This is a genomic window from Streptomyces sp. NPDC006551, from assembly GCF_040611675.1.
In the GTDB taxonomy this organism is placed as follows: domain Bacteria; phylum Actinomycetota; class Actinomycetes; order Streptomycetales; family Streptomycetaceae; genus Streptomyces.
Window position 1 is genome coordinate 114653 of sequence record NZ_JBEXOT010000010.1, and the last position, 57093, is coordinate 171745.

The 57093-nt window shown below is 72.3% G+C and carries 49 protein-coding genes and 1 pseudogene (2 of these 50 only partly in view); 30 read left to right on the forward strand and 20 right to left on the reverse strand.

Going from position 1 to position 57093, the window contains the following annotated elements:
* Positions 1–730, reverse strand: partial view of a helix-turn-helix domain-containing protein gene (locus ABZY12_RS13345; RefSeq protein ID WP_356889525.1) — the 5' portion only. It extends 473 nt beyond the left edge of the window; the window shows 730 of its 1203 coding nt (coding positions 1–730); the start codon lies at positions 728–730; its stop codon lies beyond the left edge, outside the window.
* A gap of 282 nt (positions 731–1012) precedes the next feature.
* On the opposite strand from ABZY12_RS13345, the gene ABZY12_RS13350 reads away from it, so the two are divergent.
* The 5 genes from ABZY12_RS13350 to ABZY12_RS13370 are packed head-to-tail and all read left to right on the forward strand — an operon-like array spanning position 1013 to position 5873.
* Positions 1013–1831 carry an ABC transporter ATP-binding protein gene (locus ABZY12_RS13350; protein ID WP_356889527.1) on the forward strand — a complete coding sequence of 273 codons (819 nt, stop codon included), beginning with the start codon at positions 1013–1015 and terminating at the stop codon, positions 1829–1831.
* On the forward strand, positions 1828–2613 hold the full coding sequence (locus ABZY12_RS13355) for an ABC transporter ATP-binding protein (RefSeq protein WP_356889529.1): 786 nt from the start codon (positions 1828–1830) through the stop codon (positions 2611–2613). The genes ABZY12_RS13350 and ABZY12_RS13355 overlap by 4 nt, the downstream gene beginning before the upstream one ends.
* Complete coding sequence (locus tag ABZY12_RS13360) at positions 2610–3500, forward strand: branched-chain amino acid ABC transporter permease (RefSeq protein WP_356889531.1); 891 nt, start codon at positions 2610–2612, stop codon at positions 3498–3500. The genes ABZY12_RS13355 and ABZY12_RS13360 overlap by 4 nt, the downstream gene beginning before the upstream one ends.
* Positions 3493–4602 carry a branched-chain amino acid ABC transporter permease gene (locus ABZY12_RS13365; RefSeq protein WP_356889533.1) on the forward strand — a complete coding sequence of 370 codons (1110 nt, stop codon included), beginning with the start codon at positions 3493–3495 and terminating at the stop codon, positions 4600–4602. Before ABZY12_RS13360 ends, ABZY12_RS13365 begins: the two co-directional genes overlap by 8 nt.
* A complete protein-coding gene (locus ABZY12_RS13370; protein WP_356889535.1) occupies positions 4599–5873 on the forward strand; it encodes an ABC transporter substrate-binding protein in 1275 nt (424 codons plus the stop codon). Before ABZY12_RS13365 ends, ABZY12_RS13370 begins: the two co-directional genes overlap by 4 nt.
* Positions 5874–5904: 31 nt before the next feature.
* Here the strand turns inward: ABZY12_RS13370 and ABZY12_RS13375 are convergent, their stop codons facing one another.
* Complete coding sequence (locus ABZY12_RS13375) at positions 5905–6777, reverse strand: NAD-dependent epimerase/dehydratase family protein (protein WP_356889537.1); 873 nt, start codon at positions 6775–6777, stop codon at positions 5905–5907.
* A 63-nt stretch (positions 6778–6840) separates the two neighbouring features.
* On the opposite strand from ABZY12_RS13375, the gene ABZY12_RS13380 reads away from it, so the two are divergent.
* Complete coding sequence (locus tag ABZY12_RS13380; protein ID WP_356889539.1) at positions 6841–7401, forward strand: GNAT family N-acetyltransferase; 561 nt, start codon at positions 6841–6843, stop codon at positions 7399–7401.
* Between the two features lie 62 nt (positions 7402–7463).
* Here the strand turns inward: ABZY12_RS13380 and pssA are convergent, their stop codons facing one another.
* The 9 genes from pssA to ABZY12_RS13425 form a co-directional block, all read right to left on the reverse strand.
* On the reverse strand, positions 7464–8339 hold the full coding sequence (pssA, locus tag ABZY12_RS13385) for a CDP-diacylglycerol--serine O-phosphatidyltransferase (RefSeq protein ID WP_356889631.1): 876 nt from the start codon (positions 8337–8339) through the stop codon (positions 7464–7466).
* Positions 8332–8988, reverse strand: coding sequence for a phosphatidylserine decarboxylase (locus ABZY12_RS13390; RefSeq protein WP_356889541.1), 657 nt, complete (start codon positions 8986–8988; stop codon positions 8332–8334). The genes pssA and ABZY12_RS13390 overlap by 8 nt, the downstream gene beginning before the upstream one ends.
* A 179-nt stretch (positions 8989–9167) precedes the next feature.
* A complete protein-coding gene (locus ABZY12_RS13395) occupies positions 9168–10373 on the reverse strand; it encodes an acyl-CoA dehydrogenase family protein (RefSeq protein ID WP_356889543.1) in 1206 nt (401 codons plus the stop codon).
* Positions 10374–10375: 2 nt separating this feature from the next.
* Complete coding sequence (locus ABZY12_RS13400) at positions 10376–10888, reverse strand: MaoC family dehydratase (protein ID WP_356889545.1); 513 nt, start codon at positions 10886–10888, stop codon at positions 10376–10378.
* 5 nt (positions 10889–10893) lie between these two features.
* Entirely contained in the window at positions 10894–11868 is a 975-nt protein-coding gene (locus ABZY12_RS13405) for a CoA ester lyase (protein ID WP_356889547.1), read from the reverse strand.
* Positions 11865–13919 carry a protein meaA gene (locus tag ABZY12_RS13410; RefSeq protein WP_356889549.1) on the reverse strand — a complete coding sequence of 685 codons (2055 nt, stop codon included), beginning with the start codon at positions 13917–13919 and terminating at the stop codon, positions 11865–11867. The genes ABZY12_RS13405 and ABZY12_RS13410 overlap by 4 nt, the downstream gene beginning before the upstream one ends.
* Positions 13920–13933: 14 nt before the next feature.
* Positions 13934–15271 carry a crotonyl-CoA carboxylase/reductase gene (ccrA, locus tag ABZY12_RS13415; protein ID WP_356889551.1) on the reverse strand — a complete coding sequence of 446 codons (1338 nt, stop codon included), beginning with the start codon at positions 15269–15271 and terminating at the stop codon, positions 13934–13936.
* A gap of 393 nt (positions 15272–15664) precedes the next feature.
* Complete coding sequence (locus ABZY12_RS13420) at positions 15665–16510, reverse strand: TetR family transcriptional regulator (protein ID WP_356889633.1); 846 nt, start codon at positions 16508–16510, stop codon at positions 15665–15667.
* Between the two features lie 109 nt (positions 16511–16619).
* Entirely contained in the window at positions 16620–18407 is a 1788-nt protein-coding gene (locus tag ABZY12_RS13425) for a 3-hydroxyacyl-CoA dehydrogenase family protein (protein WP_356889553.1), read from the reverse strand.
* 269 nt (positions 18408–18676) lie between these two features.
* On the opposite strand from ABZY12_RS13425, the gene ABZY12_RS13430 reads away from it, so the two are divergent.
* Complete coding sequence (locus ABZY12_RS13430; RefSeq protein WP_356889555.1) at positions 18677–19294, forward strand: adenylosuccinate lyase; 618 nt, start codon at positions 18677–18679, stop codon at positions 19292–19294.
* Here ABZY12_RS13430 and ABZY12_RS13435 read toward each other — a convergent pair.
* The 3 genes from ABZY12_RS13435 to ABZY12_RS13445 are packed head-to-tail and all read right to left on the reverse strand — an operon-like array spanning position 19291 to position 22520.
* Positions 19291–19758: a RidA family protein gene (locus ABZY12_RS13435; RefSeq protein ID WP_356889557.1), complete on the reverse strand. Its 468-nt coding sequence runs from the start codon at positions 19756–19758 to the stop codon at positions 19291–19293. The genes ABZY12_RS13430 and ABZY12_RS13435 overlap by 4 nt on opposite strands.
* Before the next feature lie 60 nt (positions 19759–19818).
* Positions 19819–21435 (reverse strand): alpha/beta hydrolase, encoded by a 1617-nt coding sequence (locus ABZY12_RS13440; protein ID WP_356889559.1) that lies wholly within the window; start codon positions 21433–21435, stop codon positions 19819–19821.
* A 59-nt stretch (positions 21436–21494) separates the two neighbouring features.
* A complete protein-coding gene (locus ABZY12_RS13445) occupies positions 21495–22520 on the reverse strand; it encodes an Rv2578c family radical SAM protein (protein WP_356889561.1) in 1026 nt (341 codons plus the stop codon).
* A gap of 158 nt (positions 22521–22678) precedes the next feature.
* Here ABZY12_RS13445 and ABZY12_RS13450 point away from each other — a divergent pair, with 158 nt between their 5' ends.
* The 7 genes from ABZY12_RS13450 (at position 22679) to ABZY12_RS13480 (ending at position 33027) form a co-directional block, all read left to right on the forward strand.
* Positions 22679–23122: an SRPBCC family protein gene (locus ABZY12_RS13450; RefSeq protein WP_356889563.1), complete on the forward strand. Its 444-nt coding sequence runs from the start codon at positions 22679–22681 to the stop codon at positions 23120–23122.
* Positions 23123–23379: 257 nt separating this feature from the next.
* On the forward strand, positions 23380–25767 hold the full coding sequence (locus ABZY12_RS13455; protein ID WP_356889635.1) for an MFS transporter: 2388 nt from the start codon (positions 23380–23382) through the stop codon (positions 25765–25767).
* A 100-nt stretch (positions 25768–25867) separates the two neighbouring features.
* A complete protein-coding gene (locus ABZY12_RS13460; RefSeq protein ID WP_356889565.1) occupies positions 25868–26701 on the forward strand; it encodes a M55 family metallopeptidase in 834 nt (277 codons plus the stop codon).
* Positions 26694–28028 (forward strand): M20/M25/M40 family metallo-hydrolase, encoded by a 1335-nt coding sequence (locus ABZY12_RS13465; protein WP_356889567.1) that lies wholly within the window; start codon positions 26694–26696, stop codon positions 28026–28028. The genes ABZY12_RS13460 and ABZY12_RS13465 overlap by 8 nt, the downstream gene beginning before the upstream one ends.
* 11 nt (positions 28029–28039) lie before the next feature.
* The gene (locus tag ABZY12_RS13470) at positions 28040–30028 is read left to right on the forward strand and encodes a prolyl oligopeptidase family serine peptidase (protein ID WP_356889569.1); all 1989 of its coding nucleotides are present in this window, start codon (positions 28040–28042) and stop codon (positions 30026–30028) included.
* Positions 30025–30987 carry an LD-carboxypeptidase gene (locus ABZY12_RS13475; RefSeq protein ID WP_356889571.1) on the forward strand — a complete coding sequence of 321 codons (963 nt, stop codon included), beginning with the start codon at positions 30025–30027 and terminating at the stop codon, positions 30985–30987. The genes ABZY12_RS13470 and ABZY12_RS13475 overlap by 4 nt, the downstream gene beginning before the upstream one ends.
* 249 nt (positions 30988–31236) lie before the next feature.
* Complete coding sequence (locus ABZY12_RS13480; protein ID WP_356889573.1) at positions 31237–33027, forward strand: CocE/NonD family hydrolase; 1791 nt, start codon at positions 31237–31239, stop codon at positions 33025–33027.
* Between the two features lie 86 nt (positions 33028–33113).
* Here the strand turns inward: ABZY12_RS13480 and ABZY12_RS13485 are convergent, their stop codons facing one another.
* The gene (locus tag ABZY12_RS13485; protein WP_356889575.1) at positions 33114–34202 is read right to left on the reverse strand and encodes an adenosine deaminase; all 1089 of its coding nucleotides are present in this window, start codon (positions 34200–34202) and stop codon (positions 33114–33116) included.
* Between the two features lie 66 nt (positions 34203–34268).
* The gene (locus ABZY12_RS13490) at positions 34269–35018 is read right to left on the reverse strand and encodes a GntR family transcriptional regulator (protein ID WP_356889577.1); all 750 of its coding nucleotides are present in this window, start codon (positions 35016–35018) and stop codon (positions 34269–34271) included.
* A 168-nt stretch (positions 35019–35186) separates the two neighbouring features.
* Here ABZY12_RS13490 and ABZY12_RS13495 point away from each other — a divergent pair, with 168 nt between their 5' ends.
* From ABZY12_RS13495 to ABZY12_RS13510, 4 genes and pseudogenes are all read left to right on the forward strand, one after another.
* A complete protein-coding gene (locus tag ABZY12_RS13495) occupies positions 35187–36614 on the forward strand; it encodes an MFS transporter (RefSeq protein WP_356889579.1) in 1428 nt (475 codons plus the stop codon).
* A 140-nt stretch (positions 36615–36754) separates the two neighbouring features.
* The gene (locus tag ABZY12_RS13500) at positions 36755–37324 is read left to right on the forward strand and encodes a GNAT family protein (RefSeq protein WP_356889581.1); all 570 of its coding nucleotides are present in this window, start codon (positions 36755–36757) and stop codon (positions 37322–37324) included.
* Positions 37325–37387: 63 nt separating this feature from the next.
* Positions 37388–37773 (forward strand): annotated as a pseudogene (locus tag ABZY12_RS13505) (arginase family protein).
* Between the two features lie 17 nt (positions 37774–37790).
* Positions 37791–39794: a DUF5107 domain-containing protein gene (locus ABZY12_RS13510; RefSeq protein ID WP_356889583.1), complete on the forward strand. Its 2004-nt coding sequence runs from the start codon at positions 37791–37793 to the stop codon at positions 39792–39794.
* Here ABZY12_RS13510 and ABZY12_RS13515 read toward each other — a convergent pair.
* A complete protein-coding gene (locus tag ABZY12_RS13515) occupies positions 39770–40141 on the reverse strand; it encodes a VOC family protein (protein ID WP_356889585.1) in 372 nt (123 codons plus the stop codon). The two genes, ABZY12_RS13510 and ABZY12_RS13515, sit on opposite strands and share 25 nt — an antisense overlap.
* Before the next feature lie 31 nt (positions 40142–40172).
* Positions 40173–41000, reverse strand: coding sequence for a methyltransferase domain-containing protein (locus ABZY12_RS13520; RefSeq protein WP_356889587.1), 828 nt, complete (start codon positions 40998–41000; stop codon positions 40173–40175).
* A gap of 195 nt (positions 41001–41195) precedes the next feature.
* Between ABZY12_RS13520 and ABZY12_RS13525 the strand changes: the two genes are divergently transcribed.
* From ABZY12_RS13525 to ABZY12_RS13535, 3 genes are all read left to right on the forward strand, one after another.
* Positions 41196–43046, forward strand: a complete 1851-nt coding sequence (locus tag ABZY12_RS13525; protein WP_356889589.1) for a transketolase — start codon at positions 41196–41198, stop codon at positions 43044–43046.
* A gap of 400 nt (positions 43047–43446) precedes the next feature.
* The gene (locus ABZY12_RS13530) at positions 43447–44679 is read left to right on the forward strand and encodes an aminotransferase class I/II-fold pyridoxal phosphate-dependent enzyme (RefSeq protein ID WP_356889591.1); all 1233 of its coding nucleotides are present in this window, start codon (positions 43447–43449) and stop codon (positions 44677–44679) included.
* A 70-nt stretch (positions 44680–44749) separates the two neighbouring features.
* Positions 44750–45775, forward strand: a complete 1026-nt coding sequence (locus ABZY12_RS13535; protein ID WP_356889593.1) for an MBL fold metallo-hydrolase — start codon at positions 44750–44752, stop codon at positions 45773–45775.
* Here the strand turns inward: ABZY12_RS13535 and ABZY12_RS13540 are convergent.
* Together ABZY12_RS13540 and ABZY12_RS13545 are read right to left on the reverse strand one after the other, a co-directional pair.
* Positions 45755–46414, reverse strand: a complete 660-nt coding sequence (locus ABZY12_RS13540; protein WP_356889595.1) for a VTT domain-containing protein — start codon at positions 46412–46414, stop codon at positions 45755–45757. The two genes, ABZY12_RS13535 and ABZY12_RS13540, sit on opposite strands and share 21 nt — an antisense overlap.
* Positions 46411–47184, reverse strand: coding sequence for an MBL fold metallo-hydrolase (locus ABZY12_RS13545; RefSeq protein ID WP_356889637.1), 774 nt, complete (start codon positions 47182–47184; stop codon positions 46411–46413). Before ABZY12_RS13545 ends, ABZY12_RS13540 begins: the two co-directional genes overlap by 4 nt.
* Positions 47185–47539: 355 nt before the next feature.
* Here ABZY12_RS13545 and ABZY12_RS13550 point away from each other — a divergent pair, with 355 nt between their 5' ends.
* The 9 genes from ABZY12_RS13550 to ABZY12_RS13590 form a co-directional block, all read left to right on the forward strand.
* Positions 47540–47944 (forward strand): recombinase family protein, encoded by a 405-nt coding sequence (locus ABZY12_RS13550; protein ID WP_356889597.1) that lies wholly within the window; start codon positions 47540–47542, stop codon positions 47942–47944.
* Between the two features lie 138 nt (positions 47945–48082).
* Positions 48083–50242: a phage holin family protein gene (locus ABZY12_RS13555; RefSeq protein ID WP_356889599.1), complete on the forward strand. Its 2160-nt coding sequence runs from the start codon at positions 48083–48085 to the stop codon at positions 50240–50242.
* Between the two features lie 66 nt (positions 50243–50308).
* Positions 50309–51721, forward strand: coding sequence for an amino acid permease (locus tag ABZY12_RS13560; protein ID WP_356889601.1), 1413 nt, complete (start codon positions 50309–50311; stop codon positions 51719–51721).
* A gap of 107 nt (positions 51722–51828) precedes the next feature.
* Complete coding sequence (locus tag ABZY12_RS13565) at positions 51829–52320, forward strand: hypothetical protein (RefSeq protein ID WP_356889603.1); 492 nt, start codon at positions 51829–51831, stop codon at positions 52318–52320.
* Positions 52321–52371: 51 nt separating this feature from the next.
* The gene (locus ABZY12_RS13570; RefSeq protein ID WP_356889605.1) at positions 52372–52530 is read left to right on the forward strand and encodes a hypothetical protein; all 159 of its coding nucleotides are present in this window, start codon (positions 52372–52374) and stop codon (positions 52528–52530) included.
* Positions 52531–52598: 68 nt separating this feature from the next.
* Positions 52599–54437, forward strand: a complete 1839-nt coding sequence (locus ABZY12_RS13575) for an alpha/beta-hydrolase family protein (protein WP_356889607.1) — start codon at positions 52599–52601, stop codon at positions 54435–54437.
* A 73-nt stretch (positions 54438–54510) separates the two neighbouring features.
* Positions 54511–55521 (forward strand): glutathione S-transferase C-terminal domain-containing protein, encoded by a 1011-nt coding sequence (locus ABZY12_RS13580; RefSeq protein ID WP_356889609.1) that lies wholly within the window; start codon positions 54511–54513, stop codon positions 55519–55521.
* 87 nt (positions 55522–55608) lie between these two features.
* Positions 55609–56178: a PadR family transcriptional regulator gene (locus ABZY12_RS13585; RefSeq protein WP_356889611.1), complete on the forward strand. Its 570-nt coding sequence runs from the start codon at positions 55609–55611 to the stop codon at positions 56176–56178.
* Positions 56179–56302: 124 nt separating this feature from the next.
* On the forward strand, positions 56303–57093 hold the start of the coding sequence (locus ABZY12_RS13590; protein ID WP_356889613.1) for an acyl-CoA dehydrogenase family protein. It continues 931 nt past the right edge of the window; the window shows 791 of its 1722 coding nt (coding positions 1–791); it begins with the start codon at positions 56303–56305; its stop codon lies beyond the right edge, outside the window.

A 57093-nucleotide genomic window follows, 5' to 3' on the forward strand; every position in this document is an offset into this window, starting at 1 on the left:
CCGTGCCCTCCGCCAGCGACACCACGCCGATCTCGCAGTCGGCCCGCATCCGCCACAGGAACCGCACCCCGGCCCCCTGCACCCGCCGGTGGAACGGCTCGGGCACGTCCCGGCGGTCGTAGCGCAGCACCACCACCGCGTACCGCCCGTGCTCCGGCAGGTCCAGGCCCGCCGCCGCCCGCGAGACCACCTCAGGCGTCCGCTGCCCCTGCAACAGCGCGTCGAGCAGCGCCTGCAGCTGCTCGTCCGTACGCCGCCGCAGCTCCAGCTCCGTCGCCCGGTACGCCTCCGAGGCCGTGTCCGCCTGCGCGTCCACCGCGTGCCACACCATCGTCGCCGACTGCATCAACGCCGTCAGCTGGGCCGGATCCGCCGCCGCGCCCTCGATCAGCGCGTCCCACACCAGATGCCCGGCCTGACGGTACGAGTGCACCACCAGCTCCAGCGGCATCCCCTGCTCCGCCCGCAGCCGGCCCATCTCGTCGGCGTGCTCCAGATCCCGCCGGGGCGAGTCGCGGGGCGCCGAGATCATCTCGATCCCGATCCGCATCGCCTCGTGGGCCTCCTGCCAGTGCTGGTCGTACGGCACGATCCGGCCGTACGCCGGCTCGTACTCGTGCAGCTCTCTCAGATGCTCGTCCACCAGCTCGGGCAACCGTTCCAGGAGTGCCGTGCACGCCTGTGCCAGCAGCTTCCAGTCATCGCCGGTCCGTGGTCTGCGCCGTCCCATGACCGGAGGATGCCATCCTTCCGGCCCATCCCACAGGCCCCTGACACGCACTGTTGTGCCCGTGCACAACCCGCCGCCGCGCCCGCTGGTCACCGGCAGCGTTTCGGCCGCCGGGCGTGGACGGGCGGCCCCCGCGGTGCTGGGGTGAGCGCCACGAAACAGGCCACGGAATCCGAACAGGTCGCGGAAACGAGCACGCCGGGAAACGGACAGGCCGGGAAACCGGACGGGCCGGGACACCGGACGGGCCACGGAGACCGGGCAGGCCACGGAAGGGGAGCCATGGGAGGTACCGCACTCGCCCTCGAGGTCGCGGACCTGTCGGCGGGATACGGACCGGTACGCGCACTGCGCCGGGTGTCGCTCGACGTACCGGAGGGCAGCGTCGTCACCGTCCTCGGCGGCAACGGCGCCGGAAAGTCCACGCTGCTGCGCGCGGTCTCGCGCACACTGTCGTTCCACGGCGGTGCCGTCGTCTCCGGCACCGTGCGCTTCGGCGGCCGCGAACTCGGCGGGCTCGCGCCCGACCGGGTCGTCGCCGCCGGGGTCTCCCAGGTGCCGGAGGGACGCCAGGTCTTCGCCCGGATGACGGTCGAGGACAATCTCCGTGCCGGAGCCCTGGGGGCGCGCGGCGACCGCGCCGCGAAGGCCGCGGCCCTCGAACGGGTCCACGAACTCTTCCCGGTCCTCAAGGAACGCGCCCACCAGCGTGCCGGGCTGCTCTCGGGCGGCGAACAGCAGATGCTCGCCGTCGGCCGCGCCCTGATGGCCGCGCCCAAGCTGCTCCTCCTCGACGAGCCCTCACTCGGCCTCGCGCCGCTGATGGCCGCCCGCATCGCCGACACCATCCGGGAGATCAACGCCCAGGGCACGGCGGTCCTGCTCGTCGAACAGAACGCGGCGCTCGCGCTGCGCCTCGCCTCGCGGGCGTACGTCCTGGAGGTCGGCGAGGTCACCCTCTCCGGACCGGCCGACGAACTCGCCGCCTCCGACGAGGTGCGCCGCCGCTATCTGGGCGTCGTCGACGAGACCGCGGCCGCCGACGCGGCCGGGGCGAACACGACGCACCCGGTGCTGTCCCGCTGGGAGGAGACACGATGAGCGCGACCACCGTGCCCGCCCTCGACGTCCGCGACGTCACCGTCCGGTTCGCCGGACTCACCGCGCTCGACTCCGTCGGCTTCACCGTCCGGCCCGGCACCGTCCACGCCGTCATCGGCCCCAACGGCGCCGGCAAGTCCACCTGCTTCAACGTGCTGTCCGGGGTCTACAAGGCCACCTCCGGCTCCGTGCGCTTCGGGGACGAGGAGCTCACCGGACTGCCCCCGCACAAGATCGCGGACCTCGGGGTCGCCCGCATCTTCCAGAACCTCGCGCTGCCGCCCCGCGCCACCGTCGAGGACAGCCTGATGCTCGGCCGCCACCGGCTGACCCGGACCGGATTCGTCGCCGCCGGGCTCCGGCTGCCGTCCGCCGCCCGCGAGGACGCCCGCCACCGGGCCCGCGTCCGCGAGATCGCCGCGTTCGTCGGCCTGGAGCGGCAGCTGGGGCAGCCCGCGGGCTCCCTCCCGTACGGGCAGCAGAAGCTCGCCGAACTCGCCCGAGCGCTCTGCATGGAGCCCAAGCTGCTTCTCCTCGACGAGCCCGTCGCCGGCATGACCGCCGACGAGCGCCGCCGTACCGCCGCCGTCATCGCCGGCGTACGCGACAGCCTCGGGATCTCCATCGTCCTCGTCGAGCACGACATGGGGGTGGTGATGCGGCTCGCCGACTCCGTCACCGTCCTCGACTTCGGCCGTCGCATCGCCGACGGCGTCCCCGCAGACGTACAGAACGACCCGGCGGTCGTCCGCGCCTACCTCGGAGAGGAGACCGCCGAGTGACCACCTTCGCCGAACTCCTGCTCAACGGCGTCTCGTTGGGTTCCATCTACGCCCTCATCGCCCTCGGCTTCGTGGTGATCTTCCGCGCCACCGAGGTCGTCAACTTCGCCCACGCCTCCCTCCTCCTCGCCGGCGGGTACTTCACCGCGGTCCTGCACGACGAGATCGGCTTCTGGCCGGCGCTGCTCGTCGGCATCGCCGGCGCGGCCCTGGTCGGCGCGGCCGTCGAGTTCCTCGTCATGCGCCGCTACCGGGGCTCCGACCACAGCGTCCTCGCCATCGTCACCATCGGCGTCGACATCCTGCTCGCCACCGAACTGACCCGCCGCATCGGCACCGACATCCTCTCGCTCGGCGACCCGTGGGGCGACGCCGTCGTCTCCCTCGGCCCGGTCTCGATCGCCCAGACCCGGATCGCCGCCTTCCTCGCGGCCGCCCTGCTGATCACCGCGTTCCTGCTGGCCTTCCGCCACACCTCCTGGGGCGTCGCCATGCGCGCCGCCGCCGAGAACCAGGAGACCGCCGCGCTCATGGGCATCCGCCTCGGCCGGGTCTCGATCGGCGCCTGGGCCGTCGCCGGCGGACTCGCCGCCGTCGCCGCGCTCTTCCTCACCGTCTTCCCCACCCCCGGTCTGGAGCGCTCCACCTCGCTCGCCGCGATGAAGGCCTTCCCGGCCGCGATCCTCGGCGGCCTCGACTCTACCACCGGCGCCCTCGTCGGCGGACTGCTGGTCGGCGTCACCGAGTCCCTCGCCACCGGCTACCAGGGCGACCTGACCTTCCTCGGCCGGGGCATCGGCGACCTCGCGCCGTACCTGGTGATGGTCGCGGTGCTGCTGATCCGCCCCGCCGGACTCTTCGGCACGAAGGAGCTGGCCCGTGTCTGATCTCCTCGCCCGGCCCGTCGCCGCCCGCGCCGCCCTCACCCGGCCGCGCACCTGGGTCTGGGCCGCCGCCGGCCTCGTCCTCGCCGCCTTCCCCTTCTATCTGGACCGCTTCTGGCTCCAGGCCGGGCTGTTCGCCATGGCCGCCGCCATCGGCGCCATCGGCATCAACCTGCTGACCGGCGCCACCGGCCAGCTCTCCATGGGCCACGCCTTCTTCCTCGCCGTCGGCGCCTACGGCTACTGCGCCTTCGCCGGCGACGGCACGGACGGCCTCGCCGGACTCGGGCTGCCCGGCTGGCTCGCCGCCGTCCTCGCCGTGGCCCTCTCGGGCCTGGCGGGCGGCGTGTTCAGCCCGATCGCCGGCCGGCTCCGGGGCGCGTACCTCGGTATCGCCACCCTCGCGCTGATCTTCATCGGCCAGCATGTGCTCTTCAACGCACACGACCTGACCGGAGGTTTCAACGGCCGGGCGGTGCCCCCGCTCAGCCTCTTCGGCCTCACCTTCGACGACAGCGAGCTCCTCGTCGCCCAGGTGCCGTTCGGTTCCGCCGAGAAGCTCTGGTACCTCGGTCTCGTCCTGCTCCTCGGGGGTGCGCTGTTCGCCCGCGGGGTGCTGCGCGGCCGCCCCGGACGCGCCATGAACGCCATCCGGGACCACCGGATCGCGGCGGGCGTCATGGGCATCCCCGTGGCCCGCTACCGGGCCGCCGTCTTCGTCCTGTCCTCCATGTACGCGGGACTCGCCGGCGTCCTGCTCGCGCTGGTCTTCCAGCGCACCGTGCCGGAGTACTTCGGCATGCTGCTCTCCCTCGAATACCTGGCCATGATCGTCATCGGCGGTCTCGGCTCGGTCGCCGGAGCGGTCGTCGGAGGCGTCTTCGTCTCCCTCCTGCCGCAGCTCCTCAACCGGTACAGCGACGCGCTTCCCCTGGTCTCCGCCCCCGGGACGGGCGGGATCGCACCGGGGGAGGCCGCGCGCTATCTCTACGGCGCCGCCGTCGTCGCGGTGGTGCTCTTCCTGCCCGGAGGCCTGGTCCGGCTGGCCGCACGGCGCACCAAGCAACCCTCGCGTTCCACGCAATCCTCAGGGGAGGACCAATGAACCACCGACGACAGGCCGTGCGGGGCCTGAGCGCCGCACTCGCCGTCCTGGTCGCGCTGACGGCGGCCGGATGCAGCTCCAAGGCCAAGAGCGGCGACGACCAGGGCACCGGCGCGGGCGGAGTGAAGGCCGGCAAGGGCGTCACCGACACGACCATCGCGATCGGCGCGCTCACCGACATGACCGGTGTCTACGCCACGCTCGGCAAGAGCGTCACACAGGCGCAGCAGCTGTACGTCAAGCAGGCCAACGCGGCCGGCGGGATCTGCGGCCGGCAGCTGGAGCTGACGGTCCGCGACCACGGCTACGACCCGCAGAAGGCGCTGTCGGCGTACACCGAGCTGGAGCCGAAGGTCGTCGGCTACGCCCAGTTCATCGGCTCCCCGTTCGTCGCCGCCGTCAAGCAGCGCGTCGACGGCCAGGACAAGGGGCTCGTGCTGCCGCAGGCGTGGTCGGCGTCGCTGCTCGGCTCCCCGTACATCCGGGTCCTCGGCACCACGTACGACGTCGAGACGATCAACGCCGTCGACTTCCTGGTCAAGGAGAAGGGCCTGAAGCCGGGCGACAAGCTCGGCCACGTCTACTTCGAGGGCGACTACGGCGAGAACGCGCTGGCCGGCTCGAAGCACGCCGCGGAGAAGGCCGGGCTCACGGTCGTCGAGCAGAAGATCAAGCCCACCGACAACGACATGTCGGCGCAGGTCGCGGCGCTCAAGCAGGCGGGCGTCAAGGGCATCGTCATCAGCGCGGGCCCGCGTCAGGCGGCCTCGCTGGTCGGTGTCGCGGCGGCGACCAAGCTCCAGGTGCCGATCGTCGGCAACAACTCGGCGTTCGCCCCGCAGCTCCTCGGCACCCAGGCCGGACCGGCCCTGGAGAAGATGTACTGGTTCGCCTCTCCCAGCCTCCCGATCGGCGCGGACACCCCGGCCGCGAAGAAGCTCGTGGCCGACTACAAGGCCGCCTATCCGAACGACAGCCTCGACAACGGCATCGTCGCCGGCTGGACGGCGGCGAGCGTCTTCGGCGAGGCGCTGAAGAAGGCGTGCGAGAGCAAGGACCTCACCCGTGAGGGCATCGGCAAGGCGCTGCTCACGCTCAACGCCCACGACGCGGGCTTCGGCATGACGCACGACCTGAGCGACCCGAAGGCCCCCTCGTCGCGAGAGTCCGTCATCATCCAGCCGGACAAGACCGTCCCCGGCGGCATGCGCACGGTCCGCGAACCCTTCGTCTCCGACGCGGCGAAGACCTTCACCCCGAAGGCGGGCTGAACCGAAGGCACCACACCGGCCCGGCCCGGGCTCACCCCTCCTGGCGGGCGAAGCCGTCGCGCCAGGAGGGGTGAGCCGGTGTCCAGCCCAGGGCCCGGGCCCGGGCGTTCAGCGCCCCGCGGGCCCACGGCGCGGCGCCCGCCGCCCGCGCCGGGGCCGGCGCGTCCAGGGCCCGGGCGAGCACCGGCAGCCAGGTGCGGGCCGGGGCCGGCTCGTCGTCGACGATGTTGTACGCGCCGGCCGGCCACTCCAGCGCGAGCACGGCCGCCCGCGCCGCGTCCTCGACGTGGACGAAGGAGCTCACGGAGTCGTCCGCCTCGACGCTCCCCAGGAACCGCGCCCCCGGATCGCCGCCCAGCGCGGCCGCCACCGGTCCGCCCGGGGCGTACCAGGTGCCGGGGCCGTAGAGGATCCCGTACCGCAGCGCCACCGCGCCGGGCAGTTCGGCGGCGGTCTCCTCCAGCGTCCTGACGCCGGACACGATCCGCGCCCGCGGCTGCTCCCCGGTGCCGTCGAGCGGTACGGACTCGTCGGCGGGGCCGTCCCCGGGGGCGTACGCCCAGCTGATCGACTGCGCCACGATCCGGTCGGCGCCCGCCGCTCGCGCCGCGTCCACGAGGTGGCGGGTGCCCTCGCGGCGCAGCCGGTTGTTCGCGGCCCCGTCGGCGCCCGAGAGGTCCGTCAGCTGGTGGATCACCGCCTGCGGCGCCGCCTCGGCGACGGCGCGGCGCAGTCCCACCGCGTCCAGGGCGTCCGCCCGGACGGCCCGCGCGCCGCTCTCGCGGATCCGGTCGAGACCGTCCGCCGAGCGGGACAGCCCGGTGACCTGGTGGCCCGCGGCGAGCAGGAGGGGAAGGAGCCGACGACCGATCGCGCCCGTGGCGCCCGCGACGAGTACACGCATGTGATCACCATAGGCCGGGGGTGTCGTCATCTGTCGGCAACAACGGAGTGTGAAGCTCAGGCCATGAGCGACTTCTTCCCGCCCCGTCCCACCGCCGCCGACCACGCCCGGATCGAGCGGCTCGATCCCGACCGCCTCCGCTCCGACGCACCCGGCGACCTCGCGGCGCTGCTCGTCGACGCGGTCGACGGCGGAGCCTCCCTGGGCTTCCTCGCGCCCCTGGAAACGGCCGAGGCGGCCGCCTGGTGGCTCACCGCCGCCGAGGAGGCCGAGCGGGGCCTGCGGGACGTCTGGGCGGCCCACGGCCCCGCGGGGGAGATCCTGGGGGCGGTCACCCTCGTCCGTACCGACAAGCCGAACGGACGGCACCGCGGCGAGATCGCCCGGCTGATCGTCCACCGCGAGGCCCGCGGCCGGGGCCTGGGCGCCCGCCTGCTCGCCGCGGCGGAGGCCCACGCCACGGAGGCCGGCCTGAGCCTGCTCGTCCTGGACACCCAGACCGACAGCCCCGCCGAGGGCCTCTACCGCAAGGCGGGCTGGACACCGGCCGGGATCATCCCCGACTTCGCCGCCGACCCCGCGGGCGCCCTGCGCCCGACCACGCTGTACTACAAGCGGCTCTAGAGACCCATGACGAGAAGGGCCCGGACGCGATATCTCGCGTCCGGGCCCTTCTCGTCATACGGCTACGGCAGCTGAGCCGCCTCCGCCTGTCGCGCCTCCCGGCTCTCGCGCCGGTTGCCGCGGAAGGTGTTCACCCGGCGGGCCGTCGCGAAGAGGGGGATCACGGCGCCCATCACGACCTGCAGCGCGCACCCGGTCTGGAGCAGGAACTGTCCGCCCGGCGCGTCGAAGGCCCAGGCCGCCAGCATGCCCATGGCACCGACGATCCAGGCGAGCATCGCCACCGCGAGGACACCCCGCGGCTTGGGGTACTCGACCCGGCTCACCATCAGCCACGCCACTCCGATGATCGCGAGCAGCGTCGGGATGAACGGCAGCTCGAGCAGCACGATCGAGACGACCGTCAGCGCGCCGAAGGGGCTCGGCATGCCCTGGAACATGCCGTCCTTCATCGTCACGCACGAGAATCTCGCCAGCCGCAGAACCACCGCGAGCAGCACCACGATCGCGGCCACCGCGGAGACCTTCTGCTGCGCGCCGTCCGCGACCATTCCGTACACGAGTACGAAGTAGGCCGGTGCCAGACCGAAGCTGATCAGGTCCGAGAGGTTGTCGAGCTCGGCGCCCATCGGCGAGCTGCGCAGCTTGCGCGCCACGATGCCGTCGAAGAGATCGAAGATCGCCGCGCACAGCATGAGGATCACGGCGGTGGCGGCGCTGTTGCGCGCCATGCCGGTCTCGGTGCTGCCCGTGAGGTCCGGGATGAGGATGCCGGTGGTGGTGAAGTACACCGCCATGAAGCCACACGTGGCGTTACCGAGCGTGAGGGCGTCCGCTATGGACAGCCGCAGCGACAGCGGCATCTCCTCGGCGTCTTCGGCTCCGTCCGCCTCCGCGTCGGCGACCCAGTCGCCGGCTCGCGTGTCGGGATCAATCACGGTCAATGCGAGTCACCCCCGCGGTCGTGGTCTGACCGACCTCGACAGCGACGTCGACACCTTCCGGAAGGTAGATGTCAACGCGCGACCCGAAACGGATCAGACCGATGCGCTCGCCCTGCTCGACCTTCGTCCCCTGCGGGATGTACGGCACGATGCGGCGGGCCACGGCCCCCGCGATCTGCACCATCTCGATGTCACCGAGCTCGGTGTCGAAGTGCCAGACAACGCGCTCGTTGTTCTCGCTCTCCTTGTTGAACGCCGGGACGAACCCGCCGGGGATGTGCTCCACGGACGTCACCGTGCCGGCCAGCGGCGCGCGGTTGACGTGGACGTTCAGCGGGCTCATGAAGATGGCGACCCGGGTCCGGCCGTCCTTCCACGGCATGATGCTCTGCACCACACCGTCGGCGGGCGAGATGACCCGGCCCTGAGCGATCTCGCGCTCGGGGTCGCGGAAGAACCACAGCATGCCCGCCGCCAGGGCGGTGGTGGGCACGGCGACAGCGGCCCAGCGCCCGGACTTGCGGGCCCGGGTCAGGCTGAGCGCCGCGGTGGCGACGGTCGGCAGAAGCCACGGCGATGCTCCGCGCGCGAGGCGTACGCCAGCGAGGCTGTCGCGAGGTGCAGAGGTTTGGCTGTGGGGCATGGATGACCTTCGTAGCGGATGATGCCGCACTGGCAACGGGGACGGCGGCTTTCCGGCGATGCTATCGGTTGCGAGCCGCAACTGGGCAAGCCAGAAGCCGAGTCGGTCGGCCGGAAACCCTCGGCAAACGCTGTCAGGGTGTGATCTTCTTCGCGGCCGAACCGACTCAAAAGCGACAATCAACCCTGGAAGCGGTACTCCTCGAGCAACCGGCGACCGATGATCATTTTCTGGATCTCGGCGGTACCTTCACCGATGAGCAGCATCGGCGCCTCGCGGTAGAGGCGCTCGATCTCGTACTCCTTGGAGAACCCGTATCCACCGTGGATACGGAAGGCGTCCTCGACGACTTCCTTGCAGTACTCGGAGGCGAGGTACTTCGCCATCCCTGCTTCGAGATCGTTTCGTTCCCCGGAGTCCTTTTTGCGCGCTGCGTTCACCATCATGGCATGAGCGGCTTCCACCTTGGTAGCCATTTCGGCCAACTTGAACTGAATCGCCTGATGCTGGGCGATCGGCTTGCCGAAGGTGTGGCGCTGCTGGGCGTACGAGACACCCAGCTCGAAGGCACGCTGAGCGACGCCGCAGCCACGGGCCGCGACATTCACCCGTCCGACCTCGACACCGTCCATCATTTGGTAAAACCCTCGGCCGGTGGTGCCACCGAGGACCCGATTGGCCGGAATGCGCAGTCCGTCCATGATGAGCTCGGTGGTGTCGACGCCCTTGTAGCCCATCTTGTCGATCTTCCCGGGGATGGTGAGGCCGGGGCGGACCTCTCCGAAGCCGGGCTCCTTCTCGACGAGGAAGGTCGTCATCGACTTGTGGGGGGCCGTCCCCTCGGGGTGTCCTTCGTCACTTCGGACGAGGACGGCGACCAGCGTCGACGTACCGCCGTTCGTCAGCCACATCTTCTGGCCGTTCAGGACGTACTCGTCGCCGTCCTTGACCGCCTTGGACGTGATGGCCGACACATCCGAGCCGAGGGCCGGCTCCGACATCGAGAAGGCGCCGCGCGTCTCGCCGGCCGCCATCCGCGGAAGGAAGTACTCCTTCTGCTCCTGGGTGCCGTGCTGCTTGAGCATGTACGCCACGATGAAGTGGGTGTTGATGATGCCGGAGACCGACATCCAGCCGCGGGCGATCTCCTCCACGCACAGCGCGTAGGTGAGCAGCGACTCACCCAGGCCCCCGTACTCCTCGGGGATCATGAGACCGAAGACACCGAGCTCCTTGAGCCCGTCGACGATCTGCTGCGGGTACTCGTCGCGGTGCTCCAGCTCCGTCGCGACCGGGATGATCTCCTTGTCGACGAAGTCCCGGACCGTGGCGAGGATCTCCTGCTGCACATCGGTCAGACCGTGGGTCTGGGCGAGTCGCGCCATGACTACTTCCCCTGTTCCTTGAGCTGGGGGCGGCCGGGCTGCTCGCCGCCGCGCTCCTTGATGTACGTCTCGGTGGGGACCATCACCTTGCGGCGGAAGACGCACACGAGGGTGCCGTCCTGCTTGTAGCCCTTGGTCTCGACGTAGACGATCCCGCGGTCGTTCTTCGACTTCGACGGTGTCTTGTCGAGGACCGTGGTCTCGCCGTAGATGGTGTCGCCGTGGAAGGTCGGCGCGACATGGCGCAGCGACTCGATCTCCAGATTGGCGATCGCCTTGCCCGAGACGTCCGGGACGGACATGCCGAGCAGCAGCGAGTAGATGTAGTTGCCGACGACGACGTTCTTCTTGAAGTCCGTCGTGTTCTCCGCGTAATTCACATCCATGTGAAGCGGGTGGTGATTCATCGTCAGCAGACAGAAGAGATGGTCGTCGTATTCGGTGACCGTCTTTCCGGGCCAGTGCTTGTACACGGCACCGATTTCGAACTCTTCGTACGTACGGCCGAACTGCATGGGTCCTACGCCTCCGGGATCTCGAACTTGGTGGTGCGCTGCATTCCGGCGGCGCGGCCCTTGCCGGAGATGACCAGGGCCATCTTGCGGCTGGCCTCGTCGATCATCTCGTCGCCGAGCATGGCCGAGCCCTTCTTGCCGCCGGCCTCGGAGGTGTAGTAGTCGTACGCGTCCAGGATCAGCTCGGCGTGGTCGAAGTCCTCCTGCGAGGGGGAGAAGATCTCGTTCGCCGCGGCGACCTGGTCCGGGTGCAGCACCCACTTGCCGTCGAAGCCCAGAGCCGCGGCGCGCTGGGCGACCGCCTTGTAGCCCTCCTGGTTGCGGATCTGGAGGTAGGGGCCGTCGATCGCCTGGAGGTTGTTGGCGCGGGCCGCCATCAGGATGGCCATGAGGATGTAGTGGTACGCGTCGGCGCCGTAGCCGGGCGGCTGCTCGCCGACGACCAGCGACTTCATGTTGATGGAGGCCATGAAGTCGGCCGGGCCGAAGATGATCGTCTCCACGCGAGGGGAGGCCTGCGCGATCGCGTTGACGTTGTTGAGACCCTGCGCGTTCTCGATCTGCGCCTCGATGCCGATCTTGCCGACCTCGAAGCCCATCGTCTTCTCGATCTGGGTCAGCAGGAGGTCGAGCGCCACGATCTGCTGGGCGTCCTGGACCTTCGGCAGCATGATGCAGTCGAGGTTCTGGCCGGCGCCCTCGACGACGGTGACGACGTCACGGTACGTCCAGTGGGTCGTCCAGTCGTTGACCCGCACGACCCGCGTCTTGCCGGTCCAGTCGCCCTCGTTGAGGAACTTCACGATGGTGTGGCGCGCCTCGGGCTTGGCGAGCGGCGCGCAGGCGTCCTCCAGGTCGAGGAAGACCTGGTCGGCAGCGAGGCCCTGGGCCTTCTCCAGGAAGCGCGGGTTGGAGCCGGGGACCGCGAGGCAGGAGCGGCGCGGGCGGAGTCGGTTCACAGGGGAAGCCGGCGTGGTCATGCGGGGACCTCCAGAGGGTCGAGCTTGTTCGCTTTCCGGATCTCGTCGACGATACGGCCGATGATCTCGGTGATGCCGAAGTCCTTCGGTGTGAAGACGGCGGCCACTCCCGCCCGCTTCAGATCTGCGGCGTCGGCGTTCGGGATGATCCCGCCGACGATGACCGGAATATCGGCCGCGCCCGCCTCGCGGAGGCGGTCGAGGACGTCCGGGACCAGCTCGGCGTGCGAGCCGGAGAGGATCGACAGACCCACGCAGTGCACGTCCTCCGCGAGGGCAGCGTTGACGATCTGCTCGGGCGTCAGCCGGATCCCCTGGTACACCACCTCGAAACCGGCGTCACGCGCGCGTACGGCGATCTGCTCGGCGCCGTTGGAGTGTCCGTCCAGGCCCGGCTTGCCCACCAGGAGCCGCAGCCGGCCGGAGCCCAGCTCGTCGGCGGTCCGCTTCACCTTCTCCCGTACGAGAGCGAGCGGCGTGCCCTCCTCGGCGGTCACGGCGACCGGGGCCGAGGAGACACCGGTCGGGGCGCGGAACTCGCCGAAGACGTCCCGCAGCGCCCAGGACCACTCGCCGGTGGTGACGCCCGCGCGGGCGCACTCCAGAGTCGCCTCGAAGAGGTTCCCGTCGCCCGCGGCGGTCGCCTTGAGCGCGGCCAGGGCCTCCTGGGCGCGGGTCTCGTCGCGGTTGTCGCGCCACTCGTGGAGCTTGGCCACGACACGGGCCTCGTTGGCCGGGTCGACCGTCATGATCGCCGTGTCGAGGTCCGCGGTGAGCGGGTTCTCCTCGGTGGACTGGAAGATGTTGACGCCGACGATCTTCTCCTCGCCGGCCTCGATCCGGGCCCGCCGTTCGGCGTGCGAGGAGACCAGCTGCGACTTGAGGTAGCCGGACTCGACGGCGGCCATCGCGCCGCCCATCTCCTGGATCCGGTCGATCTCCGCCAGGCACTCCTCCACGAGGGAGTCGACCTTGGCCTCGATGACGTGCGACCCGGCGAAGATGTCCTCGTACTCCAGCAGGTCCGACTCGTGCGCGAGGACCTGCTGGATGCGGAGCGACCACTGCTGGTCCCAGGGGCGGGGGAGCCCCAGGGCCTCGTTCCAGGCGGGCAGCTGGACGGCACGCGCGCGTGCGTCCTTGGAGAGCGTCACGGCCAGCATCTCGAGGACGATCCGCTGGACGTTGTTCTCCGGCTGTGCCTCGGTCAGACCGAGCGAGTTGACCTGCACGCCGTAGCGGAAGCGGCGCTGCTTGGCGTCCTCGATGCCGTACCGCTCACGGGTGATCTTGTCCCAGATACGGCCGAAGGCGCGCATCTTGCACATCTCCTCGATGAAGCGGACGCCCGCGTTCACGAAGAAGGAGATACGGGCGACGACCTCGCCCTTGCGCTCCTCGGGGACCTGGCCGGAGGCGAAGACCGCGTCGAGCACCGCGATGGCGGTGGACATCGCGTACGAGATCTCCTGGACCGGAGTGGCTCCCGCCTCCTGCAGGTGGTAGCTGCAGATGTTGATCGGGTTCCACTTCGGGATGTGGTTCACCGTGTAGGTGATCATGTCCGTCGTCAGCCGCAGCGACGGGCCGGGCGGGAAGACGTGCGTCCCGCGCGACAGGTACTCCTTCACGATGTCGTTCTGGGTGGTGCCCTGGAGCCTGGTGACGTCCGCGCCCTGCTCCTCCGCGACCACCTGATAGAGCGCCAGGAGCCACATGGCCGTGGCGTTGATGGTCATCGAGGTGTTCATCTGCTCCAGGGGGATGTCCTGGAACAGCCGGCGCATGTCACCGAGGTGCGAGACCGGGACCCCGACCCGGCCGACCTCGCCGCGGGCGAGGATGTGGTCGGGGTCGTAGCCGGTCTGCGTCGGCAGGTCGAAGGCGACCGAGAGGCCGGTCTGACCCTTGGCCAGGTTGCGCCGGTACAGCTCGTTGGACGCCTCGGCGGTCGAGTGACCGGCGTAGGTCCGCATGAGCCACGGCCGGTCCTTCTTGTTCCGCTCACTCCCCTGCGGGCGCTCTGTGCCGATGTCCTGACGCTCTGTCATATGAGGTCCCGGGTTCAGATGTTACGGAAGCGGTTGATGGCGTCGATGTGCTTCGCGCGCATCTCCGGGTCGCGCACGCCCAGGCCCTCCTCGGGGGCGAGCGCGAGCACGCCGACCTTGCCCTGGTGGAGGTTGCGGTGCACGTCGTAGGCGGCCTGCCCGGTGTCCTCCAGGGAGTACACCTTGGAGAGGGTCGGGTGGATCTTGCCCTTGGCGATCAGGCGGTTGGCCTCCCACGCCTCGCGGTAGTTGGCGAAGTGCGAGCCGATGATCCGCTTCAGCGACATCCACAGGTAGCGGTTGTCGTACTCGTGCATGTAGCCCGAGGTCGAGGCGCAGGTGGTGATGGTGCCGCCCTTGCGGGTGACGTAGACGCTCGCGCCGAAGGTCTCGCGGCCGGGGTGCTCGAAGACGATGTCGATGTCCTCGCCGCCGGTGAGCTCGCGGATGCGCTTGCCGAAGCGCTTCCACTCCTTCGGGTCCTGGGTCTGCTCGTCCTTCCAGAACTTGTAGCCCTCGGCGTTGCGGTCGATGATCGCCTCGGCGCCCATGGAGCGGCAGATGTCCGCCTTCTGGTCGCTGGAGACGACACAGATCGGGTTGGCGCCGCCGGCCAGCGCGAACTGGGTGGCGTACGAGCCGAGCCCGCCGCTCGCGCCCCAGATCAGGACGTTGTCGCCCTGCTTCATGCCGGCGCCGTTGCGGGAGACGAGCTGGCGGTACGCGGTGGAGTTGACCAGGCCCGGGGCCGCCGCCTCCTCCCAGCTGAGGTGGTCCGGCTTCGGCATCAGCTGGTTGGACTTGACGAGCGCGATCTCGGCCAGGCCGCCGAAGTTGGTCTCGAAGCCCCAGATGCGCTGCTCGGGGTCGAGCATCGTGTCGTTGTGGCCGTCCGACGACTCCAGCTCGACCGAGAGGCAGTGCGCGACGACCTCGTCGCCGGGCTTCCACGAGTTCACGCCGGGGCCGGTGCGCAGGACGACGCCCGCGAGGTCGGAGCCGATGACGTGGTACGGCAGGTCGTGACGCTTGCTGAGGTCGCTGAGCCGGCCGTAGCGCTCCAGGAAGCCGAAGGTCGACACCGGCTCGAAGATCGAGGTCCAGACCGAGTTGTAGTTCACGGAGCTGGCCATGACGGCGACCAGGGCCTCGCCCGGGCCGAGCTCGGGCAGCGCCACGTCGTCGAGGTGGAGCGACTTGCGCGGGTCCTTCTCGCGGCTGGGGAGACCGGCGAACATCTCGGTCTCGTCCTTGTGCACGGTGACCGCGCGGTACGACTCGGGGAGCTTGAGGTTGGCGAAGTCGGCGGACGTGGTCTCCGGCGACTGGATCGCGTCCAGGATTTCCTTCACGGGGTTGCCTCCGGCGGTGCGGCGTCTGAGCGAGACGCTGAGGGGTTACGTCGTGGAGTGCTGCTGTGGAGGTGTGCCGTCGGTTCGGCGGGTGGTGCGGTGGCTGCGCCGGGTGGGCGCGGAGGGTGCCTGTGACGCAGGCGTCCGGGCGCACAATCACGATCGCTTGTGGGGACAGCCGGCGCACGAGGAGACCTCGGCGCGCCGGCCGCCCGGACAACATCAACGTATGGCACCGCGTGTCACCTGACAAGGCACTGCGTGCCAACAATTTCACTCAGATGCGATCCGCCCCTCACACATGAGCGATGATCGATCGGAGGACGGGATGAAAACGGACGAAGGCCGCCCCGTCGTGGGGCGGCCTTCGTCCGTGCCTCGGCGCGAGGAGGGTCAGTTCTTCGTCAGCGCCTGCTGGATGGTGCGCATGACCTCGTCCAGCGGGGCGTCCGTACGCGCCACGGCGATCACCACGTCGTTTCCGGTGGACGCGAGGACCGTGGCCGCCGCCGGGGCGGGGGTGGCCGGCTGCTGGGCCGGCTGCTGGGCCTGCGCCGGCCGGGCGCCTATGCCGGTGCCGAAGGTCTCCCGGACGATCGCGAAGGCGTGGTCGAGCTGTGCCTCCACATCGCCCTGGCCGCCCGCCCGCAGCCAGCGGCGCAGCACGTGGTTGTGGGCCGTGACCACCGCCGACGCCGCCACCTCGGCGAGCAGCGGGTCGTCGTTGCCGTCGTGGTGGTCGCGCTCGTCGAAGTGACCCAGGAGATAGCGGGTGAACAGCCGCTCGTAGCGGGCCACCGAAGCGATCTCGCGCTCCCGCAGGGTGGGGACCTCGCGAGTGAGCCGGTAACGCTCCACGGAGACCGCCGGGGACCCCGCGTACATCTTCATGACTTCCTTGATGCCCCGGCAGACCGTGTCCAGCGGGTGCTCGTGCGGCGGCGCGGCGTTCAGTACCGCCTCCGCCCGCACCAGGGTGTCGTCGTGGTCGGGGAAGATCGCCTCTTCCTTGGAGCGGAAGTGGCGGAAGAACGTCCGGCGCGCGACGCCGGCGGCCGCGGCGATCTCGTCGACCGTCGTGGCCTCGTACCCCTTGGTCGCGAACAGTTCCATCGCCGCGGCCGCCAGCTCGCGGCGCATCTTGAGCCGCTGAGCGGCCGCGCGGGTACCCGCCGTGCTCTCCGTGGTGTCGGAGGTGGACGTGGACGTGGCACGGGGTGACTTCGCGGCCTTGGACATGTCCTGAACGTACTGCATCAGCGCGGGAGTGTGCCCAGGTGGGGGAGGGTCGCCGGGGCCTCCGGAAGAGCCCGGTGGACTCAGCAGCCCTCCCCAGCCCGCGGCGGGCTCAGCGTCGGGCATATTCGCGGAAGCCGCGACCCGTCTTGCGGCCGAGGCAGCCCGCGGCCACCAGGTGCTCCAGGAGCGGCGCCGGAGCCAGACCCGGGTCGCGGAACTCGCGGTGCAGCACCTTCTCGATCGCGAGGGAGACGTCGAGCCCGACGACGTCGAGGAGCTCGAACGGTCCCATCGGGTAGCCGCCGCCCAGCTTCATCGCGGCGTCGATGTCGTCCAGGGAGGCGTAGTGCTCCTGGACCATCTTGACCGCGTTGTTCAGGTACGGGAAGAGCAGCGCGTTCACGATGAAGCCGGCCCGGTCGCCGCAGTCCACCGGGTGCTTCCTGATCTTCGCGGTGACCTCGCGGACCGTGGCGTGCACGTCGTCGGCGGTCAGGACCGTACGGACGATCTCCACCAGCTTCATGGCGGGCGCCGGGTTGAAGAAGTGCATCCCGATGACGTCCTGCGGGCGCGAGGTGGCGCGGGCACAGGCGACGACCGGCAGCGAGGAGGTCGTGGTGGCGAGCACCGCGCCCGGCTTGCAGATCTTGTCGAGGGCCGCGAAGAGCTGCTGCTTGATCTCCAGGTCCTCGGCGACCGCCTCGACGGCGAGGTCGACCTCGGCGAAGGAGTCGAGCGAACCTGCCGGGGTGATCCGGGCCAGCGTCTCGTCGCGGGCCTCGCCGGTCATCCGGCCCTTGTCGACCGAACGGGTGAGCGACTTGGCGATCCGGGCCTTGGCGGTGTCGGCCTTCTCCTGCGACCGGGCCGCCAGCACGACCGTGTAACCGGCCTTGGCGAAGACCTCGGCGATGCCCGAGGCCATGGTGCCGGAGCCGGCGACGCCCACCGAACGGACCTCGCGGGTCTCCCGGCCGCCCGCGGCCGAGTCCTCCAGCGGCGTCAGCGCGTCCCGGACCACGGTGGCCGAGCCCGGCGCGTCGTACGTGTAGAAGCCGCGGCCCGACTTGCGGCCGGTCAGACCCGCCTCGCTCAGCTGCTTGAGGATCGGGGCGGGGGCGTGCAGCCGGTCGCGCGACTCGCTGTACATCGCCTCCAGGACGGTGCGGGCGGTGTCGATCCCGACCAGGTCGAGAAGGGCCAGCGGGCCCATCGGCAGACCGCAGCCCAGCCGCATGGCGGCGTCGATGTCCTCACGGGAGGCGTACTTGGCCTCGTACATGGCCGCGGCCTGGTTGAGGTAGCCGAAGAGCAGGCCGTCGGCGACGAACCCGGGGCGGTCGCCGACCGCGACGGGCTCCTTGCCGAGGTCGAGGGCGAGATCGGTGACGGCCTGGACGGCCTGCGGGGCGGTGAGGACCGAGGAGACGACCTCCACCAGCTTCATCGCCTGGACCGGGGTGAAGAAGTGCAGGCCGAGCACGCGCTCGGGGTGCGCCGAGTCGGCGGCGAGACGGGTGACGGACAGGGCGTTGGTACCGGTGGCGATGATCGCGTCGGGCCGGACGACGGCGTCCAGCGCCCGGAAGACCTCCTGCTTGGCCTCGTACGACTCGGGCACGACCTCGATCACGAGATCGGCGTCGGCGGCCGCGTGGAGGTCGGAGAAGGTACGGAAGCGGGCGAGGACGTCGCGGCGCTCCTCCTCGGTGATCCGCTCACGGCTCACCGCGCGGGCGGTGGAGGCTTCCAGCGCGGCGACGGCCCGGGCCGCGGCGGCGTCGCTGATGTCGATGCCGATGACCTCGCGGCCGGCCCGGGCGAGGACGTCGGCGATGCCCGTGCCCATGGTGCCGAGACCGACGACGGCGATGGTGGAGAGAGGGGTGTCCATCAGGGGACTCCAGGGAGGGAAGAGTGACGACTGAGGGCGGCAATGCGGGCGCGCACAGATCGCGCGGAGAAAAAGCGACGGGCTCTGTCCCGGAGCCACGTCGAAAAATGCCGAACCGACAAACTCGATCCCACAACGGCTGCGTCACCAGGCCGTTGTGAGTGCTGCGGGGGGTGCCCCGCTCACCTGAGATTAACCGGCGAGTAACGAGCGCGCCAGTCCTGGGAAGTTCGGAAAATGTGATCTGGATCGCGGATACGCTGAACGCCATGGATATCGCTCGGGACCCCGAATTCTGCTCGATGATCGATCGATTGCGGGACGAGATCCACGGCGACTCCGAAACGTTCGGAGAACTCGTCGCGCGTGAGGATCCCGGCGATTTCGCGCGCGTTCTCACCGCGCCCGGACAGCCGCTCTGGGCCCGGGAGATCGCCGCCTTCCGGCTCGGCCTCGCGGGGGACCCGCGCGCCTTCGAAGCCCTCGTCCTCCTGCTCAACCACCGCGACCCGGAACGCTGCGTCTCCGCCGCCTACGCGCTGGCGCGGCTCGGCGACCCCCGTACCGCCCGGGCCGCCGCCGCCCTCGCCACCAACGAACTCCGCGTCGCCTACGCCCTGTTGCCGGTCCGTCTGCTCACCGAACTGCGCGCCCCCGAGTCCGTACCGGCCCTGATCACCGTCCTCGAACGGCGGTTGAAGGCCGACGATCCGCACTGGCGGGTCGGTCTCGCCTGCGTCGAGGGCCTGGGCGCGCTCGGCGACGGACGCGCCCGAGGCGCTCTGCAGGCCGCCCTTCCCCACCCCCGCCTCGGCGCGGCGGCCCGCCAGGCCCTCGCCCGGCTCGACGGCCAGGCCCTGCCCGGCGGACCGTGGCCGGAACCTTAGGAGGTCTCCTCCTCCAGTGCCGGGACCAGCGCGAGCGCCGCGGACGAGACGGGCTCCTCCTCCGGTTCCGGGACGAGCGCGAACGCCTCGATCTCGATCAGCAGCTCCGGGCGGACCAGCGCGGAGACCTGGACGGCCGAGCTCGCCGGAAGCGGGGCCCCGCCGAAAGCGGCGTCACGCGCCGCCCGGACTGCCGGAAGGTGGGCGACGTCGGTGACGAAGTACGTCAGCTTCACCACGTCCTCGAAGCCGGCGCCGGCCGAGGCGAGACAGCGGCGCAGGTTCTCGAAGACCTGACGGGCCTGCGCCGCCGGGTCGTTCTCCCCGACGACCGCACCCGAGGCGTCGAGGGAGCACTGGCCGGATATCGCGACGAACCGGCCGGTGCCCCACACGACGTGGCTGTACTGGGGACTCGGGGCGACCCCCGCCGGGGCGGGCACGTGGGAGAGATGCGTACTCATGTCCGACATCCTCGCCCACGCCACTGACAGTCCCGTCACCGGCGGTCCGGGAGCGTCCGCTCAGCCGCCGTGCCCGAGGAGCCGGTGCAGGAGGGCGCCGCGCGCCGAGGCGGCGTCACGGGTCGACCCACCGTCACGGGTCGCCGGCGTCTTCGCCTCCTTCACCGGCTTCGGCTCCGGGAGGGCCGCGCAGACCGCGTCCGCCTCCGCCCCCGCGGCGCCGCGCGGCACGCGCCCCGTGGAGAAGTAGGCCGCCAGATGCGTGTCCAGGCAGTCGTTCCCGCCCAGCGACACCCCGTGGTTCCCGCCGCCCTCCTCGACCACCAGGCTGGAGCCGCCCACCATCCGGTGCAGCGCCACACCCCCCTCGTACGGGGTCGCCGCGTCGTCCGTCGCCTGGAGGATCAGCATCGGCGGCACCGCATCGTTCGTGACGTCGGGCGGAGTCAGCGACTTCACCGGCCAGAACGCGCACGGAGCGTTGTACCAGGCGTTGTTCCAGGCGGAGAAGGGCGCCTTCGCGTGCACCTCCCAGTTGTCCTTGCGCCAGACGTTCCAGTCACGCGGCCACGCCGCGTCCCGGCACTGCACGCTGGTGTAGACGGAGTAGCCGTTGTCGGCCGCGGCGTCCGCCGCCGCGTGGTCCTCGTACGCCTCGGTCAGCGGGCCGGCGTCCTTCTCGTTGACGTACGCCGAGAACGCCTCGGCCAGCTTCGGCCAGTATCCGTTGTAGTAGCCGCCGGGCAGGAAGGTGTCCTCCAGCTCGCCCGGGCCGACCTTGCCGTCGGCCGGGTTAAGGCCCACCGCCTCACGCATCCGGTACCAGGCGGCCTCGACCGCCGCCGGGTCCGTGCCCAGCTTGTACGTGGCGTCCTGGCGGGCCACCCAGGCCATGAAGTCCTTGTGCCGGCTGTCGAAGGCGTAGTCCTGCGCGATGTTGTCCTCGTACCAGACGCCCCGGGGATTGACCACGGAGTCGAGGGCGAACCGGCCCACCCGCTGCGGATACAGCCGCGCGTACACGGCGCCGAGGTACGTGCCGTAGGAGTAGCCGAGGTAGTGGATCCGGGGCGCGCCCACCGCCGCGCGGATCGCGTCCAGGTCCCGTGCCGCGCTGACCGTGTCGATGTACGGCAGCACGTCGCGGTACTTCTCCCCGCACGCCGCCGCGAACGACCGCGCCCGCTCGACGTTGCTCCGCTCCCCCTCGGCGCCGCGCGGCACGGAGTCCGGCCGTACGGGGTCGAAGTGGCCGGGCTTGCAGTCGAGTGCGGGTTCGCTCTCGCCGACCCCGCGCGGGTCGAAGCCGATCACGTCGTACCGCGCCGCCACCTTCGCGGGCAGCGAGGCCGCCACGAACCCGGCCATGGCCCGGCCGCTCCCGCCCGGGCCGCCGGGGTTGACGAGCAGCGGCCCCTGGTAGTCCTTCGCGGTGTGCGCGACGCGGGTCAGGGCGAGGGTCACGGTCCGGCCCTTCGGCTCGGCGTGGTTCAGCGGCACCTTCAGCGTGGCGCACTGGAGCCTCGGATACGCCTTGGTGGGGCAGCCGGTCCAGGCGAGCGGGGCGAGGGGGCGGGTGGCCGGTTCGGGCCGGGGCTCCGCGGCCGCGGGCAGGACGGTGACCGTCCCCGCGACCAGTGCCCCAGTGGCGATCAGCAGTCCTGCGCGTGGGTTCATAGGGCGTCCGTGCCCGGAACGCGGTGCGGACGGACCTGTTCCGCCGAGAGCTCACCCGATCAGAGGAGGGTGAGCTGGGTCGGCCCCGCGAGCGCGGGTTCTTCCGGTACGGGTATCCGGCGCGCCGCTCCCCGGCGGGCCGGGCCGATCCCGAACTCGTCGGCGTACTCGTGCACCTGACGGGTGATCCGGCGCTGGTACCAGGTCGGCGCGTAGGCCCCGTCCGCGTACATCCGCTCGTACCGCCCCACCAGACGCGGGTGGTGCTGCCTCAGCCATGCCATGAACCACTCGCGCGCGCCGGGCCGCAGATGCAGGACGAGCGGGGTCACGGACGTCGCGCCGGCGTCGGCGATGGCGCGCACCGTCTCGCGCAGCTGCTCCGGCCGGTCACCGAGGAAGGGGATGACCGGGGCCATGAGCACCCCGCAGCCGATGCCGTGCTCGCCGAGCGTCCGTACGACGTCCAGGCGCCGCTGCGGTGAGGGCGTGCCGGGCTCGACGGTGCGCCACAGCTCCTGGTCGGTGAAGCCGACCGAGACGGAGATGCCGACCTCGGTCACCTCGGCCGCCTGCACCAGGAGGTCCAGGTCACGCAGGATCAAGGTGCCCTTGGTGAGGATCGAGAACGGGTTGGCGTGGTCGCGCAGCGCCGCGATGATGCCCGGCATCAGCCGGTAGCGGCCCTCGGCGCGCTGGTAGCAGTCCACGTTGGTGCCCATCGCGACGTGCGCGCCCTGCCAGCGGCGGGAGGCGAGCTGCTTGCGCAGCAGCTCCGGGGCGTTGATCTTGACGACGATCTGGGAGTCGAAACCGAGGCCGGTGTCGAGGTCCAGATAGCTGTGCGTCTTGCGGGCGAAGCAGTAGACGCACGCGTGCGTGCAGCCGCGGTAGGGGTTGACCGTCCATTCGAACGGCATGCGGGAGGCGCCCGGCACCCGGTTCAGGATCGAGCGGGCCCGCACTTCGTGGAAGGTGATCCCCCGGAACTCCGGTGTGTCGAAGGTGCGGGTGGTGACCGCGTCCGTACCGAACAGCGCGATGTCGGCGGGGGCGGGATCCTCGCCCAGATTGTCCCAGCGCATGGCCGCCTCCTCGATGGCAGTGTCCCGAGCCGCGTCCTCGACCCTGGCCACAGAATAGAACACATGTTCCCTTGATCGTCGCAACCCGGATTTGGGGGGCCGGGTCGCAGGTGGTTGGCTGGTCCCCCACCCCGAGGAACCAAGCTGGAGGAAGTGCAATGGCGCAGGTCGAGGCCACCACGGAGCGGATCATCGCGGCGGACGCGGAGACGGTGTTCGACGCTCTGGCCGACTACAGCGGCACGCGCGCGAAGGTGCTGCCGGAGCACTTCAGCGAGTACGAGGTGCGGGAGGGCGGCGACGGCGAGGGCACCCTCGTCCACTGGAAGCTCCAGGCGACGAGCAAGCGGGTCCGGGACTGCCTCCTGGAGGTCACCGAGCCCACGGACGGGCAGCTCGTCGAGAAGGACCGCAACTCCTCCATGGTCACCACCTGGACCGTGACCCCCGCCGGAGAAGGCGCCTCGAAGGCCGTCGTCACCACCGTCTGGAACGGCGCCGGCGGCATCGGCGGCTTCTTCGAGAGGACCTTCGCCCCCAAGGGGCTCGCCCGCATCTACGACGCGGTGCTGGCCAACCTGGCCGCCCAGGTGGAGAAGTAGCCTCCTCGGCGAACACCGCTCACCGATTCGAGTGGTTTCCCCGCGACCCCCGTGAGCGCCCCGCGCGCCCAGGGGGCGCGGGCGCTCTCGTAAACGCGCTGATGAGCGCCCCAAGTGCCACCTGGCGCAGGCGTGTTCACGCTCCGAGGCGCCACCGATCCCCCTCCCGTCCGACTTGCTCCCGCTTCGCGCCCAATGCGAAGAATGGCGCGGCGCTGACGTCGTGACGAGGGGAGCAACACGTGGGTGCGATCGCGATGGTGAAAGCCGCCGAGGATACGACGTCGCTCGTCGAGGGCGATCCACCGTCCGGCCAGGAACCGCCGCCCGGCCCGGAACCGGCCCACGACCCCCGCCGGGTCCGGCTCGTCTTCTTCGGGCTCATGCTCGCGCTGCTGCTCGCCGCGCTGGAGCAGATGATCGTCGCCACCGCCCTGCCGAAGATCGTCGGCGAACTCCAGGGCCTGGACCGGATGTCCTGGGCCATCACCGCCTACCTCCTCACCGCCACCATCGGCCTGCCCGTCTACGGCAAGCTCGGCGACCTCTTCGGCCGCAAGGGCGTCTTCCTCTTCGCCATCGTGGTCTTCGTCGTCGGCTCGGCCCTGGCCGGCTGGTCGCGGACCATGGACGAGCTCATCGCCTTCCGGGCCGTGCAGGGCGTCGGCGCCGGTGGCCTCATGATCGGTGTCCAGGCGATCATCGCGGACATCGTCCCGGCCCGGGAACGCGGCCGCTACATGGGACTCATCGGGGCCGCCTTCGGTCTGGCCTCCGTCGCCGGACCCCTGCTCGGCGGCTTCTTCACCGACCACGTCTCCTGGCGCTGGTGCTTCTACTTCAACGTCCCCTTCGGACTCGTCACCCTCGCCGTCGTCGCCCTCGTCCTCAAGCTCCCCAAGCCGAAGGAGCGGGCGAGGCTCGACGTACTGGGCGCGATCCTGCTGGCCGCCGCCTCCACCTGCGTGGTCCTGCTGACCAGCTGGGGCGGGACCGAGTACGCGTGGAACTCCCGGGTCGTCATCGGCCTCGGCTGCGGCGCCGCCGCGAGCACCCTGCTCTTCCTGATCGTCGAGCACTTCGCGCCCGAACCCCTCATCCCACTGCGCCTGTTCCGCGACTCGGTCTTCACCGTCACCAGCCTCGTCGGAGCGGTCGTCGGCATCGCGCTGTTCGGCGCCGCCAGCTATCTGCCCACCTTCCTGCAGATGGTGGAGGGCGCCACCGCCACCGAGTCCGGCCTCCTCATGCTGCCCCTGATGGGCGGGATCGTCGTCGCGTCGATCGTCTCCGGGCAGCTCATCAGCCGCACCGGCCACTACCGGATCTACCCGGTGCTCGGCGGCGCGGTCTCCGTCGCCGGCATGTGGCTGCTCTCCCGGATGGAGACGGACACCCCCCGCCTGCACCACAGCGTCTGGCAGGCCGTCCTCGGCGTCGGCATCGGCCTCGTCATGCCGGTCCTCATCCTGGCAGTGCAGAACTCCGTACGCCCCGCCGACCTCGGCACCGCCACCAGCGCCCACAACTACTTCCGCCAGATCGGAGGCAGCGTCGGCGCCGCCGTCTTCGGCACGCTCTTCGCCGCCCGGCTCGACGACGCCCTCGCCGACTCCCTTCCGCGCACGGCGGGAGCGGCGCTGCCCGCCGCCGAATCGATCACTCCGCAGACGGTGCACGCCCTGCCGCCCGCCCTGCGCGACGCCTACATCCAGGCGTACGCGGACGCGATGCCGCGCATCTTCCTCTACCTCGTGCCGGTCCTCGTGCTCGGCCTCGTTCTCGCCTTCTTCCTCAAGGAGAAACCGCTGGTGTCCCACCACACCCCCGCCGCCGAGGCCACCGCCGTCCCCCGGGCCAGGAACGCCACCGCCCATCCCGCCCCCGCCGGGCTCCCGGTCTGCGGCACCGTCCAGCACCACGACGGCACCCGCGTCCCGCGCGCCGCCCTCACCCTCATCGACGTCCAGGGGCGGCAGATCGGCCGGGGCGGCAGCGGCGAGGACGGGCGGTACGCGCTCAGCGTGCCGGGCGCCGGCTCGTACGTCCTGATCGCCGCGGCGGGCGGGCACCAGCCGCAGGCCGTCTCCGTCACCGTCGGGGAACGCCCGGTCGAGCTCGACGTCGTGCTCGGCGGTGCGGGCCGGCTGGCCGGAACGGTCGTCACCGCCGACGGTTCTCCCGTACGGGACGCGGCGGTCACCCTCACCGACGTCCGCGGAGACGTCGTGGCCTCCACTCGCAGCGGACGCGAGGGCGGCTATGTGATCACCGAGCTGGTGGCGGGGGAGTACACGCTGGCCGCCAGCGCCCCGGCCTTCAGGCCCGCCGCCCTCCCGGTGAGCGTGCAGGCCTCCCGCGAGACCCGTCAGGACATCGAGCTGGCGGGCGGCGCGGTGCTGCGCGGGACGGTCCGCGCGGGCGGCGGTCGCCCGGTCGAGGACGCCCGGGTCACCCTCCTCGACGCCGCCGGGAACGTGGTGGACACCCTGACGACCGGACCGGACGGAACGTTCCGGTTCGTCGACCTGTCCTCCGGCGAGTACACGGTCATCGCCGCCGGCTACCCGCCGGTCGCCACCGTCCTCCAGGTCGCCGGCGGCGGGCGCACCGAACGCGACCTGCAGCTCGGCCACGAGGACTGACACACTCGCGACGGCGACCGGCCGGCTTCACAGGTCCACTCCACCGACACTTGTCCACAGGGGTGGTCGTGCCGCCGGTCGCCGCGTACGGTTTCCAGGCATGAAGATCCTGATCAGCGCCGACATGGAAGGCGCCACCGGCGTCACCTGGCCCGCCGACGTGCTGCCGGGGACACCGCAGTGGGAGCGGTGCCGGTCCATGTTCACCTCCGACGTGAACGCGGCGGTGCTCGGCTTCTTCGACGGCGGCGCCGACGAGGTGCTCATCAACGAAGCGCACTGGACGATGCGTAACCTGCTCCTCGAACGGCTCGACGAGCGGGCCGAGATGCTCACCGGCCGGCACAAGTCCCTCTCCATGGTGGAGGGCGTGCAGCACGCCGACGTCGACGGCATCGCCTTCGTCGGCTATCACACCGGCGCCGGCGCCGAGGGCGTGCTCGCCCACACCTATCTCGCCAACTCCATCACCGGCGTATGGCTGAACGGCGTGCGGGCGAGCGAGGGTCTGCTCAACGCCCATGTGGTGGCGGAGTACGGCGTGCCGGTCGTCCTCGTCACCGGGGACGACCTGACCTGCGAGGACGCCCTCGAGTACGCGCCGGAGGCGCGCAAGGTCGCGGTCAAGGACCATGTCTCGCGGTACGCGGCGGTGTGCCGCACCCCGGCCCGTACGGCCGCCGAGATCCGGGCGGCGGCGAAGGCCGCGGCGGCCCTCGCCGTACGGCACGAGCCGGTGCGCGGCGGGCCGTTCACGGTGGAGCTGGAGTTCGACGCCGAGCATCTCGCGGCCGCCGCCACGGTGGTGCCCGGCGCGGCCCGGAGCGGCGAACGCCGCGTCGCGTACACGAGCGAGACGATGTACGAAGGCATTCGCACGTTCAAGGCGGTCACGACCATCGTCTCGGCCGCGGTGGAGGAGCAGTATGGCTGAGCCGACCCAGCGGCCGGACGCCGCGGCGCTCGACGAGGTGGTGACCTTCACCTCCGAGCTGATCCGGATCGACACCACCAACAGGGGCGGCGGGGACTGCCGCGAGCGGCCCGCGGCCGAGTACGTCGCCGAACGCCTCGCCGCCACCGGCCTCGAACCCGTCCTCCTGGAGCGGACGCCCGGCCGCACCAACGTGGTGGCCCGGATCGAGGGCACCGACCCGTCCGCCGACGCCCTGCTCGTCCACGGCCATCTGGACGTGGTCCCGGCCGAGCCCGCCGACTGGGCCGTCCACCCCTTCTCCGGCGAGGTCCGCGACGGAGTGGTGTGGGGACGCGGAGCCGTCGACATGAAGAACATGGACGCGATGGTGCTCGCCGTGGTCCGTTCCTGGGCCCGCCAGGGCATCCGGCCGCGCCGCGACATCGTCCTCGCGTACACCGCCGACGAGGAGGCCAGCGCCGAGGACGGCTCCGGCCACCTCGCCGACAAGCACCCCGGTCTGTTCGAAGGCTGCACGGAAGGCATCAGTGAATCCGGGGCGTTCAGCTTCCACCCGCACCCCGGCATGACGCTCTACCCCATCGCGGCCGGCGAGCGGGGCACCGCCTGGGTCAAGCTCACCGCCCACGGCAGGGCCGGCCACGGCTCCAAGGTGAACACCGCCAACGCCGTCACCCGGCTCGCCGCCGCCGTCGCCCGTATCGGCGACCACCCCTGGCCGGTCCGCCTCACGTCGACCGTACGGGCCGCGCTCACCGAACTCGCCGCGCTGTACGGCATCGAGACGGACGTCTCCGCCGACGGCTTCGACGTCGACCGTCTCCTGGAGAAGCTCGGCCCGGCCGCCGCCCTGGTCGAGCCGACCGTCCGCAACAGCGCCAACCCAACGATGCTGGAGGCCGGTTACAAGGTGAACGTCATCCCGGGCCACGCCGTCGCCTATGTCGACGGCCGTATGCTGCCCGGCGGCGAGGAGGAGTTCACCGCGACGATGGACCTGCTCACCGGGCCCGACGTGGAGTGGGAGTTCCACCACCGCGAGGTCCCCCTGGAGGCCCCCGTCGATTCGCCGACCTTCGCCAAGCTGCGGGCCGCCGTGGAGCACTTCGACCCGGCCGGCCATGTCGTGCCGTTCGCCATGTCCGGAGGCACCGACGCCAAGCAGTTCTCCCGGCTCGGGATCACCGGCTACGGCTTCTCCCCGCTGAAGCTCCCCCCGGAGCTGGACTACGGCGCGCTGTTCCACGGCGTCGACGAGCGCGTCCCCGTCGACGCGCTGCACTTCGGCGTCCGCGTCCTCGACCACTATCTCCGGTCCGCGTAGGGGGAGTCGGCATGGTACCCACGGGCCCCTACGGCAGCTGGCCCTCACCCATCGGCGCCGCGCTGGCCGCCTCCCGCGACGGACGCCCGGAGTATCTCGGCGCCGTCGGCGACGAGCTGTGGTGGACCGCGCCGCGCCCCACCGAGGGCGGCCGGCGCACTCTGGTGCGCCGACGGGCCGACGGAGCCGAGGAACAGGCCCTCCCCCTCCCGTGGAACGTGCGCACCCGGGTGATCGAGTACGGCGGGCAGCCCTGGGCGGGACACGCGCGGGAGGCCGGCGGCCCCCTGATCGTCTTCAGCCACTTCCCCGACCAGCGGCTGTACGCGTACGAACCGGACGGCGACGGAGCCCAGGCCGCCCCCCGGCCTCTCACGCCCGTCTCCGCAACCGGCGGCGGACTGCGCTGGGCGGACCCCGTGATCCACCCGGAGCGGGGTGAGGTCTGGTGCGTCCTGGAAGAGTTCACCGGGCCCGCGCCCACCGACGTGCGCCGCCTCCTCGCCGCCGTCCCCCTGGACGGATCTGCGGCGGACGACCGGTCGGCGATCCGTGAACTGACCGACGACCGTCACCGTTTCGTCACCGGGCCTCGGCTCGCCCCGGACGGCCGGCGGGTCGCCTGGATCGGCTGGGACCACCCCCGGATGCCCTGGGACGGTACGGAGGTCCTGCTCGCCGACGTCACGGCCGACGGCGCTTTCACGGACGTCCGCTCCGTCGCCGGCGGACCCGAGGAGTCGGTGCCGCAGGTCGGCTGGACCGCCGACGGGCAGCTGTTGCACCTCAGCGACCGCAGCGGCTGGTGGAACCTCTACCGCTCGGGGCCGGACGGCGAGCCGGCCGCCCTGTGCCCCCGCCCCGAGGAGTTCGGCGGCCCCCTGTGGAAGATCGGCCTCAGCTGGTTCCACCCCCTGGAGAACGGCCTGGTCGCCGTCGTCCACGGCAAGGGGTCGACCGCCCTCGGGATACTCGACCCGGACAGTGGCGAACTCGTCGACGCCGCCGGCCCATGGACCGAGTGGGCCCCCACTCTGGCCGCGCACGGCACCCGGGTCGTCGGCGTCGCCGCGAGCCCCCGCAGCGCATACGAGATCGTGGAGCTCGACACCCTCACCGGCCGGGCCCGGGTCGTCGGCTCGGCCCACGACGACCCGGTGGACCCGGCGTACTACCCCGAGCCCCAGATCCGTACCTTCACGGGACCCGACAACCGGGAGATCCACGCCCACGTCTACCCGCCGCACAGTCCGGACCGCATCGGCCCCGCCGAGGAGCTGCCGCCCTATGTGGTGTGGGCGCACGGCGGACCGACCGGGCACGCCCCGCTCGTCCTCGATCTGGAGATCGCCTACTTCACCTCCCGGGGGATCGGCGTCGCCGAGGTCAACTACGGCGGCTCGACCGGCTACGGCCGTGAGTACCGCGAACGGCTGCGCGAACAGTGGGGCGTCGTCGACGTCGAGGACTGTGCCGCCGTGGCCGAGGCGCTCGCCTCCGAGGGCACCGCCGATCCGGCACGGCTCGCGATCCGCGGCGGCAGCGCCGGCGGCTGGACCACCGCCGCCTCCCTGGCCGGCAGCGACCTCTACGCCTGCGGCACGATCATCTACCCCATCCTCGATCTCCTCGGCTGGGCCACCGACGAGACCCACGACTTCGAATCCCGCTATCTGGAGTCGCTGATCGGCCCCCTCGCCGAGGTCCCGGCGCGCTACCGGGAACGCTCGCCGCTCCACCGTGTCGAGCGGATCTCCGCACCGTTCCTGCTGCTCCAGGGGCTCGACGACGTGATCTGCCCGCCCGCGCAGAGCGAGCGGTTCCTGGACGCGATCGCCGGGCGGGGCGTCCCGCACGCCTACATCGCCTTCGAGGGCGAGAGCCACGGCTTCCGGCGCGCCGAGACGATGATCCGGGCCCTGGAAGCCGAACTCTCGCTGTACGCCCAGGCCTTCGGCATTGACCGGCCGGACGTCCCGCTCCTGGAGCTGCGGAAGTGACGGCCGGCCCGGCGCCGACGACCTCGGCGGGGGTGAAGGCGCTGACCCGGGCCGCCCGGCTGCGTCCCGGGGCCCGGGTCGCCGTCGTCGCGCCCAGCGGCCCCGTTCCCGAGGAGCGGCTCGCGGCCGGCCTCGACATCCTGCGCGGCTGGGAGCTGGAGCCGGTGGTGGCTCCCCACGTCCTGGACACCCACCCGGAGTTGGACTTCCTGGCGGGTACGGACGCGGCGCGCGCCCGGGACTTCCAGGAGGCCTGGTGCGACCCGGGTGTGTCGGCCGTGATCTGCGCCCGGGGCGGCTACGGCGTCCAGCGGATGGTGGACCTGCTCGACTGGCCGGCCATCCGGGCGGCCGGCCCCAAGGTCTTCGTCGGCTACAGCGACATCACCGCACTGCACGAGGCCTTCGCGGTGCGCGCGGGGCTCGCCACCCTGCACGGCCCGATGGTCGCGGCGGCGACCTTCCTCAAGGACCCCCGCACCCAGGAGTCGCTGCGGGCCACGCTGTTCGAGCCCGAGTCGGTACGCGCGCTCGGCCTGGAGACCGCGAGGCCGCTGGCGCCGGGCCGGGCCCGCGGCATCACCCTCGGCGGCTGCGTCAGCCTTCTCGCCGCCGACCTGTCCACCCCGCACGCCCGCCCCTCGGCCAGGGGCGGCCTGCTGCTCCTGGAGGACGTGGGGGAGGAGCCGTACCGCCTGGACCGCATCCTCACCCAACTGCTGCGCTCCGGGTGGCTGGACGGGGTCGCGGCCGTCGGCCTGGGGTCCTGGGCCGAGTGCGGGCCGTACGAAGAGATCCGCGCGGTGCTGGCCGACCGGCTCGGCGGTCTCGGTGTCCCGGTGGTGGAGGAGATGGGCTTCGGGCACGGCGAGACGGCGCTGACCGTCCCGCTCGGGGTGCCGGGGGTGCTGGACGCCGAATCGGGGACGCTCACCCTGGACGTGCCCGCCCTGAGCTGAGCCCCACTGAACCCCCGGGCGCCCTGAGCCGAACCAGGCTGGGCCCAGGGGCGCCGCGAGCCGAACCGGCTGAACGTCCGGGCGCCCTGAGACGAACCCGACCGAACCCCCGGGCACCTTTACTGAATCTCCGTCAACAACCCTTGTCGTAGGCGTTGACGCGGCTATGACACGCGTCACACCATGGGCGCTGCCCCGTACTTACCAGTCGGTAAGCCGAGGGGTCCGTACCGCTCATGTGTCCTCGGCGTGGAGGTCTCCGTGTCCCGTGTCCTGCCCCGATCCCGAAAGGCCCTCGCCCTGGTGGCCGGTACGGCGCTGGCGGCGCCGCTCGCGTTCGCGGGACCGGCGTACCCGGCCGAGCCCGGCTCGTACACCGTCACTCCGCTGACGTTCACCGTCGAGGCGGGCGGCCGCAGCTGTGTGATCGACGCCGATCTCTACCGGCCCGCCGGGGTGGACGCCGAGAACCCGGCGCCCGCGATACTCGCCACCAACGGCTTCGGCGGGAGCAAGGCGGACGGGTCCACCGATGCCATCGGCAAGGCCTTCGCCGCCCGCGGCTTCGTCGGACTCGTCTACTCCGGCCTCGGCTTCGGGAAGTCGGGCTGTCTGATCTCCCTCGACGACCCGCGTATCGACGGGCGGGCCGCCTCCCGGCTCGTCGACTTCCTCGGCGGCGTCCGCGCCGCCGACGACGGGACCCGCGCCGACTTCGTCCTGCGGGACGGGGCCTCCGACCCCCGGGTCGGCATGATCGGCGGCTCCTACGGCGGCGCCATCCAGCTCGCCACCGCCTCCGCCGACCCCCGGCTCGACGCGCTCGTCCCACTCATCACCTGGAACGACCTCGCCTACTCGCTGGCCCCCAACAGCGCCGACCGCGCGACCCCCGGTGTCTTCAAGTGGCAGTGGGCCAACGGCTTCTACCTCATCGGCGAGGGGCAGCCGCTGCTCGCGCCGTCCCTCGACCCCAGCCGGATCAACTCCCTCGGCTGTCTGCACTTCGTCACCGACGCCTGCGACACCATGCGGCTCCTCAACTCCGGCCGGTACCCGGACGCCGAGACGAAGAAGATGCTCGACTTCGCCCGGAGCGTCTCCCCGGTGTCCTACCTCGACCGGGTCAAGGCGCCCACGCTGATCGTTCAGGGCCAGTCCGACAGTCTCTTCAACCTCAACGAGGCCCAGGACACCTACGAACGCCTGGAGGCACGTGGGGTCGAGACCAAGATGATCTGGCAGTCCTGGGGCCACAGCGGCGGGATCACCGATCCGGCGGCCGGGGAACTCGACCTCGGGCAGGGCAATCTGGAGACCAGCTACGTCGGCCGGCGCGTGCTCGCGTGGTTCGACCGGTATCTGCGGGGCGACCGGAAGGCCGACACGGGACCCGAGTTCGCCTACTACCGCGACTGGCGGAGCGGCTACGGCACCGCCGCGAGGGTGCCCGGACTCAGCCAGAGGCTCTACCTCTCCGGGGACGGCAAGCTCGTCGACAACCGGGCCAAGGTCGCCCGGGGCTCACGTCAGTACACCAACTGGCCGGTGCCCACGAGCCACTCGGAGTCCTCGCTCGCCGGCCTGATCGGACTGCCCGACCCCCAGCCGTACGACACCCGGGGCACCTACCTCGGCTGGACCAGCGCCCCGCTCACCGCGCCCGTCGACGTCGTCGGCGCACCGAGGGCCACACTCCGGGTCGTCTCCCCACAGACCGAGCGCGTCCAGGACTCCGGCGACGCCGCCGACAAGCTCGTCCTCTTCGCCAAGGTCTACGACATCGCACCGGACGGGAAGAAGACCCTGGTCAACCGGCTCGTCGCGCCGGTCCGGGTGCCGGACGCGACCCGGCCGTTCACGGTCGAGCTGCCGGGGATCGTGCACCGTTACGAGACGGGCCACCGGCTGGAGTTCGTGATCGCCGCGAGCGACACGGCGTACGTGGGCAACCGGGGCGTCAAGCCGGTGACCGTCACCAGCGCCCCCGAGGACACGGGGACGCTGGAGCTGCCGGTCGTCGACGGCTCGGTCCGCTAGGGCGTGCCTCTCGGCTCTTGCCGGGCCGGCCTGATGCAGAAGACACGCCCTAGCCCTGTCCGGCGGTTCAGGGCCTGGGTCACGGCCTAGAGGGCCGCGTAGCCCGGGCGGACGACCTCGTCGATCAGCCGCTGCCGCTCCGGCAGCGGCAGGAAGGCGGCGTCGAGCGCGGCGACGGTGAACTCCTCGAAGACCTCCGGGCCGTAGCCGAAGGCGTCCACCATGTGCTGGAACTCCTCGCTCATGGTGGTGCCGGAGACCAGACGGTTGTCGGTGTTGAGGGTGATCCGGAAACCGAGCCGGCGCAGCTCGTCGATCGGGTGCGAGGCGTAGTCCTTGGCCGCGCCCGTCTGGAGGTTGGAGGTCGGGCAGACCTCCAGGGCGATGCGGTTGTCACGGACGTACGAGGCGAGGTGGCCCAGGGTGCCGTCCTCGGCGATGTCGTCCGTGATCCGCACGCCGTGGCCGATGCGCTCACTGCCGCAGACCTGCACGGCCTCGTGGATCGACTCGGCGCCGACCGCCTCGCCCGCGTGGATGGTGAAGTGGCAGTTGTTCCGCTTCAGGTGCTGGAAGGCGGGGAGGTGGCGGGCCGGCGGGTTGCCGATCTCGCCGCCCGCGATGTCGAAGCCGGCCACGCCGTTGTCGCGGTGGGCGACGGTGAGCCGCGCGATCTCCAGCGAGCGGTCGGTGTGACGCATGCCGGTGAGCAGGGTGCGGACGGTGATCCGGCCGCCGGAGCGGCGCTCGCCCTCGCGGAAGCCGTCGTTGACCGCCTCGACGACCTCGTCGAGGGTCAGCCCGCCCTCCAGGTGCTGCTCGGGGGCGTAGCGGATCTCGGCGTAGACGACCCCGTCCGCCGCCAGGTCCTCGGCGCACTCGGCCGCGATCCGCTCCAGGGCCGAGCGGGTCTGCATCACCGCGCAGGTGTGGGCGAAGGTCTCCAGGTACCGCTCCAGCGAACCGGAGTCGGCGGCGTCCCGGAACCAGGCCGCGAGCTCGGCCGGGTCCTCGGTCGGCAGCGCGGCGTAGCCGCACTCACGCGCCAGCTCGACGATCGTGGCGGGGCGCAGCCCGCCGTCGAGGTGGTCGTGCAGAACGGCCTTCGGGGCCCGCCTGATCCACTCGGAGACGGTGGGCGCGACGGGTGCGGCAGGGTTGTCAGACAAGTGCATGGCGGGGAAGTGTACGCCAAGCCGGGCCCGGTCCGCTGTGACAGTGGCGACAGGGCCCTCGGTGGGTCAGTTCGACTGGAGTACCGGCAGCGCGGGGGCGCCCGTCGGGAGCATGTGCTTGGCGGCCAGGACGGGGGTCTCACCCACCCGGACCACCTGGGTGATCAGTACGGCCGGGGTGTCGGCCGGGCGCCCCAGCTGCTCCCCGCGGCGCTGGCCGAGCAGGGTCGCCGTCACACTGCTGCGCGCCCCGAGCGGCACCCCGCGCGAGGCCGCGGCGAGCACCGCCAGCATGGAGGTGCGCCCGGCCGCCGGCTCGGTGCGCAGGGCCCGGGCGAAGTCCGGGTGGGTCCGCTCCAGTACGTCGTCGGCGGCCGCCCACTCCTGGCTGAGCGCGGCCGCCGTACCCTCTCCGGCCAGCAGGGATTCCCAGAACCGCAGCTCCGACCTGGCTGGGGCGAGCAGATGCTGGGTGGTGAAGTCGGTGGGCTCCTCGACCGTCCGCAGCAGCGCCCGGACGGTCAGCGGGGCGCCCGCCCCGATCAGCTCCTCCAGCGGCTGGATGTGCTCGAAACCGCGCTGCGGTTGGCGGTCGTTGACGGTCCGGCCGACCCCGCGCCGAACCGAGAGCAGTCCGTCCTCCTGGAGCAGCAGCAGCGCCTCGCGCAGGGCGGGGCGGCTCACCCCCAGTTCGCCCGCCAGCTTCGGCTCCGAGGGAAGCGTCGAGCCCGGGGGGTAGGTGCCGTCATGGATGGCGTCGGCGATCCGTTCGTAGAGCACCACGACCGGTCGCCGCTGCTGTCCGCTGACTGCCACTGCCCCTCCTCGCCTCGGTTGTCGGCAAGTCAACGGTATTCGGATTCACAGGTCAAAGGGTCTTGACGCGTGACGCGCGTAGAGTCCAGCCTGTCGTGGCGCTGCTTGTCAGACAAGCATGGTGAGCAGTGCGCGCAACGACGTGACATCCAAGGCAAAGGGGCCGACATGTCAACCAGATCCGACCTCACCGGCCGTGGACCCATGCTCCTGGCGATGGTGCTCGCCGTCCTCGGCTACCAGATCAACGCCACGATGCTCAGCCCCGCGCTGCCGGATGTCATCGAGCGCCTGGGCACCACCACGGCCGCCGCCGGTCTCTCCCAGACCCTCTTCTTCCTGATGGCGGCCATCGGCCAGGTCACCCTCGCGCGCCTCAGCGACCAGCGCGGCCGCAAGCCGATGATGATCGTCTGCGCGTTCGTGCTGATCGCCGGAAACCTGCTCTGCGTCTTCGCGCCCACCATCGAGATCTTCATCGCCGGCCGCGTCCTCCAGGGCATCTCCGCCGCGATGTTCACCCTCGCCTTCCTCACCCTCAACCAGCTGCTCAGCCCGGCCGGCTTCGGCAAGGCGGCGGGCATCATCACCGCCGTCAACGGCGGCCTGGCGGGCGTCGACGCCATCGCCGGCGGCCAGATCGCCGACACCATCGGCTTCCGCGGCATCTTCGTCTGCTCCACCCTGATCGCGGTCGCGGGCCTGATCGGCGTACGGAAGTACGTCCCCGACGTCCCGGCCACCGCCCCCGACGGCCGTCTCGACTCCCGCGGCATCGCCGCCCTCGCGCTCGGCCTCACCGGCATCCTCGTCGGCCTCGCCCAGGGCACCGCCTGGGGCTGGACCTCCGTCCTCACCCTCGGCTTCCTGCTCGGCGGTCTCGCCTCGCTCGCCTTCTTCGTCGTCTCGCAGAAGAGCGCCGCCAACCCCGTCATCGACATCGAGGTGCTGGCCTCGCGCCGCGCCTGGCCGCTGCTCCTCACCACGATCTGCACCCTCGGCGGCGCGTTCGGCGCCATCGCGCTGACCATCCCCCTCTTCTCCCAGGACGCGCGCGTCGGCCTCGGGCTCTCCGCCGTCACCGCCGCCGTCCTCTTCCTCACCCCGATCCAGCTGATCGGCGTGGTCTCCGCCCCGCTGACCGGCCGCCTCGGTCCGAGGATCGGCTGGCGCACCATCGTCGTCACCGGCGCCGTCGCCAACTTCGCGATCTTCCTCTTCGCCACCTTCTTCCTGCATCACGAGTGGATCCTGGTCGCCTCGCTGGCAGCGCTCGGTGTCACCTACGGCGGCTTCATGCTCACCGGCCTCAACGGCCTCGCCGTCACCACCGCCCCCAAGGACAAGCCGGGCTCGCTCTCCGGCCTCAACGGCGCCTGCTTCGGCATCGGAGCCTCGCTCGGCATCGCCCTCGCCTCCGCGATGATCACGGCGGGCAGTGACGCCCAGGGCGTCACCGAGGCCGGCTACCAGCACGCGATGTACGCGGCGCTCGCCCTTCTCGGCATCGGCGTCGTCACGGCCCTGCTCATCCAGCGCCCCGACCCGGCCGACGCCCCGGAGGACGAGCCGCAGCTGGTCCTGTCGCACCACTGACCGGGCCGCCGGGCGCCCCCGTGGCCTCACCCGTGCGGCCCCTCCCCCCGCCCCCGTGCGGACCGGAGCCCTCCCCTCCTGGTCCGACGGGGGCGGCCCTGTTCTCCGCCGTGCCCCGGCCCCGGGGATAGCCTGGCAGGATGATCGACGACCCCGGGCGCTACCTCACCGCGGGCCCCCGTGTGGGGCTGCGGCCGTACACACCCGACGACGCGGAGGAGTTCACCGCCCACGTCCGCGCCAGCCGCGACCTGCACCGCCCCTGGCTCTTCCCGCCGGACAGCCGACAGGCCTACGCGACCTACACGCGGGCGATGGACGAGGACCCCGCGAGGGAGGGGTTCCTCGTCTGCGAACGGGAGGAGGGCGGCCGGCTCGCCGGATTCGTCAACATCAACAACATCGTCCGCGGCGCCTTCCTCAGCGGAGCCCTCGGCTACGGCGCCTTCGCGCACGCAGCCGGCCGAGGACTCCTGACCGAGGCGCTGGGACTCCTCCTGCCGTACGCCTTCGGCCCGCTCGGGCTGCACCGCCTGGAGGCCAACATCCAGCCGGGCAACGCCGCCTCCCGCTCCCTGGTGCGTCGCGCCGGATTCCGCCTCGAAGGCTTCTCGCCCGCGATGCTCTTCATCGACGGCGCCTGGCGCGACCACGAACGCTGGGCGATCACCGCCCCGCCCGGACCCGTCGCTCAGCGCGCCCCGTCATAGGCGAGCGAGCCTCCGGCGGGAACACCGTTGAGCCTCCGGACCGCGGCGGAGAGGATGGGGCGCATGCGGAACATCGTGGCCATCGACGCCCCGTCCAACCTCGGCCTCCGGCCGCCGGCGCCCGGCACCGTCCCCGGCTGTCACAAGCTCGCCGGAGCCCTGCGCGAGAACCGGATCGTCCAGCGGCTCGGGGCGCTGGAAGGCGGAGTCGTGGTGCCGCAGCCCCGCTACGACCGGACGTCCTCGACCCGACCGTGATGCCGGCCGTCGACAGCCCCGACCCGGACGGGCTGCTTCCCGCCGAACTGGTCACGCTGCTGCGCGTCTTGGTCCGCTCCGAGCGCTGTGTGGGGCTCAACGTCACCATCTACGACCCCGACCTCGACCCGGAGGGCACCGCCGGCGCGCTCCTCACGGACCTCGTCGTGTCCGCCTTCACCGGCGCCTGACGGGGAAGCCTGCCTCCATGACGACCGTACGACGTGCCGTACTGACGCTGCCCGCCGCCGCGTTGGGCCCCGACAACCCCCTGCCCGCGCTGCGGACCCTCGACGGAACGCCCCAGATCGACGCACGTGCCCGAGCGGACATGCCCCGCGAGATGGCACGGCAATGGGGGTACGCGCCGCTGCGCACCGTGCTGCCCGCACCGATCCGCGACGGTTACGGCCGCGAGCGCGTCCCCACCGCGCTGGACGCGCTCGTGATCGAGAACGACCGGCTGCGGGCGACCGTGCTGCCCGGCCTCGGCGGCCGGGTCCATTCCCTGCACCACAAGCCGACCGGGCGCGAACTGGTCCACCGCAACCCGGTGTTCCAGCCCGCGGCCTTCGCCCTCAACGGCGCCTGGTTCGCGGGCGGCATCGAGTGGAACATCGGTGCGCGCGGCCACGGCACGCTCTCCTGCGCTCCGCTGCACGCGGCGACCGTGCCAGCCCCCGACGGCGGCGAGATGCTCCGGCTGTGGGAGTGGGAGCGGCTCCGCGACGTCCCGTTCCAGGTCGATCTGTGGCTGCCGGAAGGCTCCGACTTCCTCCGCGTGGGCGTACGGATCCGCAATCCGCACGAGAGGGCCGTCCCCGTCTATTGGTGGTCCAACACGGCCGTCCCCGAGGACCGCCGGATCCTCGCCCCCGCCGACGAAGCCTGGCACCACGGTTACGACCGGGACCTGCGCCGCGTACCGGTGCCGGTCACCGACGACGGCACGGACCGTACCCACCCGCTGCGCTCCGCCCTGCCCGCCGACTACTTCTACGAACTTCCCGACCGGCGGCGGCGGTGGATCGCCGCCCTCGACGACAGCGGCGCGGGACTCGTCCAGACGTCGACGGATCTGCTGCGCGGACGCAAGCTCTTCCTGTGGGGAACCGCCCGGGGCGGACGGCGCTGGCAGGAGTGGCTGACCGAGCCCGGCGCGCCCGGCTACGCCGAGATCCAGGCGGGACTCGCCCGGACCCAGATGGAGCACCTGAGGCTGGAGCCCGGCGAGGAGTTCAGCTGGCTGGAGGCGTACGGTCCGCTGGTCGCCGAGCCGGAGACGGTCCACGGCGAGGACTGGGCGGCGGCCCGCGCGAGCGTCGAGCGCCGCCTGGAGGAGGCCCTGCCCCGCGCGGCCGTCGAGGCCGCGTACGAGACGTGGCGCGGCACGGCGGCGGACGCCGGCCCGATCGAGGTCCTGGCCACCGGATCCGGCTGGGGAGCGCTCGAAGTCCTGCGGGGCGGCCTGGAGTTGGCCGGTACGCCGTTCCCCGAATCGACGCTGGGGGAGGAGCAGAAGCCCTGGCTCGAACTGCTCCGCACCGGCGTCCTGCCGCCTCTGGAGGAGGGGACGGCACCCGGCCCCTCCCTGGTCGCGGACCACTGGCGGGACATGCTGGAGACCGCGCCCGCCGAATCCCACACGGAGTACCACCTCGGGATAGCCCAGTGGCACGCCGGCGACCTCGCCCAGGCGGTCCGCAGCTGGGAACGGGGGCTGGCGGCCGCCACCGCGCGCTGGCCGTTGCTGTACTGCCTCGCCGTGGCCGACCAGGAGGGCGGACACCCGGTGCGGGCCGCGGAACGGTTCGCCGAGGCCTTCGACGACCTGTCCCGTACCGGCCTCCGCACCGGCTCACGCTCGGACGACGGCACCGACGGCGATGACCGCTCCGTCGCCGCCGACCCGGCGGTCACGGCAGCGCTCGGCAGGGAGACGCTGGCCGCCCTGCTCGCCGCCGGGCGGGCCGCCGCCGCCCGCGCCGTCTGGGAACGGCTGCCGCGGGCCGTCCGCGCTCGCGGGGCTCTCCGCTTCATCGAGGCCCGGCTCCTGCTCGCCGAGGGGAGGAGGGCCGAGGCCCGGGCCGTCTTCGACACGGGCTTCGAGGTGGCGGACCTGCGGGAGGGCGCGCGGATCCTGGGCGAGGTCTGGTCGGCCCTGACCGACGAGCCGCTCCCGGACCGCTACGAATTCCGGATGACGCCCTGATCCCTGCGCTGGTCGACGTACTCGAAGACCGAGCCGTCCGGGTGGACCGCGATCAGATTGCGGCCCGCCGGGGTCGGCACCGGGCCGGCCAGGACCTTCGCTCCGGCCTCGGTGAGTGAGGTGAACGCGGCGTCCACATCCTGGACGGAGATGGTCGCCGCCACCTTGCGCAGCACCTCCAGCTCCGACTCGGGGCCGCTCATCAGCAGGAAACAGCCGACGGCCGCGACCGAGACACCGCCGCGTTCGAAGCGCAGGGCGCGACCGCCGGTGAGCCGCTCGTAGAAGTCGACCGCCGCATCGAGGTCGTCGACACAGACACGCAGCGTGGTTCCGAGAATGTCCATACGAGCGACCCTAGTTGAACGGGACGGGCCGTCAGGAGACCCGGCACAGGATCTCGCCGTGCGGCACCATGAACCAGGCGTCCTCCCGCCGGCCCCACTCCCGCCACGCCTCGGCGATGGCGACCAGCCGCTCCACGGTGGTGTGGCCACCGTCCACCGCCAGCCTCGCGTAGACGGACTCGGTCGTACGGTCCGCCCACAGCCCGCTCCACCACGCGCGTTCCTCCGGGGTGGCGAAGCACCAGGTGCCCGCGGTCGTCGTGACGTCCGTGAACCCGGCCTGCCGTGCCCACGCGAACAGCCGCCGCCCGGCGTCCGGTTCCCCGCCGTTGGCCCGCGCGACACGGTGGTACAGCTCCAGCCACTCGGCCAGGGCCGGCGGCTCCGGGTACCAGGCGAAGGAGCCGTAGTCGCTGTCGCGGGCGGCCACCAGCCCGCCGGGACGGCACACCCGCCTCATCTCGCGGAGCGCGCGCACCGGGTCGCCGACGTGTTGCAGCACCTGATGGGCGTGGACGACGTCGAAGGAGTCGTCGGGGAAGTCCAGCGCGTGCACGTCGGCGACCGCGAACTCCACGTTACGCACGCCCCGTTCCGCGGCGACGGCGCGCGCCCTGTCCAGGACGTCCTCGGCCGCGTCCACCGCCGTCACCCGGCCGGGCGCGACCAGTGCGGCCAGATCGGCGGTGATGGTGCCCGGACCGCAGCCCACGTCCAGGACGTCCAGACCCGGCCGCAGTTCGGGGACCAGATACGCCGCGGAGTTGGCGGCGGTGCGCCAGCTGTGCGAGCGCAGCACCGACTCGTGGTGGCCGTGGGTGTAGACGGCGGTCTCCTGATGCTCGGACTTCTGCCTCATGAGCGGACTCCCTTGGGTGAGTGGGTACGGCCACGGTACGTCCCGCAGTCGTATCGTGAGACGTGAATCTTGAAATATGGACAACGCGCCGATGGATTCCCCGGGTTACTCCCCGGCTCCCTGGGCACCCGCGTGGTGTGCACCGCCGACAGTGCCCGCCCGCCGCGACAGAAGACGCGTGGAGGAAGGTCCGCCATGAACGAAACGTTGTCCGCGCTCGCCCAGCAGCTCCGGGTCGACTCCGTGCGAGCCGCCGACGCGGCCGGGTCCGGCCATCCGACCTCCTCGATGTCGGCGGCGGAGATCGGCGCCGTCCTTCTCGCCCGCCATCTGCGCTACGACTTCGACCGGCCCGACCATCCGGGCAACGACCGCCTCATCCTCTCCAAGGGACACGCCTCGCCCCTGCTGTACGCCATGTACCGGGCGGCCGGCGTCGTCGGGGACGGCGAACTGCTCACCTTCCGCCGCCGCGGCAGTCTGCTCGAAGGCCATCCCACGCCCCGGCTGCCCTGGGTCGACGTCGCGACCGGCTCACTGGGCCAGGGCCTGCCCGTCGGGGTCGGTATGGCCCTCGCCGGGAAGTTCCTCGACCACGTCCCGTACCAGGTGTGGGTGGTCTGCGGGGACAGCGAGATGGCCGAGGGTTCCGTCTGGGAGGCCGTCGAGCACGCGTCGTACTGCCGCCTGGACAACCTCACGCTGATCGTCGACGTCAACCGGCTCGGTCAGCGCGGCCCCACCCGCCATCAGCACGATCTGGGCGCCTACGCCGCGCGCCTCGAAGCCTTCGGCTGGCACACCGTGCCGATCGACGGGCACGACGTCGAAGCCGTGGACGCGGCGCTGCGGGAGGCCCGTGCCACCGTCGGGCGGCCCACCGCGATCCTCGCCGCCACCCGCAAGGGCCGGGGCGTGGCCGCCGTGGAGAACCGTGAGGGCATGCACGGCAAACCGCTCCCGGACGCCGAGGCCGCCATCGCCGAACTGGGCGGCACCAGCGACCTCCAGGTCAACGTGACCGACCCGCCCGCCGCACAGGTCCCCCGCCACGAGCGGGGCCGCGCGCCGGATCTCCCGCGCTACGACAAGGGCGGCGAGGAGGTCGCCACCCGCAACGCCTACGGAGAGGCCCTCGCCGCCCTCGGCGCCGTGCGCGGTGACGTCGTGGCGCTCGACGGCGAGGTCGGCGACTCGACGCGTACCGAGTTCTTCGCCAAGGCGCATCCCGAGCGCCACTTCGAGTGCTGGATCGCCGAGCAGCAGCTCGTCGCGGCCGCCGTGGGGCTCCAGGCGCGCGGCTACGTCCCCTACGCCTCGACGTTCGCCGCCTTCCTCACCCGGGCTCACGACTTCATCCGGATGGCGGCGGTCAGCAGGGCCGGGATCAACCTGGTGGGCTCCCACGCCGGCGTCGCCATCGGTCAGGACGGGCCCAGCCAGATGGGCCTGGAGGACCTGGCGATGCTGCGGTCGGTGCACGGCAGCACCGTCCTCTACCCCTGCGACGCCAACCAGACGGCGAAGCTGGTGGCGGCGATGGCCGACCTGGACGGCGTCCGCTATCTGCGGACGTCACGCGGCGCGTCCCCGGTCCTCTACGGCCCCGACGAGGAGTTCCCGGTCGGCGGCAGCAAGGTGCTGCGCAGCCACGGCGAGGACGACCGCGCGACCGTCGTCGCAGCGGGGGTGACCGTCCACGAGGCCCTGCGCGCCGCCGACCGGCTGGAGGAGCTCGGCCTGCCCGTGCGGGTCATCGACCTGTACTCGGTCAAGCCGGTGGACACCGCCACCCTCGACCAGGCGGCCGGCGCGACGGGCTGCGTCCTGACCGTCGAGGACCATCGGCCCGAGGGCGGGATCGGCGACGCGGTCGCCGAGGCGTACGCCAACGGCCACGGCGACGTGCCCCGCCTGGCCCGGCTCGCCGTCCGCTCGATGCCGGCCTCGGCGACGCCGGAGGAACAGCTCCACGAGGCGGGGATCGACGCGGACGCGATCGTCTCGGCGGTCGAGCTGATGCTGGAGCGGGTCCTGGTGCGCTGACCCGGGCAGCGGACACCGAACCGGCGCCGGAGCGCCCGCGGGGCTGGGCGTGGTGCACCCCCGCGGCAACGGACACCGAGCGGTGGCCGGAGCGCCTGCGGGTCCTGTGCGCTGGCCTGGGCATCGGACACCGAGCGGTGGCCGGAGCGTCGGCGGCGGGCCGAGGAAGGCCGCCCGTGCCGGCGGCCCTCCGTGTCCGGTCCCGGGCGAACGGCTCCGTCCCCGTCACCCTGACGGCGGTGGGCGCCGCCTGCACCGGTCTCCTCCGAAGAGGCCCGGCCGGTGCCCCGTCGGACCGCCCGCCGAGCCGCCCTCTGAAGCGGCGAATCCCCATGAATCTTCGTATAAAGGGCAGTGGCGCCATGGGCGTGCGCCGCCCGCGGCTCAGGAGGTACGGGACATGCGACAGACGGCTCCGGAAGGCCGCGGCCCGGTGCGCTACGGGCCGCCCACCCCGGAGCCCGACCTGCCGGTGCTCCCCGGGCAGGCCGCGATCCTCGCCGCGGCCGCGGGCCGCGGCACCGTCGAACCGCCCGGCGGCGGCCCCGTCCTGCGGGAGGCCGCCGGCGGATACTGGTGGCGGCGCGGACTGCGCACCCACGCCGAGGACGTGGTCGCCGCCCCGGGCGCCCAGCCCCTGCTGCTGGCCCTCCTCGCCGCCCACGGCGGGGACGTGCTCATGCCCCGGCCGTGCCCCGCCTGGTGGACGCCGCAGGCGCGACTGCTCGGCCGCCCCGCCTACCACGTGCCCACCCCCGCCGAGTGCGGCGGCGTCCCCGACCCGTACGCCCTGCTCGAGACCGTGCGGCGGGTGCGCGCCGAGGGCGGACAGCCCCGGCTGCTGCTGATCTCCGTCGCCGACGACCCCACCGGCACCGTCGCCCCGCCCGAACTGGTCCGCGAGGCATGCGAGGCCGCCGTCGCCGAGGGGCTGCACATCATCAGCGACGAGACCTGGCGCGACACCCTGCACCGCCCCGGGGACCCCGTGCTGCTCAGCCCCGCCGAGATGTGCCCGGACGACGTCACCGTCCTCTACGACCTGGCGGGCGCCCTCGCCCCCGCCGCCTGGCCCTGCGCCGTCGCCCGCTTCCCGCCCACCGCCCCCTCGCGCCACGACCGGTACGCCGACCCGCGGGCCCGCACCCTGGACGTCCTCACCGCCCTCGGCGCCGTCGTCGCCGGCCCGGTCGCGCCCGCCGCGGCACACGCCCTCGACGAACCCGCGGAGGTCACCGAACGGGTCGCCCTCAGCGCCGCCCTCCACGCGCGCGTGGCCACGGCCGCCCACCGGGCCGTCCTCACCGCCGGAGCACTCGCCCTGCCCCCACAGGCCGGCCGTCATCTCTACGCCGACCTCGGGCCGCTGCGGGCCGGGCTCGCCGCACGCGGCGTCACCGACTCCATGGAGCTGGAGAACCATCTCACCGAACGGCTCGGGACCCCGGTCCCCGGCGGCCACCGCTTCGGCGACGAACTCGGGGCGCTGCGGGTGAGGTTCGACACCGGCGCGCTCCTGGGCCCCACCGAGGAGGAGCGGAGGGAGGCGCTCACCTCGTCCGCGCCCGAGGAACTGCCGCACGTGAACCGCGCGTTGGGCTTCTTCGGAGCCGCCCTGGAGGAACTCCGGTGACCCCGGGGGCACTCCGGCACCACCGCGGAACCGGATATCCCCGACGAGCTGCCGAGAACGGAGCCCGCAGATGACGGAACAGACGGCACGCCCGGCCCAGCCCCCGCTCACCCGCGGCGCACCCACGGCCCCGGTGCTCCAGCCCCTCGGCCGGATCCGGGACGACTGGCCGTGCTCCTTCGCCGACCGCCTCACCGCCCCGCTCCCCGGCGTCCGCGCCATGGCCCGGCTGGCCCGCGAGGGCACCATGCGCCCCGGCCGCGAGGGGCTGCGCGACGTCCCGCTGCTCCCGTACGAACCCGGCCCGCTGCCGGCCGCCGGGCCCGGCACCGTCTCCGTCACCTGGGCCGGGCACGCCAGCTGGATCCTCGGCATCGGCGGTCTGACCGTCCTCACCGACCCCGTCTGGTCGCGCCGGATCATCGGCACCCCGGCCCGGATCACCCCCGTCGGCGTGCGCTGGGAGGCCCTGCCCCCCGTCGACGCCGTCGTCATCAGCCACAACCACTTCGACCACCTCGACGCCCCCACCCTCAAACGGCTGCCACGGGAGACCCCCGTCTTCGTCCCCGCCGGACTCGGCCGCTGGTTCACCCGCCGGCGGTTCACCCGGGTCACCGAGCTCGACTGGTGGGAGGCCTGCGAACTCGACGGTGTACGCGTGGAGTTCGTCCCCGCCCACCACTGGTCGAAGCGAACCCTCCTCGACACCTGCCGTTCCCTGTGGGGCGGCTGGGTCCTCACCGACCCGTCCGGCCACCAGATCTACTTCGCCGGGGACACCGGCTACGGCCACTGGTTCGCCGAGATCGGCCGCCGTCACCCCGGCATCGACCTCGCGCTGCTCCCCATCGGCGCCTACGCACCGCGCTGGTGGCTCCGCGACGTCCACACCGACCCCGAGGAGGCCGTCCGCGCGTTCCAGGACCTCGGGGCGCGACGGATGGCGCCCATGCACTGGGCGACGTTCGTCCTCTCCTCCGAGCCGGTCCTCGAACCCCTCACCCGGGTCCGGGCCGCCTGGGAACGGGCCGGTCTGCCCCGCGAGAACCTCTGGGACCTCCCGGTCGGCGCCTCACGCGTGCTCGCCGCCTGACGTCTTGGCGTCCTCCCGCCGTGCGCCGCGTGCCCGCCGCCACAGCGCCGGTGCCCCGCTGATCAACAGCGCCAGGACCACCGCCGCCACCACGCCCTGCCACGGCTCGGGGAACAGCGAGCCGCCCAGAATCCCGATCAGCTGATACGTCGCCGCCCACGCCAGACACGCCGGCAGGTCCCCCCGGACGAACCGGCGCAGCGGCATGCCCGCCAGCAGGCACGCCAGCATCACCGGGATCCGCCCGGCCGGCACCAGCCGCGACAGGACGAGCACCGACACCTGATGGGTCTCCAGCCGCTCCCTCGCCTGCGCGAGCCGCTCCGGCGTGGCCCGGCCGCGCAGCGCCGCGAGCCACCGCGAACCGTTCCTCGACCGGACGCCGCGCTGCCCCAGCCAGTACAGCGCCACATCGCCCAGGAGCGCCGCGAAGGCCGCCACGAGGAAGACGAAGAGCAGCGCGAGCGGCGCCGTCTGGTGGAAGGCGACGACGGCCGCCGAGCTGACGACCGCCCCCGTCGGCACCACCGGCACCAGCGCGCCCAGCGCCACGAGCAGGAACAGCGAGGGGTAGCCGACCGCCTGCTGCGTCGACTCCGACGGCAGCTCCCGCACCGCCTCCAGCAGCCCGTCGATCACCGGGCGACCTCCGGCCGCACCCGCTCGCCGTGCCCGAGCCGATGCACCGCCACCTTCGGCGCGAGCCGCGCCGCGTGCCGGACGAACTCGTCACCGGGGGCGTGGAACTCGTGCGGCCGCACGGCGTCCATCCCGATCGGCCAGTACGTGCCGTAGTGCACCGGCACCGCGGCGGCCGGCGCGAGCGCCGCCAGCGCCCGCGCCGCCCGGTCCGCGTCCAGATGACCGTGCCCCAGGTACGGCCCCCAGCCACCCACCGGAAGCAGCGCGACGTCCACCGGCCCGACCGCCTCCGCCATCCCGTCGAAGAGGCCGGTGTCCCCGGCGAAGTAGGTCCGCGCCTCGCCCTCGACCACATAACCGAGCGCGGGGGAGCGGTGCGGCCCCACCGGCAGCCGCCGTCCGTCGTGCAGCGCCGGCACGGCCCGTACGGTCACGCCCTCCACCGCCAGCTCGTCGCCGGGCGCCATCTCGGTCAGCCGCAGACCGCGGCCGTCCAGCTTCCGCAGCCCCGGCACGGCGCGCGGAGCACCGTCCGGCACGATCAGCCGAGTCCCGGGCGCGAGCCGGGCGAGCGAGGGCAGATGCAGATGGTCCGCGTGCAGATGGGAGACGAGCACCGCCTCGGCGACCGCGGCCTCGGGCGGCGGAAGCGCGCCGCGCCGTCGCCGCAGATGCGCGAGCCGGCGCGCGAAGAGCGGATCGGTGAGGAAGCGGACCCCGGAGTCCTCGACCGTGCACGTGGCGTGACCCCACCAGGTGACCTCCACCGGCCCGCCCGCCCTTCCCGTCGACGACCTCGGCACTCCGTTACGAGGGTAGATGCCCCCGGCGGGCGATGCGGGGCGTCCACGGCGGGGCACGGGGGTAGCCATCCGTCAGCGAGGCGATGGGAGCCGCGGTGAGTACCAAGGGGACGATCGGCAATTCGGCGCAGTGCCCACGCTGCGGAGGCGTCCTGGCGGTCACCCAGGACGGCTGGAGGATCTGCCACACCTGTGGCTACTCCTCCCCGCCGTGAGGCCGCCCCGGCGCTCCACGGCCCGCCCGCGCCGCTCCTCCGGCACCGGGGGGCCGTCCGGCCGCGCCCTCCTCGCCCGTCCGCGTTCGGAGTAGGGTCGGCCCATGGACGACGTTCGGGTGGCGGCGATCGCCAGCCTCACCCCGCTCGAGGAACTCGACAGCGACCCCTTCCTGGTCGACACCCGCAGCCAGCACGCGATGTGCGCCCGCTGGGCCCGCGACAAGGGCTATGTGGTGGCGAGGCAACTGCTCTTCTACGGAATCCGCCCCGACCACGACGCGCTCTGGGCCGACGTCGACGCGGGCGCGGTCGACCTCTTCGTCGCCCCCAACGAGCGCGTCCTCGCACGGGCCTTGACCGACGTCGCCGGCTTCTTCGCGGAGTGCGAGCGGCGGGGCGTACGGCTCGAGACCGTGGGCCTGGACGAGCCGGCGTACGACGCGGCCGGCAAGGCCGACGTCCACCGCAGACTCTCCATGCCCACAGCCGGATACGACGGCTGCTAGGGCGTGTCCTTCGGCTCTTGCCGTCCTGATCCGAAAGACACGCCCTGGGTCGTCTCCCGGCAGTATCGCCGTCCGCCCGGGGCCCGGTGGGCGTTGTGCCACGCTTGAGGCAGGAAACGGGCGAAAGGTGAAACAGGCGTGGGAGACGGGCGATGGCGGATCGCCGGACGCTGGCGGACCGCGGGCAGCGCGCTGTTGCGGGTGATCGTGGTCTGGGCGGTGTCCACCCTGACCATGCTCGCCCTGGCCGGACTGCTGCCCGACTTCCAGCTCCAGTCCCCCGACGGGGACAGCATCACGCGTACCGCGCTCACCGCCGTCTGGGGCGCGGGAGCGTTCGGCCTGCTCGGCGCGCTGGTGTGGCCGGTGATCGTACGGGCGCTGCTGCTCGTACCGGCCCTGGTGCTCGGCCTGTTGGTGTTCTTCCTCAATGGCTCGCTGCTGCTCGTCGCGCTCTGGCTGATCCCCGACGGGCGGGGCGCCGCCGACCCGGAGACCGCCGTCGTGGTCGCCGCGGTGATGTCCGCCGTCGCCTCGGCCACCTCCACCGCCCTCGCCGTCCGCGACGACGACGCCTACCGCCGCCGCCTCTACCGTCTCGCCGACCGCACCAGGACCCGGCCGGCGAGGGGAGCTCCCGGCGGGCCCGAGCCCGTCCATGGCACCGTCTTCCTGCAACTCGACGGCGTCGGCCACCGGGTGCTCCGCGACGCCGTCGCCGACGGACTGATGCCGACCGTCGCCGACTGGCTCGACACCACCCACCGGCTCACGCCCTGGCGCACCGACTGGTCCAGCCAGACCGGCGCCAGCCAGCTCGGCATCCTGCACGGCTCCAACGAGGACGTGCCCGCGTTCCGCTGGTACGAGAAGGACACCGGCCGGCTGATGGTCAGCAACCGGCCGGCCAGTGCCGTCGAACTCCAGCGCCGCGCCATCGAACGCACCGGTGACGGCGGCCTGCTGACGGTCGACGGGGCCTCCCGCGGCAACCTGTTCAGCGGCGGCGCCGACCAGCTCGCGCTCGTCCTGTCCATGGCCGCCCGCCGCGGCCGCCGCAACCGCTCGAGGGCAGGTTACTTCGCCTACTTCTCCGACCCCGCCAACGCCGTACGCACCGCCGGGTCGTTCGTCGCCGAGGCCGCCCGCGAGACGGTCCAGGCGACCCGGGCGCGCCTGCGCAAGGAGACCCCACGGGTCTCGCGGGGCGGCGCCTACCCGTTCATCCGGGCCTTCGCGACCGTCGTCGAGCGTGACGTGGTCGTCGCCGCGGTGATCGGCGACATGCTGGCGGGACGGACCGCCGTCTACGCCGACCTCGTCGCCTACGACGAGGTGGCGCACCACTCGGGACCGCACGGCCGGGACACCGACCAGGTCCTCGCGCGGCTCGACCGCTCGATCGCCCTGATCGCGAAGGTCGCGGAGCACGCGCCCCGGCCGTACCGGATCGTGCTCCTCTCCGACCACGGCCAGAGCCCGGGCGAGACCTTCGAGAGCGCGTACGGGCTCACCCTCAAGGATCTCGTGCGGGCCGGGTGCGGGCTGCCCGTACCGCGCAGGGTCGGGCGCACGCCCAGCGGCTCGGAGGCCAGGGACGCGGCCCGCGACGCGCTGCGCAGCGCGCTTCACCGACCGGTGGACGAGTACGGCGAGTACGGCGAGGAGACGCGGCAGGCGGGGGCGCCGGCCACCCGGCCGTCCGAGCCGCTGGTGCTGGCCTCCGGGAACCTGGGACTGATCTCCTTCCCGGACGTCCCGCACCGGATGACCAAGGAGGAGATCGACCGCCGCCATCCCGCTCTCCTGCGGACCCTGGCCAACCACCCCGGCATCGGCTTCCTGCTGGTCGCGAGCGCCGAGCACGGTTCGGTCGTGCTCGGCCGGGACGGGGCGGAGGTGCCGGTCGCCGAACTCGCCGACGACGGGCCGCTCGCGGTCTTCGGGCCGGGCGCGGCGGACGCGGTGCGGCGCACGGACGGCTTCCCGCACGTCGCGGACATCATGGTGAACTCGATGTACGACCCGGCGACGGGCAGGGTGCACGCCTTCGAGGAACAGATCGGCTCCCACGGCGGCCTCGGCGGCGAGCAGGCGTACCCCTTCCTGCTGTCGCCGGTGGACCTGCCGGCGCCGCCGGCCGATCTGGTGGGCGCCGAGCAGGTGCACCGGGTGCTGCGGGGGTGGCTGAGGGAGTGTGCGGGCCCGCAGGTCCCGCTGGAGATTTCACGGCCCGCGGCCGATGCGGAAGTACTTCTTCCGGTAGACGGCCCGGTCGGGCAGGACAAAATCAGCTGATTTGGACGGGTGTTCGCCGTTGCCCGAGGATATTCGGGTTTGCACGACGGAAGGCACCACCCCCTCATGAGCACGGCGACAACTCCACAGGACACCTCGCGCGACAGCACGCCGGGCGACAAGGCCGACGGCGAGCGGTACGGCGGGCAGGGCGGTGGCCAGGACGACAGGCACGCCCGGCGGTTCGGACTTCCCGTCGCGACGGCCCTGGTCATGGGCAACATCATCGGCGGCGGAATCTTCCTCCTCCCGGCCTCCGTCGCCCCCTACGGCACCATCAGCCTGGTCGCCTTCGGAGTCCTCACCCTCGGAGCGATCGCCCTCGCCCTGGTCTTCGGGCGGCTCGCCCGGCGCCACCCGCGCACCGGTGGCCCGTACGTCTACGCCCGCGAGGCGTTCGGCGACTTCGCCGGATTCCTGGCAGCCTGGTCGTACTGGATCACCACCTGGGTCTCCAACGCCGCCCTCGCCGTCGCCGCCGTCGGCTACCTCGACGTACTGATCCCCGTCCACGAGTCGAAGGCCGCCACCATCGGCGCGGCCCTCGCCCTCCAGTGGCTGCCCGCCCTCGCCAACCTCGCGGGCACCCGGTACGTCGGCGCGGTGCAGCTGGTGGCGACCGTCCTCAAGTTCGTCCCGCTCCTGGTCGTCGCCGTCGGCGGACTGTTCTTCTTCGACAGCGCCAACCTCGGGCCCTTCCTCGCCGACGGCGACAGCGCGCTCGGCGCCGTCTCCGCCTCCGCGGCCATCCTGCTCTTCTCCTACCTCGGCGTGGAGTCGGCCGCCGTCAGCGCGGGCGAGGTCCGCGACGCGCGCCGCAACGTCGGCCGCGCCACCGTCCTCGGCACGCTCGGCGCCGCCGCGATCTATCTCCTCGGCACGCTCTCCGTCTTCGGCACCGTCGCCCACGACCGGCTCGTCGACTCCGGCGCGCCCTTCTCCGACGCCGTGAACGCGATGTTCGGCGGCTCGTGGGGCGGAACGGCGATCGCGTGCATGGCGCTGGTCTCCATGGTCGGCGCGCTCAACGGCTGGACGCTGCTCAGCGCCCAGACTCCGTACGCGGCCGCCCGGGACGGCCTCTTCCCGAAGGTCTTCGCCCACAAGCGGCGCGGGGTCCCGACGGTCGGTGTCGTCGTGACCGTCGTCCTGGCGTCGCTCCTCACGGTGTACAACTACACGGCCGGCACGAAGGGCGTCTTCGAGATCCTGGTCCTGGTCACCACCTTCACGGCCACGGTCCCGTATCTGCTGTCCACCGCCGCCCAGATCTACTTCCTCCTCTCCGGCCGGTCCGAGCGCGTCGACCGCGGCCGCCTGATCCGCGACGGGGTCCTGGCCGGGGCGGCCTTCGCCTTCTCCATGTGGCTGGTGGCCGGCTCCGGCTACGCCGCGGTCTACCAGGGTGTGCTGTTCCTCTTCGCGGGAGTGCTCGTCTACGCGTGGATGTCGGCCCGCAAGGTGCGCGCGGCGGCCTGAGCGCCTGTGCCGGTCCGGTGAATTCGGTCGCTCGGGCGTAGGCCGCCCGGGCGGATCCGGGGCGGGGAAGGGGGCGGCGCGGCCGTACCGGGGCAGTACGGATCTCCATGAGGCCCCCGTCCGCGCTCCCCGCCACCCCGGCGGCCACCCCCAGCGCGCCCGGGTCCTTCGCCGCCCGCCCCGACCCGGCTGATCCGTGCCCGGACGGCCCGCCCGACCTGTCCGCGACGGCCGTCACCGCCACGCCCGCTCCGCGACGGCCGGGCCGGGGGCGCGGGCGCCCGTGGGGGCGCGTCGGAGTGCCCGTGCTGGTCGTGCTCGTCGCGCTGTTCGGGATCTTCGCCGGAGCGGCCGGGTGCGGCGGGGGCGAGGTCAGACACGCCGCGTCCGTCGTGCCCGATCCCGGCGGGGAGGCCCACGACACGGCCGAGTCCGAGGCCGCCACACCGGGCCGGGACCGCTCCCGGCGTCGGGCCGCCGCCCGGCGCGGAGGGCCGCCCACCCCGCCCGCCCCCGTCCGGCGCGCCCCGGCCGCCGCGTCCCCTCCCCACTCCGCCCCGCGCGACCGCGCCCTGCGATGCGTGGTGATGCGCTGCTGAGAGGCCCGTACCTCTCACCACCCCTCACCCCCCACCGCAAGGAGCTTCGCCATGCCCGTCGACCCCTTCGCCGTGCTCAACGCCCTGCTGCGCGCCGAGGCCGCCCGCGAGGAACGGACCGCCCGCGTCACCGAACCGGAGCCGGAACGCGCGCCGGTCCGGGAGACCCCGGCCGCCCCCGCCGGCAAGGAGAGGCGCGCCACCCGCTGACGGGCCGACGCCGAGGACGGGTCCGGCGGGGGTTTACGGAACGGTGTGCCGTGGACGAGGCTGAGCCGATGACCTCGACCGACCGGCACACCACCCCCGATCGGTCCGCCGGACCCGCGCCCGGCCCCGGCCGCCACGACCACCCCGGGCCCGGCCCCGGCCGCCACGACCACCCGGTACGGGCGCTCGGCGCGCGGCTCCTGGCCTTCGCCCGGCGCCCGTACTGGGACCGCCCCGACCCCTCGTACCGGATCCGCCGATGGCCCGATCTCACCGCCCTCTGCGTCGCCACGCTCTTCTTCTGGACCTCCCTCACCCCCTCGCTCGTGCCCCGCCCCTGGTATCTGCAAGGCGTCGTCGGCGGCATCACCGCCGCCATCGGTTACGCGCTCGGCTCCACCCTCGCCTGGCTGTTCCGGGCCCTGGTGACGTGGCGGCCCGACGAACGGGCGCGGGCCCGGTGCTGGCAGGCGTACGGAGTGATCTGCCCCCTCCTGTCGCTCTGGCTGATCTCCGAGAGCGCCCGGATGCAGCGTCAGCTCCGCGTCCTTCAGGGCCTTCCGGCGGCCCTCACCTGGCACACCCCGATGATCGCCCTGATGGCGGCCGGTCTCCTCCTCGCGGTCCTCCTCCTCGCCCGCGCCGTCCGCCTCGGCTCGGCCGCGCTGATCCGCGCGCTGGCCCGGCTCCTGCCACGGCCCGTCGCCTTCGCCGTCGGCGCGCTGCTGTCCACCCTCGCCGTCCTCGTCGGCGTCCGAGACGTGGTCTTCGACCGCGGCATCGTCGACGTCGCCGACCGCATCGCGGAAGCCACCAACGGCGGTACGAAGGACGGCATCCGGCGGCCCGTCTCCCGGTACGTCTCCGGCGGCCCCGGCTCCCTGATCCCCTGGCGGGACCTCGGCTTCCAGGGCCGGAACTTCACCGGAGCCGTCCCCACCCGCGACCGCCTCACCGCCTGGAGCGGCCGCCCCGCCCGCGACCCGGTCCGGGTCTACATCCCCTCCGCGCTGCCCGCCGCCTTCGAGGACGACCGCCCCTTCCGGGCCCAGGCCGAACTCGCCGTACGCGAACTGCGCCGCACCGGAGCCTTCGGCCGCGAGGTCCTCGCCGTCGCCGGGACGACCGGAACCGGCTGGGTCAACCCCAACGTCGCCGAACCGCTGGAGTACATGTACGACGGCGACACCGCCATCGTCGCCGTCCAGTACTCGTACCTGCCCAGCTGGGTCTCCTTCCTCGTCGACAAGGAGAAGGCCGGCCAGGCCACCCGCGCACTCGTCCGCGCCGTCCGCGCCGAGCTGGACACGCTGCCCGCCGACCGGCGCCCCGCACTCGTCGTCACCGGTGAGAGCCTCGGCGCCTACGCCGTCGAGGCGTCCTTCGACGGCCTCGACGACCTGCTCGCCCGGACCGACGGGGCCCTGCTGCTCGGTGCCCCGGACTTCTCCCCGATCTCCCAGCGGATCCGCCGCGACCGCGACCCCGGCAGCCCCGTGTGGCGGCCGACGTACGAGGGCGGCGCGCGGGTGCGCTTCGCCCAGTTCCCGCGGGCGGACCTCGCCCGACCGCCGGCCCGGTGGGAGCGCCCGCGCGCCGTCCATCTCCAGAACGCCTCCGACCCCGTCGTCCGGTGGTCGCCCGACCTCCTCCTGGAGCGCCCGGAGTGGCTGGACCACCCCCTCGGCCCGGACATCACCCCCGAGATGGACTGGTTCCCGTTCGTCGCCTTCTGGCAGACGTCCGTCGACATGGCGGTGTCGTACGGCGTCCAGGCACCGCACGGCCACCGCTACGGCGCCGGCGCGGTGGACGGATGGGCGGCGGTGATCCCACCCAAGGGCTGGACGACCGCCGACACGACCCGGCTGCGCGCCTTCATCCAGGGCCGCAGGGCCGCGTACTGAATCGGTCGGCAGGTGGAAGACGGCGTTCGAGTGGCCCCCGAGTCGCGCGGGCCTCCGGGGGTAGGGGCACGAGGTGAGCTACGTGAACCCCGGCGGGGGGTACACCCGCGACAGCCGCTACATCACCAGCCGGATCACCGCCGACGGGCGGGACGGCTTCCCCGTGGAGCCGGGCCGGTACCGCCTGGTGGTCAGCCGGGCCTGCCCCTGGGCCGGCCGGGCGGTCATCGTACGGCGGCTCCTCGGGCTGGAGGACGCCCTGTCCATGGCCGTCGCGGGCCCGACGCACGACGAGCGCAGCTGGACGTTCGACCTGGACCCCGGCGGCCGTGACAGCGTGCTGGGCATCCAGCGGCTCGAGGACGCCTACCTCGCCCGTGACCCCGGCTACGACCGAGGTGTCACGGTGCCGGCGATCGTGGACGTGCCGACCGGGAAGGTGGTGACCAACGACGTCCCGCAGATCACCCTCGACCTGTCGACGCAGTGGAAGCCGTACCACCGCGAAGGCGCTCCGGCGCTCTACCCGGAAGCGCTGCGCGCCGAGATCGACGCGGTGAACGAGGCGGTCTACCGGGACGTGAACAACGGCGTCTACCGCGCGGGGTTCGCCGGGTCCCAGGAGGCGTACACCGAGGCGTTCTCCCGTCTGTTCGCCCGTCTCGACCGGCTCTCGGAGCGGCTCGAGACCTCCCGGTACCTCGTCGGCGACACGATCACCGAGGCGGACGTACGCCTCTTCACCACGCTCGTCCGCTTCGACGCCGTCTACCACGGTCACTTCAAGTGCAACCGGGAGAAGCTGTCCGAGATGCCCGTCCTGTGGGCCTACGCGCGGGACCTCTTCCAGACGCCCGGATTCGGTGACACGGTCGACTTCGACCACATCAAGCGGCACTACTACCTGGTCCACCGGGACATCAACCCGACCGGGATCGTGCCGGCGGGCCCGGACCTGTCGGGCTGGCTCACCCCGCACGGCCGTGCGGCACTGGGCGGCCGGCCGTTCGGCGACGGCACCCCGCCCGCCCGGCCCGCGGCCGGGGAAGCGGTACCACCGGGCCACACCCCGCTGGGCGACTGAGCCCCGCGTCCCGCGCGGCGGGGTGAGTCGTGTCTCATCGAGCTGCGCCGCTTGTGTATGCAACTCGTTGCATACGAAGATCGGGGCATGGCACTCGAACACGCGATCCTCGTGTCGCTGCTGGAGAAGCCGGGCTCCGGCTATGAGCTGGCCCGGCGGTTCGAGCGGTCCATCGGCTACTTCTGGACCGCCACCCACCAGCAGATCTACCGCGTGCTCAAGCGCATGGAGGCCGAGGGCTGGGTGGACGTCCGGGAGGTGCCGCAGCAGGGCCGCCCGGACAAGAAGGAGTACTCCGTCGGCCCCCTCGGACGGGACGCCCTGTCCCAGTGGCTGCACGAGCCGATCGAACCCGAAAGTGTCCGCCACGACCTCGCCGTGAAGATCCGCGGCGCGGCTTTCGACGACCCGGCCGCGCTGATCCGCGAGGTCGAGCGGCACCACCAGGCGCACACCGACCGGCTCGCCCGGTATCTCGCCGGAGAGCTGCGGGACTTCACGGGAGCGCACGCCCCAGGGCCCACCGGGACGCCCGACGCGGGGCGGGAGCTCCAGCACGTGGTGCTGCGCGGAGGCATCGCGTACGAGCGGATGACGCTCGCCTGGCTCGACGACGTACTCGCCACGCTCCGCCGGCTCGGCCCGACCGAGCGCTGAGCAGGCCGGGGCGAGCCGCCCCGCGCACCCTCATCGCCCGCACCTCCACACCCATCGAAACCGACTCGACTCGATTCGACCTGACCCGATTCGACGTGACCCGACGCCGGAAAGGCGGACAACCATGACCGACCCGCTGCTGTTCAACCCCCGTACGTACGACCCGGCCCACTTCGACCCCGAGACCCGCCGGCTGCTGCGCGCCACCGTCGACTGGTTCGAGGACCGCGGCAAGCGCCGGCTGATCGAGGACTACCGTTCCCGTGCCTGGCTGGGCGACTTCCTCGCGTTCGCCGCCAAGGAAGGGCTGTTCGCGACCTTCCTCACCCCCGCCTCCGCCGCCGGCGAGGAGGGCGACAAGCGCTGGGACACCGCCCGGATCGCCGCCCTCAACGAGATCTTCGGCTTCTACGGGCTCGACTACTGGTACGCCTGGCAGGTGACCATCCTCGGCCTGGGGCCGGTGTGGCAGAGCGACAACGCCGCCGCCCGTGCCCGCGCCGCCGAACTCCTCTCCCAGGGCGAGGTGTTCGCCTTCGGCCTCTCCGAGAAGGCCCACGGCGCCGACATCTACTCCACCGACATGCTTCTGGAGCCCGACGGCCAGGGCGGTTTCCGTGCCACCGGTTCCAAGTACTACATCGGCAACGGCAACGCCGCCGGACTCGTCTCCGTCTTCGGCCGCCGCACCGACGTCGAAGGACCGGACGGATACGTCTTCTTCGCCGCAGACAGCCGCCACCCGGCCTACCACCTGGTGAAGAACGTCGTCGACTCGTCGAAGTACGTCAGCGAGTTCCGCCTCGAGGACTACCCCGTGGGGCCCGAGGACGTCCTGCACACCGGCCGCGCCGCCTTCGACGCCGCACTCAACACCGTCAACGTCGGCAAGTTCAACCTCTGCACCGCCTCGAT

Coding starts and splice junctions, on each gene's coding strand:
- ABZY12_RS13350 (WP_356889527.1), top strand. CDS start 1,013: ATGGGAGGTACCGCACTCGCCCTCGAGGTCGCGGACCTGTCGGCGGGA.
- ABZY12_RS13355 (WP_356889529.1), top strand. CDS start 1,828: ATGAGCGCGACCACCGTGCCCGCCCTCGACGTCCGCGACGTCACCGTC.
- ABZY12_RS13370 (WP_356889535.1), top strand. CDS start 4,599: ATGAACCACCGACGACAGGCCGTGCGGGGCCTGAGCGCCGCACTCGCC.
- ABZY12_RS13375 (WP_356889537.1), bottom strand. CDS start 6,777: ATGCGTGTACTCGTCGCGGGCGCCACGGGCGCGATCGGTCGTCGGCTC.
- ABZY12_RS13380 (WP_356889539.1), top strand. CDS start 6,841: ATGAGCGACTTCTTCCCGCCCCGTCCCACCGCCGCCGACCACGCCCGG.
- ABZY12_RS13390 (WP_356889541.1), bottom strand. CDS start 8,988: ATGCCCCACAGCCAAACCTCTGCACCTCGCGACAGCCTCGCTGGCGTA.
- ABZY12_RS13395 (WP_356889543.1), bottom strand. CDS start 10,373: ATGGCGCGACTCGCCCAGACCCACGGTCTGACCGATGTGCAGCAGGAG.
- ABZY12_RS13400 (WP_356889545.1), bottom strand. CDS start 10,888: ATGCAGTTCGGCCGTACGTACGAAGAGTTCGAAATCGGTGCCGTGTAC.
- ABZY12_RS13405 (WP_356889547.1), bottom strand. CDS start 11,868: ATGACCACGCCGGCTTCCCCTGTGAACCGACTCCGCCCGCGCCGCTCC.
- ABZY12_RS13410 (WP_356889549.1), bottom strand. CDS start 13,919: ATGACAGAGCGTCAGGACATCGGCACAGAGCGCCCGCAGGGGAGTGAG.
- ABZY12_RS13420 (WP_356889633.1), bottom strand. CDS start 16,510: ATGTCCAAGGCCGCGAAGTCACCCCGTGCCACGTCCACGTCCACCTCC.
- ABZY12_RS13425 (WP_356889553.1), bottom strand. CDS start 18,407: ATGGACACCCCTCTCTCCACCATCGCCGTCGTCGGTCTCGGCACCATG.
- ABZY12_RS13430 (WP_356889555.1), top strand. CDS start 18,677: ATGGATATCGCTCGGGACCCCGAATTCTGCTCGATGATCGATCGATTG.
- ABZY12_RS13435 (WP_356889557.1), bottom strand. CDS start 19,758: ATGAGTACGCATCTCTCCCACGTGCCCGCCCCGGCGGGGGTCGCCCCG.
- ABZY12_RS13440 (WP_356889559.1), bottom strand. CDS start 21,435: ATGAACCCACGCGCAGGACTGCTGATCGCCACTGGGGCACTGGTCGCG.
- ABZY12_RS13445 (WP_356889561.1), bottom strand. CDS start 22,520: ATGCGCTGGGACAATCTGGGCGAGGATCCCGCCCCCGCCGACATCGCG.
- ABZY12_RS13450 (WP_356889563.1), top strand. CDS start 22,679: ATGGCGCAGGTCGAGGCCACCACGGAGCGGATCATCGCGGCGGACGCG.
- ABZY12_RS13455 (WP_356889635.1), top strand. CDS start 23,380: ATGGTGAAAGCCGCCGAGGATACGACGTCGCTCGTCGAGGGCGATCCA.
- ABZY12_RS13460 (WP_356889565.1), top strand. CDS start 25,868: ATGAAGATCCTGATCAGCGCCGACATGGAAGGCGCCACCGGCGTCACC.
- ABZY12_RS13465 (WP_356889567.1), top strand. CDS start 26,694: ATGGCTGAGCCGACCCAGCGGCCGGACGCCGCGGCGCTCGACGAGGTG.
- ABZY12_RS13470 (WP_356889569.1), top strand. CDS start 28,040: ATGGTACCCACGGGCCCCTACGGCAGCTGGCCCTCACCCATCGGCGCC.
- ABZY12_RS13485 (WP_356889575.1), bottom strand. CDS start 34,202: ATGCACTTGTCTGACAACCCTGCCGCACCCGTCGCGCCCACCGTCTCC.
- ABZY12_RS13495 (WP_356889579.1), top strand. CDS start 35,187: ATGTCAACCAGATCCGACCTCACCGGCCGTGGACCCATGCTCCTGGCG.
- ABZY12_RS13500 (WP_356889581.1), top strand. CDS start 36,755: ATGATCGACGACCCCGGGCGCTACCTCACCGCGGGCCCCCGTGTGGGG.
- ABZY12_RS13510 (WP_356889583.1), top strand. CDS start 37,791: ATGACGACCGTACGACGTGCCGTACTGACGCTGCCCGCCGCCGCGTTG.
- ABZY12_RS13515 (WP_356889585.1), bottom strand. CDS start 40,141: ATGGACATTCTCGGAACCACGCTGCGTGTCTGTGTCGACGACCTCGAT.
- ABZY12_RS13520 (WP_356889587.1), bottom strand. CDS start 41,000: ATGAGGCAGAAGTCCGAGCATCAGGAGACCGCCGTCTACACCCACGGC.
- ABZY12_RS13525 (WP_356889589.1), top strand. CDS start 41,196: ATGAACGAAACGTTGTCCGCGCTCGCCCAGCAGCTCCGGGTCGACTCC.
- ABZY12_RS13530 (WP_356889591.1), top strand. CDS start 43,447: ATGCGACAGACGGCTCCGGAAGGCCGCGGCCCGGTGCGCTACGGGCCG.
- ABZY12_RS13535 (WP_356889593.1), top strand. CDS start 44,750: ATGACGGAACAGACGGCACGCCCGGCCCAGCCCCCGCTCACCCGCGGC.
- ABZY12_RS13550 (WP_356889597.1), top strand. CDS start 47,540: ATGGACGACGTTCGGGTGGCGGCGATCGCCAGCCTCACCCCGCTCGAG.
- ABZY12_RS13560 (WP_356889601.1), top strand. CDS start 50,309: ATGAGCACGGCGACAACTCCACAGGACACCTCGCGCGACAGCACGCCG.
- ABZY12_RS13565 (WP_356889603.1), top strand. CDS start 51,829: ATGAGGCCCCCGTCCGCGCTCCCCGCCACCCCGGCGGCCACCCCCAGC.
- ABZY12_RS13570 (WP_356889605.1), top strand. CDS start 52,372: ATGCCCGTCGACCCCTTCGCCGTGCTCAACGCCCTGCTGCGCGCCGAG.
- ABZY12_RS13575 (WP_356889607.1), top strand. CDS start 52,599: ATGACCTCGACCGACCGGCACACCACCCCCGATCGGTCCGCCGGACCC.
- ABZY12_RS13585 (WP_356889611.1), top strand. CDS start 55,609: ATGGCACTCGAACACGCGATCCTCGTGTCGCTGCTGGAGAAGCCGGGC.